Consider the following 54226-nt stretch of genomic DNA (forward strand, 5'->3'; position numbering starts at 1 on the left):
GGCCGGCACCGAGCTGCCCGCCGCAGCCCGCTCGGCGGGCCGCCGGCCTGCCGCCGCGCCGGACGGGCCCGACGGACCGGCCGGCTCTGCCGACCAGGAGTCCGGGGAGTACCCGCTGCCTGCGCCCGACCCGCGCGCCGTGGCCCCGGATCCGGCCGCCTCCGGGCAGAAGCGCTGTGTGGCCTGCCGCACCGGCACGGTGGACGACGACGGCTACTGCGAGCACTGCGGGCACGCCCAGCCGCGGGAACGCGACCACATGGAGCAGGAGTTGGGCGCGGTCGCCGCGGTCAGCGACCGGGGGCTGCGCCACCATCGCAACGAGGACGCGTTCGCCGTGTCCTCGGCGGCGCTGCCGGACGGCTCACCGGCGGTCGTGGCGATCGTCTGCGACGGGGTCTCGTCCTCGACCCGGCCCGACGAGGCGTCGCTCGCGGCCTCCCAGGCGGCCAACGAGTCGCTGCTAGCGGCCCTGCCACGCGGCACCCACCCGCAGCAGGCCATGCATGACGCGATCGTCGCGGCCGCCGAGGCGGTCACGGCGCTCGCCGACGATCCCGCGCACGCCCAGGAGCACGATCCACACCGGCAGAACGCCCCGGCCTGCACCATCGTCGGCGCGGTCGTCGCGGCCGGCCTGCTCATCGTCGGCTGGGTCGGCGACTCCCGGGCTTACTGGATCCCGGTGGACCGCTCGGGGCCCGCGGCCCGGCTCACCGAGGACGACTCGTGGGCCGCGCAGATGGTCGCGGCCGGTCTGATGGGCGAGCAGGAGGCGTACGCGGACGAGCGGGCGCACGCCATCACCGGCTGGCTCGGCGCGGACGCGTACGAACTGGAGCCGCACACCGCTTCCTTCAAACCGGACCGGCCGGGTGTAGTGGTGGTGTGCACGGACGGACTGTGGAACTACGCCGAGGCGGCGGACGAGTTGGCCGCCGCGACGCCCGCCGATGCCGCGGAGCGGCCGCTGCACAGCGCCCAGGTCCTGGTCGGTCACGCCCTCGACGGCGGGGGCCACGACAACGTAACAGTGGCGGTCCTGCCGTTCCCCGTGCATCCGGCGGGGGCAGGATCGGCCTGAGGCCCGGGGGGACAGGGGGACGGCTCAGGGGACCGGCCCAGGGGATCAGGGAGCAGGGGAACAGGGAGCAGGGGTACAGGAGAACGCCACCACAAGTCAGGAGCGCGGAGCAGATCCGCACCGAGTCACGTCATCAGGTAACCGCCGCCGTCCCGTGCGCGACGAACGCGCAGGGACAGGGGCGGAGTTGAGGGGGAGCAGGATCCATGGCCAACTTCTCGAAGTCCAACGTCCCGCAGTTCTCCGTCGAGGTGTACCAGAACGAGTATCTGCCCGAGGGCGGTCGCGAGGTCAGCGCGATCGTCACGGTCACCTCGACCGGCGGCGGCACGGTGGGCGGCACGGCAGCCCGTACGCTCGCCGCGGGCCAGGGCCCGGACGCGGCCGTGGCGATCATGGTCGACTGTTCGGGCTCGATGGACTATCCGCCGACCAAGATGCGCAACGCACGGGATGCGACGGCCGCCGCGATCGACACCCTGCGTGACGGGGTGCACTTCACGGTGATCGACGGCACCCATGTCGCCCGGGAGGTGTATCCGGGCGGCGGGCGGCTCGCGGTCGCGGACGACCGGACGCGGGCAGAGGCGAAGGACGCCCTACGGGCCCTGAAAGCGGGCGGCGGCACGGCCATCGGCACCTGGCTGCGGCTCGCGGACCGGCTGCTCGCCACCGCCGACGTATCGATCCGGCACGGCATCCTGCTCACCGACGGGCGCAACGAGCACGAGTCGCCCGAGGACCTGCGGGCCGCGCTCGACGCCTGCGCGGGCCGCTTCACCTGTGACGCCCGTGGTGTCGGCACCGACTGGGAAGTGAAAGAAGTCACAGCCATCGCCTCGGCGCTGCTCGGCACCGCCGACATCGTCGCGGACCCTGCCGGTCTCGCCGCGGACTTCACGCAGATGATGGAGAACGCGATGGGCAAGGAGGTCGCGGACGTCGCCCTGCGGCTGTGGACCCCGATGGGCTCGGAGATCAAGTTCGTCAAGCAAGTGGCGCCCACGGTAGAGGAGTTGACGGACCGCCGCACCGAGGCGGGGCCGCGTGCAGGCGACTATCCGACGGGCTCCTGGGGCGACGAGTCGCGCGACTACCACGTCTGTGTGACGGTGCCGGACGCGGAGATCGGCCAGGAGATGCTGGCCGCCCGGGTGTCCCTGGTGATCCCGCAGCCCGACGGCAGCTCGCACGCCCTGTCCCAGGGTCTGGTGCGTGCGGTGTGGACGGACGACATGGCGGCATCCACCTCGATCAATCCGCAGGTCGCGCACTACACGGGACAGGCGGAACTGGCGCAGGTCATCCAGCAGGGCCTCGATCTTCGCAAGTCCGGTGACGAGGACGGAGCGACCGCGAAGCTGGGCCGGGCCGTCCAACTGGCCAGCGCCTCCGGGAATGCGGACACTGCGAAATTGCTTGCGAAGGTGGTCGACGTCGTCGACGCGGCTGCAGGTACTGTGCGACTGAAGCCGAAGGTCGCGGAGGCCGACGAGATGACGCTCGAGACCCGGTCCACCAAGACGGTTCGGGTGAAGAAGTAGTACCGCGAGGTACCTGACAGCGGCCCGCCGGGCCGGAGAAGGAGAGGGGGAAGCGCCGACATGCCGACCTGCCCGAACGGACACCAGTCGGGTTCCGACGACTGGTGCGAGGTCTGCGGCCACCGCATGGCAGGTGCGCCCGCCGGTGCCGTGCCGCCACCTCCCCCACCGCCGCCTGCCGCCGGTTACGGCTACCCGCAGGGACCGCCCCCGCCGCCCGGTGGGTACGGCTACCCCCAGCAGGAGCCGCCCGCCCAGGCGGAGCTGTGCCCGCAGTGCCGTACCCCTCGCGAGGCGAACGCGCCGTTCTGCGAGGAGTGCCGCTGGAACTTCATCACCAACACCGCGACCTCGTACCAGCCGGCCGCTCCGCACGGGGGTGTGCCCGGCCTGAATCTGCCGCCCGGGTTCCAGGCGCAGCAGCCTCCCGGCGGCGGTCCGCAGGGTCCGGGTGGCGGCCCGCCGCAGCCCGGCGGCGGTCAGCCGGGTGGCCCGCAGGGCGGTGGCGGCGACTACACGAGCTCGCGGCCCTCGCAGATGAACCGTCCCGCGGAGCCGCTGCAGGGCGGCGGTCCCTCGGGGCCGCAGGGTCAGCCCGGTCACCCGGGGCAGCAGTCTCCGCCGCCGCAGGGCGGGTTCCCGCCGCCGGCCGGTCAGCCCGGGCCACCCGCACCGCCGCCCGGCTACCAGCAGCAGACGCCGCCCGCCCCGCCGGCGGGTGACGACGACTGGATGATCCAGCCGCCGTCCGCGCAGGCGGGTGCCCAGGCGCCCGCACCTGCGGCACCCGGCGGCGCCTTCCCCGACCCGCACGGGAACGGCAACGGGCAGAACGGCGGCTTCCCCGACCCCGGCGCCCCCAACAGCAGCTTCCCGGACGCCTCGCAGGGCTTCCCCGACACCGGCCACGGCTTCCCGAGCGCCCAGGCGCCCGCGACCTGGTCGGCGACGATCGGCCCGGACCGCGAGTACTTCATGGCGATGATGCACCGCAGCGGCCCGGAGGCCTCCGGGCTCAATCTGCCCGCGTACTCGCCGGAGCAGCAGCGGGTGCTGGAGGGGAACCAGATCACCATCGGCCGCCGCCGGCATTCGACGGGCGAGTCGCCCGACATCGATCTGTCGGTGCCGCCGGAGGACCCGGGCGTCTCGCACCAGCATGCCGTCCTGGTCCAGCAGCCGGACACCACCTGGGCCGTGGTCGACCAGAACTCGACCAACGGCACCACGGTCAACGGCGGCGAGGAGCCCATCCAGCCGTTCGTGCCCGTACCGCTGCAGGACGGCGACCGGGTGCATGTGGGCGCCTGGACGACGATCACCATCCGGCGCGGCTGACCGCCGCACACGGCCACGACCGAAGCCGCCCCCCCGGTTCTCCCGGGCGGGCGGCTTCGGTCGTGCCGGGGCCGTGCGGCGGCAGCGGCTCAGACCATCGGCCAGGTGTCGGGGCCTGCCGGATCGTCCAGCCAGGCCCGGGCGCGCCCGCCGGTCACCGTCACCCCGTAGCGCTCGCGGCCGGGCCGGTCCCCGCGCCGCCACAGGGCCAGCGCCTCGTGCGGGTCGAGGCCGTCACCGGCGAGGGCGAGCAGGAAGCGGAACGAGTCCTCGCGCAGGGCCCGCCGCGGCAGTCCGTCGTACTCGCGGGGCTGTTCCGCGGCGCGGGAGCTGCCGCCCCGCAGCGGTACGAAGTACGCGGGGGTGTGCAGGAAGCGGCCCTCGGCGTGCTCCGGGTCGTGGACGGTGAGCAGCAGCAGGCCGGTCGCGAGCGGAGCCAGGATGCGCGCGCCCGGCCGGCACTGGGCGAGCCAGTCCGGCGGGATTCCGGGCAGCGCACAGGTCGCGATGATGCGGTCGTACGGGGCGCGGGCGGGGCAGCCGCGGGCGCCGTCGCCGGTGACGACGGCCGGGTGCCGGCCGGCCGCGGCGAGGTGCCGGCGGGCTGCCTCGGTGATCTCCGGATCCAGGTCGACGGTCGTGACGTGCGGGTCGCCGAGGCGGTGCGCGAGCAGCGCCGCGTCGTAGCCGGGGCCGGCGCCGATCTCCAGGACGTCGAGCACGCCCTCGCCGCCCCGCACGTCGAGGGCGACGAGCATCCGGGCCATCAGGGAGGGCTGGCTGCTGGACGAGAGCAGCTCCCCGTCGCGCACCCGGGTCGCCAGCGGGGCGTCCGCGTAGACGCCGCGCAGCCAGCGGTCACGGCGTACGGGATCGGGGTCCTCGTCCCACAGCCGCTCGTAGCCGCCTGCCGAGCCCACGTAGTAGTACGGCACGAACAGCTCCCGCGGGACCGTCGCGAACGCCTCCCGCCACCCGGGATCGCCGTCGAACGCTCCGTCGTCCTCCATCGCCCGCACCAGGGCCGCCCGATACGCCGCGGCGACCGCGTCCCCACCGGTCTCCGCGGGACCGCGGCCGTCCGGTTCCGGCACGGGTTCCGGCGCATCCATGTCTCCACTGTCCTGCGCGACGGCGCGAGAGGCGAGAGCGGGACCGGCACCGGCACCGGCACCGGGCGGCCCTGTCCCGGACCTAGGTCATCCGTACTCGGCCGGGGCGTCTGCGACGATGGAAGGTGCGGCATCTGAGGATGCGGCACCCCGGGGGTGGTCCCCGGACGCCCCGGCGACCTGCCCGGGCGGCCCGAGCGACTGTGAGGCCATGACACGTGACTGAGATTCCGCACGGCACGCTCCAGGAGCAGTCCTTCTACGAGCAGGTCGGCGGCGAGGACACCTTCCGGCGACTGGTCCGCCGGTTCTACGAGGGTGTCGCCGAGGATCCGCTGCTGCGGCCGATGTACCCGGAGGAGGATCTGGGTCCGGCGGAGGAGCGGCTCGCGCTCTTCCTGATGCAGTACTGGGGCGGCCCGCGCACCTACAGCGACGAGCGGGGGCACCCGAGGCTGCGGATGCGGCACGCCCCGTTCGCCGTCGACCGGGCCGCGCACGACGCCTGGCTGAAGCACATGCGGGTGGCCGTCGACGAGCTCGGCCTGTCCGAGGAGCACGAGCGGACCCTGTGGAACTACCTCACCTATGCGGCGGCGTCGATGGTGAACACCGCGGACTGACGACCGCCTCCCGCCCACATACCGGCCTCCGCTGCCCGTATTCCGGTCACAGTCGGGCAATTTCTGCCCACTGACCGTTTCCCCCGGTGCCCGACGTCTGTAAGCATCCCGCTGACAGGGGACCGGGGGACGCGGGGGAACAGGGGATCGGGTGACGGGCTTCGGCTTCATTTTTCTGCGCGCACGCGCTCATCGACTGCTGCTCGCGGCGGCGCTGCTCGCGGTCCTCCTGACCACCTCGGTGCTGGCCACGCTCGCCGCGTTCTCCGGAGCGATCGGCGACGCCGCGCTGCGGCACTCGCTCACCACCCGCTCCGCCGCGCCCGCCTCCCTGGTCGTCTCCGCGGACGTACCGGCGGACGGGCAGGACAAGGCCGAACGGGCCGTCGCCCGAGGGGCGTCACGCGCCTTCGACGGACTGCCCGTGAAGCTGCGCCCGCTGCAGCGCTCCGGCCCGTACGCACTCCCCCGGTCCGCGGTACGCGCCCCCGCCGCACCCGGCGGCGAACCGGACCTCACTCATCTCGCCGCCCTCGACCACTCCCGGATCCGGCTCGTCTCCGGCGAGCTGCCGCGCGCGACGAAGGACGGCCCGGTCCAGGTGGCGCTGCCCGAAGCGGCCGCCGCCCAGCTGAAGTTGCGCGCGGGCGGCGGTCCGGTGACGCTCACCGACCGGCTCGACGGGCCGAAGCTGCAGATCCGGGTGACCGGCGTGTACCGGCCCGCCGATCCCGACGACCCGTACTGGCAGTTGGACGAGCTGGGCGGGCGCGGGGTGCGGCGGCTCGACTTCACCACGTACGGCCCGCTGCTCACCGACCCGGCCTCGCTCGCCTCCGGCCGTACCAGCAGCGACGAAACCGCCTGGCTCGCCACGGCCGACTTCGGGGCGGTCACCACCGGCCGGATCGACGCGCTGCGCGAGGCGGCCGCGAGCGGCGCCGAACGCCTCGCCAAGGATCCGGCGCTCACGGGCGCCACCGCCGAGACGGCGCTGCCCGAGGTGCTCGACCGCGCCGAACGCGCCCTGTCGGTGTCCCGCTCGACGCTGCTCATCGTCGCCCTGCAACTGGTGCTGCTCGCCGGCTACGCACTGCTCCTGGTCGCCGGACTCCTCTCCAGCGAGCGCGGCGGCGAGACGGAGGTGCTGCTCGCCCGCGGCGGCTCCCGCAGGCGCATCGCGGCGCTCGCGGCGGCCGAGTCGCTACTGCTCGCCCTGCCCGCCGCGGCCCTGGCGCCGCTGCTCGCCGGGCCGCTGACCGAACTGCTCGCCGGCCAGGGCGCGTTGGCCCGGATCGGGCTGCGCATCGACGCCTCGGCGACCTGGTCGGTGTGGCTGGTGGGCGCGCTCGTCGCGCTCGGCTGCGCCCTCGCCGTGGTCGGCCCCGCACTGTCCGCCGCGGGTTCGCTGCGCCGGGCGGTACGGGCCAGAGCGCTGCCCGCCCCGCTGCGGGCCGGCGCGGACGCCGGGCTCCTGGTGATCGCCGCGGTGGCGTACTGGCAGTTGGACCGGCAGACGTCCGGCACGCCGGGAGACGCACCGTCGGGCGTCGATCCGCTGCTCGTCGCCGCACCCGCGCTGCTGCTGCTCGCCGGCACCGTGCTCACCCTGCGGCTGCTGCCGCCCGCCGCCCGGGTCGGTGAACGCCGGGCCGCCAAGGGCCGCGGGCTGCCCGCCGCGCTGGCCGCCTGGCAGCTCAGCCGGCGCCCCCTGCGCGGCGCCGGTCCCGTACTGCTGCTCGTCCTGGCCGTGGCGATGGGCATGCTGGCGATCGGCCAGGGCGCCTCCTGGGACCGTTCGCAGGAGGACCAGGCGGACTTCCGGGCCGGCACCCAGGTCCGCGTACTGAGCAGCCGTGCCGCGCAGTTGGAGCAGGGCGGGATCTACGGATCCGCCGACGGGGTGCGCTCGGCCGCGCCCGGCGCCCGCTCCTCGATGGAACTGTCGGACAACCGCTCCGCGACCGTACTCGCCCTGGACACCCGTGGCGCCGCCGCCGGCATGCTCATCCGGGACGACCTGGCGAGCCCCGGCGAACTCGCCGGCGCGCTGGCCGGCAAGCGCACCCGCGAGTCCGGCATCGCGCTGCCCGACGGCACCCGGCGGCTCGAGTTCGACGCCCGCAGCACCGTCACGAGCAAGGGCCGGGGGCGCACCGGGGACGCCACCCTGACCGCGTCCGTCGAGGACCGCTACGGCAGCACCCACCAGCTGCGGCTCGGCGATCTCCCGGTCGACGGCCGCACCCACACCCTGTCCGTCGACATCGGCTCGGGCCAGGTGCCCGACCGGCTGCGCCTCACCGGCATCGATGTCTCGCTGTATCTGCCGCACGGACCCAGCGAGAAGCACCGGTTCACGGTCTCCGCGCTGCGGGCCGCGCCCGGACCCGGCAAGGCCGCCGAAGAAGTGGCACCGCCCGGGGACTTCGCCTGGAAGTCCTCCGCCGTCACCGGCTCCAACGCGGCCGGGGCGGCGCAGCGCGCCCGCACCACCCTGGACACGGCCACCGGCCCGGACCGCCTCGCCTCGGTCACGTACACCACCGGTTCGGTACGGCCCGAGGACCCCAGCTGGGACGTGCCGCGCCGGCAGGTGCACATCGGCGCCGCACGGGACGCGGTGAAGCAGCCGGCCGCGGTCGCCACCACCCGCTTCCTGGAGTCGAGCGGCGCCGAGGTCGGCGCCACCGTCGAGGTGCCGCTGGGCAGCCGTACCGTACCCGCCAAGGTCGTCGAGGCCGTGGACAGCCTGCCGACCATGACCGCGGGCGGCGGGGCCGGCGGCACGGGGGACGGCGGCGGACTGCTCCTCGACCTGCGCACCGTCAACGAATCCCTGGTGGCCAAGGGCGAGTTGGGCCTCGCCCCCACCGAGTGGTGGCTGCACACCAGCGCGGCCGACGCCGACCGGGTCGCCGCCGACCTGCGCAAACGCCCCGACACGGATCCCGAACAGGTCGTGGTCCGCTCCGAGATCGCCGACGAGCTGCGCGACGACCCGCTCGGCGCGGGGCCGCAGTCGGCGCTGCTCGCCGTCGCCGCGGCCGCGGCCGCGCTCGCCGCGGTCGGCTTCGCGGTCTCCGCCGCCGGGTCGCTGCGCGAACGGGCCGCGGAATTCGGGGTGTTGCGTGCCCTCGGTACCCCGCCGGGGCGCCTGGCCCGCCTGATCGCCGTCGAACAGGGCCTCCTGGTGTCCCTGGCCCTCCTCGTCGGCCTGGTCCTCGGCGCCCTGCTCACCCGGGCCGTCGTACCGCTGATCGTGCTCACCCCGGACGCCGCGCAGCCCGTGCCGTCCGTCCTGGTGGAGCTGCCCGTCGGACGGGTCCTGGCGCTCCTTGCGGGTGTCGCCGCGGTGCCGCTCCTGATCGTGGCCGCCCTGGCGCTGCGCCGCGGCGATCCGGCGGTCTCCCTGCGTCACGAAGGAGGCCGCTGACATGCGCCCGCGCACCGTCGCCCCATGGGTCCGCACCCGGCTGCGCGCCGCACCGCTGCCGGCGCTCGCGCTGTTCCTGCTCGTCCTCGTCACCGCGTTCCTCGCCGCGGCCTTCCCGCGCGGCACGGACAGCTACGAGAGCGCCGCCCTGCGGGACACGCTGGACTCGGCGGGAGCACCGCGCACCACCCTGGAGGTGTCCACCGACGCCGCCAGCACCCAGTTCCCACGCGAACGGCGCGAACGGGACCTGCAGCCCGGGTCGTTGCGGGATCGCGCACCGAAGATCGCGGCGACCGTCCCCGCGCCGATCACGGTGGACCGCGAGCAGACCGCGTACGGCGCCGAGACGTTCCGCCCCAAGGAGTCCCCGGACAAGGAGCTGCCGCGCCCCGAGGGCCTCGCGCCCCGCTTCACCGTCGCCGCGCAGCACGGGGTCGGCGAGCACAGCAAGCTGCGCGACGGCCGGCTCCCGAAGGGCGACGGCGTCACCTCACGCAGCGACCGCGTCGAGGCGGCGGTCACCACGGACACCGCGAAGACCCTGAAACTGCAGGTCGGTTCGGTGGTGCAGCTGCCGGACCTGCGGGCCGAACAGGTCGCCTTCGAGATCACCGGCATCGTGGAACCCCAGCGCCCGAAGGGCAGTTGGTGGTCGTACGAGCCGGTGCTCGCCACCCCGGAATTCACCGCCGAACCGGGCGGCTCACCGCCCCTGCACTACTGGCACTCCGCGCTCCTCATCGCACCCGAGGCCGGCCCCGTGCTCGCCCGTATCGACCAGACGCCTCAGCTGTACTGGCGCCTTCCGCCCCGCACCGGTGCACTGACCGCACAGGACGAGCCCGCGCTGCGCTCCCGCATCGCCTCGCTCGAGCACGGGCCGCTGCTCGCCGAGCTGCGCTCGGTCGTCGACGACAGTGCGCGGCTCAGCTCCGACATCGACCAGAGCCTGGCCGAGTTCCGGGACCGGCGCGGCGCCGTGTCGCCGATCGTCGCCGTCGCGGTCTTCGGCATCGGCACCGTCGCGTTCGTCGTACTCCTGATGACCGCCGAACTCGCGGCCGCCCGGCGCGACGGCGAACTCGCCCTGCTCCGCGCCCGCGGCGGCTCACTGCGCGGCATCGCCGGGCGACTCGGCGCGGAGACCGCGGTGGTCGTGCTGCCGGCGGCGGCCGCCGGATGGGGGCTCGCCCTCGCCGCGGTGCCCGAGGGCCGCACCGGGCCGAGCGTGCTCGGCGCGGCCGCGGTCGCACTGTGTGCGGTACTCGCGCTGCCGGTGCGGACCGTGGCCGCACACCGGCGGCCGCGGATCCATCAGGACCGGCCCGACCTGGTCACCGCGCGGCCGTCCCGGCGGCGCACGGTCGCCGAGCTGACGCTGCTCGTGATCGCCGGCTTCGCGGTGGTCGCCCTGCGGCAGCGCGGCACGGGTTCCGGGTCCGGTTCCACCGATCAGCTGGTGAGTGCCGCGCCGGTGCTGCTCGGAGTGATCGCCGCGCTGCTGCTCGTACGGCTCTATCCGCCGGCCCTGCGGTTTCTGGCCCGGCCCAGCGCACGGCGTCGCGGTCTGGTCGGATTCGTGGCGCTCGCCCGGGCCGGACGGGCCAGGGGCACCCAGGTACTGCCGCTGCTCGCGCTGCTCACCGCGCTCGCGACCGCGGCGTTCGGAGGCTCGGTGCTCGCCGGGGTGGCCGACGCACGGGACCGGGCGGCGCTGCTCTCCGTCGGCGCCGACGTCCGCGTCAGCGGGCCCGGCACACCCCTGCCGGGCGAACTGACCGCCGAAGTACGCAAGGTGACCGGCCTCGACGAGGTCTCCGCCGTCCACGTCGACCCGAATCTCGACCTCCCGGACGGGTCCGCCGCCACCCTGGTCGGGGTCGACCCGGACTCGTACGCCCGGATCAGCCGCGACGCCGGACTCGGCGGCTTCGCCGCGGACGACATCGCGGCACCCGGCTCGGGCGCCGTGCCGGCACTCGCCTCGCCCGGCGTGGCCAAGCGCCTCGGCTCGGGCAAGCACAGTTTCCGCATGCCCGCCGGGGAGTTCACCGCGCGGGTGGCGGGCGTACGCGACCGCACGCCGGCCGCACCCGAGGGCGAGTTCCTGATCGTCGACGGGCGGCGGCTGCCGGACTTCACCAACTCGGTGCTGCTGGCGAGCGGTTCGGGGATCGACACGGACGCCCTGCGCAGCGCGGTGCACACCGCCGACCCGAACAACGGCGTGGAAGTACGCGAGGAACAGCGCGCCCGGCTCTCCGACTCGCCCCTGCAGTCCGGCGCGGAACGCATGTACACGGCGGCCGTACTCGCCGGCGCCGGGTACGCCGTACTCGCCGTCCTCCTGTCCCTGCTGCAGGCCGCGCCCGAACGCACCGCACTGCTCGCCCGGCTGCGCACCATGGGCCTCGGCCGGCGGCAGGCCCGCGGGCTCCTGGTACTCGAATCGCTGCCGCAGTCGCTGCTCGCGGCCTGCGGCGGGGCCCTCGTCGGCTGGTCGGCGATCGCCCTGCTCTCCCCCGGCATCGACCTGGAACGCCTGGCCCTGACCGCCGCATCCGGCTTCGACGACCTCGCCACCGCCCAGCTCCGCACGGATCCCTGGTCCCTGCTCACCCCGGCGGCCGCGGTCCTCTGCCTCGCCGTGGCGATCTCGCTGGCCCAGGCCTGGTGGACGGCACGCCGCACGGCGACCACGGAACTACGGGCGGGTGATGCCCGATGACGGCCACGGGCCCCGGAGGACGGCCGACGACCACCGCCTCGCACACATCGCACGCACCATCGCAGAGGGGTACGACGTGAAGAACCCGACGCCCGCGAACGCATCCGCCACCGCGAACGGCACCAGCACGGACGCCGGCACCGACAGCACGACCACCCTCGCCGATCTCGAACGACGGGCCACCGCGCACCGGGAACGCCCCGCATACGGCCGCGACGCGCTCATCTCCTGCGACCGCCTGGTCCGCATCTTCACCACCGACGGCGTCGAGGTCCAGGCCCTGCAGGGCCTCGATCTGCTGGTCGCCGAGGGCGAGTTGATGGCCCTGGTCGGCGCCTCCGGCAGCGGCAAGTCCACCCTGATGAACGTCCTCGCCGGACTTGACGTACCCACCGCGGGCCGTGCCTCCGTCGCGGGCCACGACCTGCTCGCCATGGGCGCGAAGGAACGCCTCCGCTATCGCCGCGAGGCGGTCGGTTTCGTCTGGCAGCAGACCGCCCGCAACCTGCTCCCGTATCTCACCGGCGTACAGAACGTCGCCCTGCCCATGCAGCTGCGCGGCACCCGCATGTCCCGCTCCGAACGCGGCACCCGCGCCGGGGAGTTGCTGGAACTCCTCGGCGTCGACGACTGCCGGGACCGCCGCCCGCACCAGATGTCCGGCGGCCAGCAGCAACGCGTCGCGATCGCCGTGGCTCTCGCCAACGAACCGGCCGTACTGCTCGCCGACGAACCCACCGGCGAACTGGACTCGGCCACCGCGAAGGACATCTTCGCCGCCTTCCGCACGGCGAACGAGGAACTCGGCACCACCATCGTGATCGTCACCCACGACCAGGCCGTCGCCGACCAGGTCCGCCGCACGGTCGCCATCCGCGACGGCCGCACCTCCACGGAGGTACTGCGCCGCACCCAGGTGGACGCCACCACCGGCGAGGAGTCGGTCGTGGCCCGCGAGTACGCCATGCTCGACCGCGCCGGCCGCCTCCAACTCCCCGCGGAATACACCGAAGCCCTCACCATGCGCGACCGAGTCCTCCTGGAACTCGAACAGGACCACATCGGCATCTGGCCGGACGACACCTCCAGCCCGTCCGGCGCTTGAGGACACCCCACCCGACCATCCCAGCCCGTCCGGCGCTTGAGGACCGGGGTCCGGGGCAGCGCCCCGGGGAAACGGTGAAAGGGCGGGTCTGGGGCAATCCCCTCCCGAGCCTCACACCTGAGGCATCACACCCAGTCCCGCGCCACCCCCGACGACCCGAACCACCACGGCCCCGTACGGCGTACGCAACCGCAACCACGCCCCGGCCGCCCAAAGACTCAACTCCCCGGAACGGAACCCGGCGGATTCAGCAGACGGAAGAAACCCCAACACCCGCGCCGCATGCGCGGCCCGCACGGGCAACTCCGTATCCCCCACAGGCCGAGACCACACCTCACGCCCGATCCGGTCCAACTCCCCCCGCGTCCGCTTGGCCGGATCCAACTCCTCCACCCGCCCCCGAAACTCGGAGACCGCGGCCCGAACCGCCCGCAACACCCCCACCGACGAAGGCAGCCCCGGCACCCGCTCCCAGCCCCCCTTGGGCGGCAGCACCCCGGCCCACGGCGGCCCCGTGACAGCGGACGGCACGGCCACCGCCGCCGCCCCCTCATCGACGCCTTCGAGCAACTCCCCCGCAGACACCGTCACATCAAGCTCACCCGAGCCACCCGGAGCACCCGGGCCACCCGAAACACCCGAACCCTCCGCGAGCCTCGCACTGCGCACCGCAAGCACCTCGAAGGACGCAGGCCGCCCGAACACGGCCAGCGCCCCACCCCCCGCCTGCAGGCGGACCACGGCCGCCTTGTCGTAGTGGATCAGCCGCGCCAGGAAGGCGGCGACATCCGCCGCCTCCCCCGCATCGGCGAACCGCACCCGCGGCGTCGAGGCCGTCATGCGGCAAGCGCCTCCGACGCCCCGTCGCCCGCGCCGTCGTCCAGATACTCCTGGAGGAACTTCCGCTCCTCCACACTGATCCGCCGCGGCGTCTGCGCCTCCAGATTGAACGGCACGACGATCGTCGAGGCCCGGACGTACACCTGGTCCGGGTCCTTGACCTCGTACGCGATCGTCAGCGAAGCCGCACCGATCTTGGTCACCCACGACTCGACGGTGACCGGCTCATGCCGGTGCACCAACGGCCGCACGTAGTCGATCTCGTGCCGCGCCACCACGGACCCGCCCGAGAACGACGGCGAACCGTCCCCCGGCGCGAGCCGGAACATGAAGTCGATACGGGCCTCCTCCAAGTACCGCAGGAAGACCACGTTGTTGACGTGCCCGAAGGCGTCCATGTCCGACCAGCGCAGGGGGCAGGAGTAGATGTGACGCACGCTCAGCCCCGGGTCAGCTTCTTGTAGGTGGCACGGTGCGGGCGCGCCGCGTCCGGTCCGAGCCGCTCGATCTTGTTCTTCTCGTACGACTCGAAGTTGCCCTCGAACCAGAACCACTTGGAGTCGCCCTCGTACGCCAGGATGTGCGTGGCGACGCGGTCCAGGAACCAGCGGTCGTGGGAGACGACCACCGCGGCACCCGGGAAGTCGAGCAGTGCGTTCTCCAGCGAGGACAGCGTCTCCACGTCGAGGTCGTTCGTCGGCTCGTCGAGGAGCAGCAGATTGCCGCCCTGCTTGAGGGTGAGCGCCAGGTTGAGGCGGTTGCGCTCACCGCCGGAGAGCACGCCGGCCGGCTTCTGCTGGTCCGGGCCCTTGAAGCCGAACGCGGAGACGTACGCCCGCGACGGCATTTCGACCTGGCCGACGTTGATGTAGTCCAGCTCGTCGGAGACGACGGCCCACAGCGTCTTCTTCGGGTCGATGTTCCCGCGGGACTGGTCGACGTAGGAGATCTTGACGGTGTCGCCGACCTTGATCTCGCCGGAGTCCGGCGTCTCGAAGCCCTGGATCATCTTGAACAGCGTGGTCTTGCCCGCGCCGTTCGGCCCGATGACGCCCACGATGCCGTTGCGCGGCAGGGTGAACGACAGGTCGTCGATGAGGAGCTTGTCGCCGAAGCCCTTGCTCAGGTTCTTGACCTCGACCACGACATTGCCCAGACGCGGGCCCGGCGGGATCTGGATCTCCTCGAAGTCCAGCTTCCGCATCTTGTCGGCCTCGGCCGCCATCTCCTCGTACCGCGCGAGGCGGGCCTTGGACTTGGCCTGCCGGCCCTTGGCGTTGGAGCGGACCCACTCCAGCTCTTCCTTGAGCCGCTTGGCACGCTTGGCGTCCTTCTGGCCCTCGACCTTGAGACGCGTCTGCTTGGTCTCCAGGTACGTGGAGTAGTTGCCCTCGTAGCCGATGGCGCGGCCGCGGTCGAGCTCGAGGATCCAGCCCGCCACATTGTCCAGGAAGTACCGGTCGTGGGTGATGGCGACGACGGTGCCCGCGTACTTGGCGAGATGGGCCTCGAGCCACTGCACGGACTCGGCGTCCAGGTGGTTGGTGGGCTCGTCGAGGAGCAGCAGGTCGGGCGCCTCGAGCAGCAGCTTGCACAGGGCGACGCGGCGCTTCTCACCACCGGAGAGGTTGACGACCGGCCAGTCTCCGGGCGGGCAGCCGAGCGCGTCCATGGCCTGCTCGAGCTGCGCGTCGAGGTCCCAGGCGTTGGCGTGGTCGAGCTCCTCCTGGAGCTTGCCCATCTCTTCCATGAGCTCGTCGGTGTAGTCGGTCGCCATCTGCTCGGCGATCTCGTTGAACCGGTCGAGCTTGCCCTTGGTCTCGGCGACGCCCTCCTGGACGTTCTCCAGGACCGTCTTCTCCTCGTTCAGCGGCGGCTCCTGCAGCAGGATGCCGACGCTGTATCCCGGGGCGAGGAACGCATCGCCGTTCGACGGCTGCTCGAGACCAGCCATGATCTTCAGCACCGTCGACTTACCGGCGCCGTTCGGGCCCACGACGCCGATCTTCGCGCCGGGCAGGAAGCTCAGCGTGACATCGTCAAGGATGACCTTGTCGCCGTGCGCCTTGCGCGTCTTGCGCATCGTGTAGATGTACTCAGCCAAGAGAAACCGTCCGGCAGTGAACTGACAGTGGACATGGTGCGACTCCGCCGTTGACCTGCGGACCCGCCGCCGCCCCGAGGGGCGGGCAGGTCCGCCGCGTCAGGGCAGATGAAACCATCTTGCCTGACGGCCGGCCCGCGAAGGAAACCAGTACCGCTCCGGGGGCCCCTCCCCCCACCCCCACCCCTCCCCCTCGGTGACTAGCAAGTCACCCTCTGCAATCAGTCGCGCAGCACACACCCTGCCCCGGCCACGCACACGCCGACTGGTCACACTCGCATCGACCGGCCACCCGTCGTCCGACCACACACGCGTCGCCCGCCACGAACCCGCCGACGAGCTCACTCACCCTCGTCCGGACCGCTCGACTCCTCCGTCGCCGTCGTCGTCCGTGCCGTCGCCCCGGCGCCCGTCTCCTCGGCCTGCTTGCGGCGCAGCAGGAAGACGACGGCGCCGCCCACCACGACCAGCGCCACGGCGATACCGCCGATCAACGGTGTCGCGTTCGACCCACCGGTCTCCGCCAGGTCCTCGTCCGCTCCGGACAGTGCCGTGCCGCCCGCCGATGCGGGGCTGGGTCCCGAGGCCGGTTCGATGGCCTCGGTGCCGATCCCGGAGACGGTCAGGCAGTCGAGTACGCCGGTGAAACGCTTCTCGAAGCCGTGCGGGCCGGTGACGGTGAAGTCGTATGCCTGGTCCTCCTGCAGCGGGACGGTGACCGTCTCCGTATCGCCTGCCTCGATCGTGTACGTGGTGTCCATCAGCCGGAAGGTGAACGCCTCGTCGCCCGGATTGCTCGCCGTGATGTCCACGCCGCCCGCGGCGCAGTTCTCGCGCGCGGTGAGGGCCGGTATCGCGCCCTTGTCCGCCCAGTTCGCGGTCGCCGCGGCGGACACCGTCGCCTCGCTGGCCCCGGCGAGTATCTGGGCCTGGCTGCGAGTGCCGGACGCGAAGGCCCGGCCGGCCGGGACTTTGGTGGTGGCCTGCACCTGGAGCGCCGCCGATCCGGCCGATGCTCCCTCGGGCACGTCGAAGTAGAGCTGCCCGCCGTCCTTTGCTGTGCTGACGGGCCTGCCCGCCTTGTCGACGATCTCGACGCCGTTGGCCGCAGCGTCCCCCGCGGGGGACACGTCGACGCTCGCGACGTCGGTGCGCACCGTCACCGGCCCGAGCCGCTCGCCGGGACGCCCCGATACGGCGGGCGGGTCGAGCGCCAGGGACGCCTCGGGCTCGGGCAGCTTGCGTGCCTTCTTCTCCAGGTAGTCGGCGAGCTTCTCGGCGTGCGGGTCGACGGCTTTGATATCGGCCTTGTCCGAGTAGCGCCAGATCGCCACCTGGGTGCCGGCAGCGGCGGCCTGCTCCGTCAGGGTGCCCGAGCCGGACTTCTCGGCCAGCGCCGTCAGGTCGTTGACCTGCGGGTAGGAGTTCCGCACGATCCAGCGAATCCTGCCCGCGTCCTCGTTGGCCCCGAGTGAGGTCCCGGACCAGGGCGTCTCCTGGTACTCGGCGTCCTTCTGCGTCGGGCTCTGCATGTCCACGCAGTACGTGCGCAGGGTGCCGCCCTCGTCCACGGCCATCTCGAACAGCCCGGCCGGCACCCGGCGTTCGGCCCCGCCCTCGGTGACCACCGCCTGGTCGTACGTCTTCAGGCCGACGAGTGTGGCCGTCGCTCCGCCCTGGCGCTGCGGCTCGCCGTCGGCCGCCGATGCTCCGGTCGCCGCCGGTAGCGCGAGCCCTGCGGCGAGCAGCGCCGTGACGGTCAGGCGAGCGGAGCGGCGTCCTCCCGCACGGATCGTACGGAGCGACGGAAGCGCGAAATACACAGAATTCCCCTCAAGGCAGGACCTGTTCACTTCGTTCACCTGGGGGCGTGGTCCCGCCGGCAGAATCAACTGGCCCGTGAGCTACGCCCGGCATCCTAAGGAGGTCCGACCTCTCCCGGCGCAGTCATCTCTTCCGACAACAGATCCGAATCGGAATCGTTATCGCTCAGCGTCACCACACCGTGGGAGAGTCGACAAATCCATCCCGCCGGCGGGGACTTGACCGCGGCCTCAGGCCGCACCCCGGCCCTGGTCTCACACCGGTACGTCGACCGCGCCACGACCTGCCGCCCGCGCACCCGCCGGCGCCGCGCCCGCCTCGTCGACTTCGAACAGCGCCTGCGGCAGCTCCTGCTCCCCTCCCTCCCCCGACGGCGGCACCGGCCGCAATCGCCCGGCGTCGGCCTGCCCGTCCGACTGCAGATCCGACCGCGGCCCGGCGAACACCGGATCGGACTCCGGGGCCGACGGCACATGCGGACCCACATGGCCCGCGCTGTCCGACATCACCGCCGGGCGCCCGCGCGGCGATCGGCGGAAGACAGCCGTACCGCGGGAGAGATCGTGGCCGACGGCGACCGCCTCGACATCGGCCGACATCCACCTCCGACCGTCCCGCTCCTCATGGCGTACCTTCAACCGCCCCTGCACGACGAGGGGTTCGCCCAGGGTCACCGATGCCACGACATTCGCCCCCAAGTTCCGCCAGGCCCACACCGTGAAGAAGTTGGTGTGGCCGTCCGCCCACACGCCGCGCTCGCGGTCCCAGCGGCGTGATGTCGCCGCGAGCCGGAAGCGGACCACGGACCCCGATCCGGTCTCGCGATACACCGGTGTCGTCGCCACATTCCCCATCAGGGTCACCAGCGTCTCGTTCATCTCGCCCTCCCCAACTGCCCGCGCTGCCGCGGGGCGCGCTCGCCCGCGCACGGGCTCGACAGGCGTACGGGCCCGTCCCGCACGGCTGCTGTCGTCGACTCGCGTCTCAGACTGCACCCGGCGGGACGAGCCCGCTGAAGGCTGTGGACTACCGGCCGGTTGTGGACAACTCGCTCACCCGGGCGGGTGAACGCCCCGGTCCCCGGCCCGATCCCGGCGCCCCGAGGCTCCCCAACATCCCGCCGTTTCCAGGGGATTCGCCCGGCCCCACGGCCCCGGTGACCCGTACGTACTGCTCACGGACCTCCCGGTACCGCAGCAGTTCGGCCGCCACCGGATCGAGCACCCTGGCCCGACCGCAGGACGCCGCCGCCTCACGCAGTTTGCGTTCCGCCTCGAGGCCGTAACGGCGGGCCGGTCCGCGTGCCGCCATCCGGCAGGACCATTCGACGCAGGGCCCGCCGACGATGCCGGCGATCATCAGCAGGACGGGCGGCCACAGATTCGGCTCCATGACCCCGACGATCTGGCCGACGAGCCAGCCGCCGCCCACGATCTGCACGAGCGTCATCATGGCCTGGAGCAGCACCGCGATCGGCCACCAGCCGGGCCGCGGCGGTTTGCGGGCCGGGGCTCCGGCGTCCCTGGCGAGTTCGTCGAGCGCCTCCGGCAGTCCGTGCGCGCCCTTCTCGGCCGCGTCCCGGACCGCCTGCCCCCAGGGCCCCGGCAGTCCGTCGGCGGCTTCGTTGCCGACGGTCCGTACGGCCTGCTCGACGCGCTGCCGGGCCGTCGCCTTCTCGTCCACGGGCGGCACGCTGCGGCGCACGGAGCGGGGCGAACGGCTGTCGTCGTACCAGCGCCAGAGTCGCAGCCACGGGGTCCCGCAGGCCTTGCCCGCGCTGCGCCGCCAGGCGCGCTCGGCGGCCGCGCCCGCGGCGGTGGCGCCGACCGCCTCCGCGAGCCGGTCGTTGAACTCCTCGCGCGCCCGCTCGCTGAGCCCGACCCGCCGTCCTGCCGCATACACGGGGCGCAGGCGTGCGGCCGCGGCGTCCAGGTCGGCGGAGATGCGGCGGGCGGCGGCGCCCCGTGCGGACACGAACTGCCCGAGTGCTTCGCGCAGTTCGCCGACTCCGTCGCCGGTGTAGGCGGACAGGGCCAGGACGGTGGCGCCGGGTTCGCCGTACTCGCCGAGTGCGATGCCGTCCTCGTCGAGGAGCCTGCGCAGATCGTCGAGCACCTGGTCGGCGGCGTCGCCGGGCAGCCGGTCGGTCTGGTTGAGGACGACGAAGGAGACCTCGGCGTGCCCGGCGAGCGGCCGCAGATAGCGCTCGTGGAGCATCGCGTCGGCGTATTTCTCGGGGTCGACCACCCAGATCACGGCGTCCACGAGGGTCAGGATGCGGTCGACGTGCTCGCGGTGCTCGGGTGCGGCGGAGTCGTGGTCCGGCAGGTCGACGAGGACGAGGCCTTGCAGATCGGTGTCGGCTCCGGCGCTCTGTACGGGCCTGCGGCGCAGCCGTCCGGGGATGCCGAGGCGGTCGAGCAGTCCGGCCGCGCCGTCCGTCCAGCTGCAGGCGAGTGGCGCCGCGGTGGTCGGGCGGCGTACTCCGGTGTCGGAGATGGTGACTCCGGCGAGGGCGTTGAAGAGGGTGGATTTGCCACTGCCGGTGGCACCCGCGACGGCCACGACGGTGTGCCGGTCGGAGAGTTCACGCCGGGCGGCAGCCTGGTCGAGTACGCGTCCCGCCTCCGCGAGGGTCGCCCCGTCGAGACGGGTGCGGGACAGGCCGACGAGTTCGCGCAGGGCGTCGAGGCGGGCGCGCAGGGATTCGTCGTATGTCATGGGTACGGCCGGCTGCCGGTCGTCGTCGCCGATGGGGTCCTGCTCCTCGTGGTCGCCGACGCGGCGGGCGATCAGGCCGTCGTCCCAGGAGCGCTCACCGCGGTCGGCGGACCGGCCTCCTCGGTGGGTCTGTCCGTCGCCGCGCTCGGCGGCCTGTTCGTGGTCGGTGTTCTCGCGGTTCACGCGCGCGTGGCGGCTGTGTGCCCGGGAGCGCTCCGCGTCCGGCCGTGCGGCGCCTTCGCGCGCGTCCGCCCGGGACGGCTCGGTGGGCTCCTGGCCTCCGGTGTGGTCGGTCACGGCCGTCACCGAGGTCACCTCTCCTTCTGCAGTACGGACAGCGCGGCGATCAGTTCGGCCTGTGTCTCCGGGTGGACGTCGAGTCCGTCGAGGGGTGCGAGCCTGCGGTCCCGTTCGGCCCGCAGGACCTTCTCGACGTACGAGGTGAGCAGTCGGCCTCCGCGGTCGCGCAGGCGGAGCGCGCCGTGTGCCCCGATGCGGGTGGCGAGGGTCTCGCCGGCGGAGCGGGTCCGTCGTCCGCCGAGCAGCGCGGTGGCGAGCAGCGCGGTGACCACTTCGGTGTCCGGGGGGTCTTCGAGGCTGCGGATCTCCTCCTCGACGTACTCCTCGAGGACGCGGCTCCAACGCCGCATCACGAGGCCGATGCGGTGTTCCGCGGTCTCGGCCTCGGGTTCCCGACCCGTCAGGCCGGGGGCGTCGGCGGCGGGTTCGTGCCACCAGGCCTCGTCGATGCGCTGGTCGGCGGAGGAGACGCCGCACACCAGGAGGGTGACGAGGCTGTCGACGACGGCGTCGAGGAGTTCTCCTGCGGTGCAGTCCAGTGGGTAGCTGCGCCACCGTCCGAGGGCGCCGCCGGCCATCACCGCGCCGGCCTGCAGCCGGCCCTTCACGCGCGCGTGCTCGCGTTCGTACGCCTCTTCCACGACCGCGGTGAGCCGCAGCGAGGCGGCGTTCTGGACGGCGACCGCGCCGGCGAGTTCGGCGAGCCGGCCCTTGAGCGAGTCGATGACCCCGCGCGCGGTACGGCTCATCGCCTGGGCCCGTGCGGCGGGGTCCTGTGCCCGGTGGGTGAGCCAGGCGCGCAGCGGGGCGACCGCTGTGGCGGGCAGCAGTCCGCCGCCGCCCGCCGACTCCGGCAGTTCGGGCACGGTGAAGCGCGGGACCTCGCCGAGTCCGGCCTTGGTGAGGAGTGCTCCGTACTGCTTCGACACTTCGCCGACCACTTGGTGGGGCACTCTGTCGAGCACGCTGACCAGCGTCGCGTTGTACTCCTTGGCGGTCCGCAGCAGGTGCCAGGGCACGGCGTCGGCGTAGCGGGCGGCAGTGGTCACCATCACCCAGACGTCGGCGGCGCAGATCAGCTGGGCGGCGAGTTTGCGGTTGTCCGCGACCAGCGAGTCGATGTCCGGGGCGTCGAGGAGGGCCAGTCCGCGGNGGCGAGTTTGCGGTTGTCCGCGACCAGCGAGTCGATGTCCGGGGCGTCGAGGAGGGCCAGTCCGCGGGGCAGGGTCGCGACGGTCTCGATGCGCAGGGCTCCGCCGTCACTGTCCTCGGCGCCGCGGTCCCGTCCGCGCCTGCGGCTGTCGGGGCGTCCGTTCTTCGTCGCCCGTTCCGTGTCCTGCTCGGGCGCCCACACGCGGGTCAGTTCGGGCAGTACGCGCGCGCCGACGAACCAGTGGTGGTCGTCCGGATTGCAGACGAGTACGGGGGTACGCGTCGTCGGCCGCAGCACTCCCGCCTCGCTGACCTGCCGTCCGACCAGGGAGTTCACCAGTGTCGACTTGCCGGCGCCGGTGGATCCGCCGATCACCACGAGCAGCGGCGCCTCGGGCTGGCGCAGCCGCGGCACCAGGTAGTCGTCGAGCTGTGCGAGCAGCTCCTCCTGGTTCACACGCGCGCGTGCCGCGCCGGGCAGGGGTAGCGGAAAGCGCGCGGCGGCGACACGGTCGCGCAGGGCGGAGAGTGCGTCGAGCAGCTGAGGCCGTACGTCCAAGGTCACCACATGCGAAGAATGCCCAATTTTGGCGACATTCTGAAGGATATGAGCTCCCTGCGCGCCGACGGATCGAAAGAGCGGGCGCGAACATCCGGGACGGGCGGGGCGGGCACGCCGAATGGGACGCAGGCATAACGAGTGCACAACACCCGGCGCGTGAGGCGCAAAAAGCGCTGCGTGACGAGCGTCCGCCTGCAATTATCGGACCGCTTCACGAGACCTCCACATCGCCCCGTGGAGGCACGGCAAGCGGGACGGGGACCCGAGAGCCCTATCCTTGTCCCGGCAACGGTCACGGAACCGCCCACACGGACTCCGGGCCCCGGCCACAACCGGCCCCCGTAGCTCAGTGGATAGAGCAGGCGCCTTCTAAGCGCTTGGCCGCAGGTTCGAGTCCTGCCGGGGGCGCACACTAATGGGCTGGTCAGCGTCGCTCATGGTCTTGCCGGTCCGTTCCACCACGGCCGCGAGGTCCGGTGCGACGGCGGCCGTGATCGTGGCTTCGATCCGCACGCCACGGTCGCGGCCGTCGTAGCGGACGCGCAGCCGGTAGCTGTCGAAGATCTCGCGTCGGATGCCCTCGGAGAGGGCGGCGAAGCTGATACTCAGCTGCGGGATGGCGCACAGCAGATCAGGGTCTCCGGCCCCACGCTCGCCGCTGCCGCTCCGGATCTGCTCGGCCTTCGCTTGCGCAGCACGGCGCCGCTGTTCCAGAGCGTCGAAGCGCTTTCGGATGCCCCTTCGAAACTCGGCTGTGGTTTCTGGATCCCCGTCGCCTGCTTCCCCAATGACGAGCTGGTCGAGCAGCGCCTCCTTCTGCCGAGTGAGCCGTGCCGCTTCGGCCGCCAGCGTCTGCGCTTTGGTCGTATCGGCCGGCGCGTTCGCGGCTGCCGCCGCCGTCAGCATGTCCGCGAGGAGCTGGTGACGATCCGGGCCGAAGATTCGGTCCTCGAAGAACCGGTGGATCGCGTCGAGAAGGACACGCTCGCTGATCCAAACAGCGCTGGGGTGGGACGAGTACCACTCCGCGTCCTGATCCTGAGCCTTCTTGGGCTGGCACGCGTAGTACAAGCGGCCCTTGCTGCTCTTACCGTGCATACGGCGATCACAGATCGCGCAGAACACGTACGAACGCAGGATGTAAAAGCGATCCATGGAGGCTCCGTTGGTGCGCGCGGCGCGTTCCTTCCGAACTCCTGGGTGTTCGGCGCTGTTAGGCCATGCAGCGTCGAACAGCTGCCGGGTGACCAGGGGTTCGTGGGTCGGCCGGGAGGACCAGATCCACTCGCTGATCGGGTTGGCGCGGTTTCCGCGCTTGCGGGCTTTCCGGTTCCACACCTGGTAGCCGGTGTATTTGGGGTTTTCCAGGATGGAGCGAACCGCCGATCGGGTCCATCTGCGCTTGGCGGTATCCGCGCGGTTGGGCGCAGGCGGCGGGTACCGGGTGAGGTCCTGGTTGAGACAATCGGTGATGGCGCCGTAGCTGAGCCTGCGCAGCACCCTCATTCGGAAGATCTCTGTCACCACGTATCCGCGGGACGGATCGGGTACGAGTCGGTGTTTCGTGAGACCTTGCGCCCGCTTGGCAGGCACAGGATGCGGCACACGTTCGGCCAGATATCCGTACGGGGGCTTGCCGATGTTCCAGCCTTGCTCGATGTGTTGAATGAAGCCGTCCCACGACAGCTCGAGCATCTGCAGGACATACCACTCGGCGACCGCCTGCTTGACCCGCCGAGTGAGGGTCGGTGTGGCCCTCTTAGCTCGGCCGTCGGTAAGGATCGGTTCGTCGGCCGCGCACAGCGCGACGCCCGCCTGTTCCAGTTCGTACTCGACCTTCGTGCCGAAGTACGTGCGCCGGGCGACGCGTTCGATCGATTCGCAGATCACGGCGGCGAAACGCCGGTCGGGGGATCGTGCCTCATCGAGTAGATCCGTGATCCCGCCGTCTCGCGGGACGGAGATGTTGAACTGTTCGTGGGCACGGCCCTGACCTCGCGCTTTGAGGTCCTTGCGCCCGGACTCGACGTCGTAGAAGTGCGCGACGATCACCCAGCCGGGTGGGAGCGCCGCACGTGCGTTTCTGAGCTGCCGCGGAAGCGACAGCGTCGGATCCTGGGTGTCTTCGGTCGACGTCCTGCCCAGCCACGCAACCGGCACAGAGGATTGTGCCATGGGCAGCGCCGACTCCGGCGGTGACCAGGGGCGTCCGGGCGGGGATGACGTGAAGGCCGGGACCGGCGGGTCGTATGACACCGTAGCTCCTTTCTGTGTGGAGCGGCGGACGCCAATCCCCGGCCTCCGCTCACTGTCCAGATCCGGTGCGGGAACTCCCATGGACACGCTCGACGAAAGAGGCAAGGGCTCTCCGGATCGCAGCGACTTGGCATCGCTGCAGCGCTTCACCGTCAGCCCCGCCGAGAATGACCAACTGTTCGACCACCTGTACCTCCTTTCGCCGTGGTCGATTCGACGGGACATGGGTTGTGTTCGCGACCGGCGTCCATGGATGCTCCGACTCGTCATCGGCGTCAAGCGCCTGCGGCGACGGCCCACGATCAGCTCGGGATGCGCCGTTCACCGAACGAGAAGTCACCAGTTCCTGCAGTTGTCGTGTGGCTCGGACGCGCTGAGCCGGAACTGCAGAGCATGGACTGCTTGCTGCGGTACGACGCTGTTCCCGAGGAGCCTTAGTTGCGTGGGTCGGGTCAGGTCTTCGGTGGCGGTGACCCAGCCGGTGGGGAGGCCCATCATCCATTCGACGAAGTCGGGGGCGAGACGACTGGTTCCGGGGGTGGTGGGGCGTGGTGCGGGCCGTCCGGTGAGGTGTTCCCAGCGGTGGATGGCGGGGTGGTAGTCGGCCCACCAGCCGGGAGGTGAGTGACGGCAGTGCGGAGGTTCATGCCGCGGCGACCTCTGCGCGCGGTGTCCGGCCCGCCCGTTCCGTCGCAGGCAGTCGGTGTCGGCAGCAGTTCCGTACGAGTGGAGTCTGGTTCCGCGTCCGGAGAGGTGAGGGCCGCGGCGGTGGATGCAAGGGTGGGAGAACCGTTGCGGAAGCGTTGGTTCGGGGAGCCCTTGGTGCCGTCGGGGGCTCGTGGTGTGGGGAGAAGGTGTTCGACCTCGTCGGCCAGGGTGGGCCCGTGGCCGCCTCGTTTGCGTTTGGTGGGGTGTTGGGAGCCGCCGTTGCGGGCCAGGTTCGCGGTCGGGGTCTTCAGGAGCGGGTGCGTGGGATGGGGTTCTGGGCCATGCGACGAGGAAGACCCGGGCGCGGGCGTGCGGGGCGCCGATGTCGCTGGCGCGTAGGCATGTCCAGCGAGTGTCGTACCCGAGGTCGGCCAGGTCTGCGAGTACAACGCCCAGTGCCCGCAGGTCGGGTGGCGTGGGTGGGTTTCCCATGCACCTCGGGCAGGGTTCCACGTGGCGAAGGGCGTGGGCTCCGGCTCGGGTGGAGAGGAGTCCTCGGACATTTTCGATCACCACCAGGCAGGGTCGCAGCGTGTCGATGGCGGTCACGACGTGGCGCCAGAGTCCGGAGCGGGTGCTGGAGGTGAGGCCGGTGCGGGGGCCGGCGATGGACAGGTCCTGGCAGGGGAAGCCGGCGGTCAGGACGCAGACCGGCTCGATGTCCGACCAGTGGATCGCGGTGATGTCACCGAGGTTGGGAACGCTCGGCCAATGCCGGGCGAGGACCTGTGCGGCATGCGGGTCCTGTTCCGCGTGCCAGGCCGTACGGCCGCCGATGGCCGCAGTGACACCGAGGTCCAGGCCGCCGACGCCGGAGAACAGGCTGCCGATGGCGACGGGGTCAGCGGCCGCCGGCATGCCGGGCCTCATTCGTGCACGTACGCGTCGCCACCTTCGTGCGGCGGGCGGAAGGCCGAAGGTCTTCGCGGCGAGTCCTCCTGGGTGCTCGGCAGGGAAGCGGTCGTGGCGGTGTGGGTCCCGGTTCTGCGCCGGGGCGGCGTACGACCAGGGCGTCCTCGTGGGCGATGAGGGCGAGCGGGGAGCCACGTCGGCGTGCGTCGCGGACGTTCTTCATCTGGAAGAACGAGGGCCGAGCGACGAGGCGTCCGTCGCGGATGCCGGCGAGGAGAGCGACGTTACGTTCCACGGGGACGAGGCCGGCGTTCTCGGCTGCGGTAAGGACGGCGGAGGGAAGGTCCACGAGTTCGCCGCGCTCGCGCCATGGGCGGGTGGTGATGACGGCGTGTCCGCCGGGGCGGAGGGTGTGGCGGCATTGGATGAGGATGTCGGTGAACGCATCCAGGAGGTCCTCGAGGCCGACGTGGGCGAGGTTGTCCGGGTCGCGGCTGTAGCGGAAGTGGCGTTTGGTGACCCCTTGTTCGCCGGACTCGCGGGTGGAGCGGACCTGCCCGTGGACGCTGGGTCCGTACGGCGGCGAGGTGACGACGAGGTCGACCAGGCCGTGGAACGCCGCGGGGACATGGGCCGTGAGCTTCCGCGCATCGGTCTGGTACACCTCGCCGAAGCCCGTAGCTCCTTGGTCCGCGGCGCGGCGAAGATTCTGGTCGGCGAGGCGTGCCCACCTGGCCTCGTACTCGGTGCCGATCGCGTGGCGGCCGAGGTGGACGGCCTCGACGAGCGTGGTGCCGATGCCGCACATGGGGTCGAGGACGAGGCCGCCGGGCTCGGTGTAGCTGGTGATCGCGTGGCGGGCGATGGCAGGGAGCATCTTGGCGGGGTGAGCGGCGGAGCCGGATACGTAGCGATCGGCGCGCTGAGCGGGGGCGGAGGTGGGGGCGGTGTTCCACACCGACTCCGAGCCCCGGTTCGAGTTCAGCACAGGCGAGTTCTCCCTCACTGCGGGGCGACGCAGGACAGCACGACGAGGTCGGAGTGGATCAACTCGGGTGTGTCGGGCGCGGGAGGTGTGGGGACGAGGTGGTCGTCGGCCGGCCGGGCGTGGACCACGACGATGTGCTGGAGGTAGCGAAAGCCTGCGGTTCGCGCGGTGGCGATGAGCAGACCGAGCGGATCAGCGAGCTCGTCATGGTCCCGCCGCTGCCGGGTAGCCAGGAGCAGCAGGCCGTCGGCGCGCAGCAGTCGGTGAGCACGGTGGAAGAAGGCGGGCCAGCCGTCATCGACGGTTCCACGTTCTTCGAGATCATGAGAAATGCGCAGGGCAGCGGCGGGGAGGACGTTAGGGTGCAGTTCAGCGAGCAGTACCGTCGCGTAATTGCCATGCTGCTCGCTGATCGCGTCTGGTGCGGTGGTAGTTGTGCAACGGATGCGGGCATCCGGACCGGCCGTAGCTTCCGTGACCTCCAGTCGGACCAACGGAGCGGCTTCCCCGGTCGTCCCCCTCGTGAACTGGCTGCGGACCTTGTCGAGGGCCCATTCGGGCAGGACCTGACCAGTCTGGGCGACGCTGTAGTCATCGGGACGAGGCAGCCAGATTGTGGTGGGCAGCTGGGGGGAGGGGCTTCGACCTGCGAGAGCGGTGTGGCGGGTATACGTCATGGCGCGGTGCACAGCATCGGGCTCGGACGCTCATCACGTGCTGACATCTCGTAAGGAGGAGTAGGCCGGCTGATCATGCCAACGACCTTGAAACCGCTGTCCAACCGCCCTCTAGGCATCTGCCGGACCGCGAGGCTTGCTCCTGTGCGCACCAGGCCTTCCGCAGATTCCGAACCCGCAGAACAAGCGGATATTCGTCCTCGATGGCCACTCGTGAACAACTCGCGAGGTAGGGCAAGCACAGTTGGGTTTCCCGCATGTTGTCACTCAGGTGGAGGCCACCAGTGAGCATCGGTCAGGTGACCGGCACAGGCTGGAAGGCGTCCGTGCCCCCGTATGGAGGAGATGAGTGCGGATGTCCGCCTCCCCTCGCCCCTGGCCGCAGCGAATAGTCCGGTACGGCTCGCTGCCCGGCCTGGCGGGGCTGTGCGCGTTGGCGCTGTCCGGCTGCACGACGAGTGAGGCGACGGACCTCGCACCGACACCCTCGCGGTTGGCGTCGGTCAAGGAGCTGACCGACTCCGTGCAGCAGGACGTGGCGAAGGTGTGGCCGCACACCGGGCGGATCTGGCCCGGCGTGGACTTCTCCGACCATCAGGTGCTGCTCAGCGACGGCTCCACCACCTACGCCCTCGACGCGAAGGGCATGAAGCCGGTATCCGCCCAGGACCTGAAGCAGAACAAGATCGACATACCGAGCCCTGACTCGTTCGATGTCGTCACCTGGCAGGGCAAGCCGGCACTGATCATCCGCCCGGCCAAGGACCTCGGGGCCGGGCAGAAGGCGGACCCCACCGGGCTCACGGCACGCGAGCCCGCGTACTCGTTCGGCCTGGCCAGCCACGAGCAGTTCCACCCCTACGTCCAGAACGCCCCCAAGTCCCCCTGGACTTCGCTGCAGAAACTCGAAAAATCGGCCGGGGACCGCACCGAGCTGTACCCCCTCAAACCGGAGCCGCGCATCGCCCGCGCCATGGTCTACAACAGCCTCCTCTCAGCACTGCAACAACCGAAGGAACGTGACGCCTTCCTGGCCGAGGCGGCCTACTGGAACACGAAGTGGACCAAGAACTACCCCGAGGACGCGGAGGGCCAGGAGGCCACCGATCTGCTCGAGGGCACAGCGAAGTACTTCGAGCAGTCCGCCATCGCCATGGCCGCGGTCGACCGGCCGGGCGACCCGGCCCAGGTCCGTGCCTACCTCGCCAAGACGCTGAAGCCGATGAAGGTCGCATCGAAAGGGATCGAGCCGTACGCGATCGGCACCGTGGCTCTGCTGAACGCCGATGCGAAAGGGCTCGACGTCAAGGAGTCCCTGACCACGGAGCCCACCACTCCCCTGGCCGCGCTCCTCAAGGGAGTCAAGCCCGCCGGCTCGCAGTCCGCGCCGGCGGATGTCACTCGCGGCATCGAGCAGGGCGTCCAGGCTTCGAACAAGGAACTGGGCCCGCTGATCGAGCCGTTCGTGGCCGATGTGCAGGACAAGAGCAAGTCCGTCCTCATGCTGCCCGTGGAATCAGTGTCCGGCAGCGTGGGCGGCAAGGGCTTCTACACCACCGAAGAGCTCCCCATCAGCATCACCCCGAAAGCCCGTGCCACCTTCAAGTCGAAGACCGGCACCGTCCGCGTCGATGGGGCGACCGTCGGGGAGATCGACGAGGACGACAAGGGCTACTTCGCCGTTCCCCTCGACCTGGACGACGCCGACGCAGCCCTCGACGGGACGCGGCTCACGCTCAAAGCCGAGGGACTCAGCGGAACCGTCACCGTCAAGGCAGCCACCAATGACGGACAGCAGTTCCTCTACGCCCAGTGACCCCGATCGTCAGTATGGAGAGCACCATGCCCGCACCCATGCGCCCCCGCTCCGCAGTCCTCGCCTCCGCTGCGTTGTGCGCCGCACTGCTGCCTGCCGTGGCGGCCTGCGGCGCGGAAGATCTCGTCGCCGGCGCCGTCGCCCGTACCGGTGCCGCGCAGGCCGGGGCCGTCGCGTTCCGCGAATCGGGCCATGAGCTAAAGGGCAAGTTGAAGTGCTCGACCCACGACGAGACCGACAAGAAACTCGACGTCCGCTGCACGGGCACCACGACCGACGGAAAGCCCGCGAAAATGACCGCCACCCTCACCACCGACGCCAAAGTCGTCAGCGGTGACGGCGCCAAGATCTCCGGCGCGACCGTGACCGGCACCGTGGACGGCGAAGAGGTCTTCCAGAAGGACTGCATCGGCGAAGGCTGCTGACCGACGAGACGATTGAAGCCCCTGATATCACACCGCCGTTTGAGAGAAGACCGACCGAGCTGTCGTGGACGTACGGCACCTGGTTCAGGACGCACAGCACAAACGTCCGCAACGTCGGGTCATCCGAGTTGTTTGGGTACCCGCCCGGCTGTCTGCTCATCGAAGGGTTCGGCTCCTCACCAAGCGGCGGCGGCTCGGATGCCGCAGCAGCTGCAGTTGCTCCCGAGAAGGCGTCCTTCGCGGCGTCACCTGCTGACAAGTGCTGCGATTTCAGCCAGTTCGTCTGCAGGCAGTCCCATATTCTGCGCCGCCTCGAGTACCGCACGCAGTTCCGCTGCCGTTCCGTCGGTGTCGGACAGGAATTGAGCATAAACAGGTGGTGCGGTCTCATCTCCGATGGAGATCGCTTCGTTGAACTGATCCCGCGCCGCTTCGGGCTTCCCGAGTGCTGCGTGGACGAGGGCGAGGTTGAGGTGCGCTTTCCAGACGCCGTCTTCGAGAGCGCGCTGGTAGTGTCCGGCTGCTTCTTCCAGGCGTCCGGCCTCATCCAGAAAGAGGGCGTACTCCCAGTGAGCAGATAGGTCTCGCTCGGAAATCGCCCGCTCGAACACGGCTGCCGCATCCTGTTGTCGGCCGTCTGTGTGGGCGAGGAATGTCGCGTAGTCGACGAGAGCGCCCGGCACAGCGCGATCAACCGCTGTGCGGTAATTCTCTTCAGCTTGCCGCTGGTCTCCGATTGAGTGTGCATGCTCAGCCAAGACGAGTAGCGCGCGCCCCTCTCCCTCTTCGGCTGCTCGCTTCAGCATCTCTACGGCACGCGCTGTCACACCGCGCCCCAGAAGGCTCTCGGCATAGTTGCTCAGAGCTTTGATGTCGCCCTGGTCGACAGCCTGCTGAAAGTAGGAGTCGGCCTCTGCTGTTCGTTCCGCGGCGAGGAGGAACACCGCGTAGTTGTTCGGCGCGTGCTCATCGCCTCCGCGAAGAGCACTGCGGTACCAGAATTCGGCTTCGTCTCTGCGGTCGTCGTCCTCGGCCAGTGTGTCGGCGAGTTGGAGGGCGTAGTCCGCATGTCCGGCCTGTGCCTTCGGGAGCAGGATGGCGCCGGCTTCGTCGATGTCGCCCTTGTCGCTCAGCACTCCTGCGAGCGCCATCTCCGCACCCATTTCACCGTTGGCCGTTGCGATGCGCAGGACCGCCTCGGCCTCGTCCAGGCGACCCCATGAGGCGAGGAAGGTGCCGTGCGCCCAGCGGCTGCGAGCCACACCGTCTTCGACGGCTTGACGGAACATTCCGTCGGCTCGTTCAAAATCGTCTTCTTCGTTGCTGATGCGCAGTGCTTCCAGGAGCACCGGGTCACGGTCGTTCTCGGGAGACATACTTGGCCGTCCTCAACGGTGCTTCTTGTTCGGGTTCTGCTTCCATCCGTTATGTCCGCGCTTTTTCCCTCCGCCGTGTCTGTCTCCGCCTTGATGCTTCTGACTGCTGCGCTGCTTGCTTCCCTTCTTGCCCGAGCGGTGCCCCACCTTTCCATCCGCTCGACCTTGATGGGTCCAGACTTTGGCTTTCTTTTCTCCTCGAAGTGCGACGTGGTGCGATGCGGTGTGATGGGCAGCAGAGTTGTGGGCAATCTGGGCTTTGACGTGTGCGGCCTGATGCTTGATGGCGGAAGCGAGGCCATGCGTCGCACCAAGGCCGAGGACACTCCCGTGGGTGGAGTGGTGGTGGGATGAGCCACCGTCACCCCCGAAGTGGAGGTTGAGGTGGATGGGATGCTGTTGTTCGTAGGCGGCTGCGCCTGCCAGGGCTCCTGCCAAGGCAATACCGATGGTGATTTCGCCGATGCACGCGTCCCAGAAGCAGGTTCCACTGAGATCGGTGGTGTTGACGGGGTCCTGGTTGGCGTAGTCATACGCGTTTGCCGACCCGCTAGGGATGGGGTCGGTCTGCAGAAAGCGGCCGATGCTGGGGGCGTAAAGGCGTGCTCCCATCAGGATGTCGCCGGTGGGAGTCTCGGCGGATCGTCGGTTGGCGCCGAGCCAGCCATAGGCGACGGGTTTCTGGTCCGTTCCGGGCAGTCCGAAATCATCGAAGGTGCGGACGTGAGCGGTGTTGTTCCTGTCCAGAACGACGGTCGTGTCGCCGTGCAAGTCCGGCAGATTGAGCTCATGTGTGCTGCCTTGCTGAGTGGCGATGAAGCTGCCGTCGAGGCCGGCGATGTACCGGGTCTTGGTGCCAGTGGCTTTGTCGGTGCTCCAGGTGGGGCTGTCGTCAGCCGTGGAGAAGTGAAAGATCTGGGTGCTGTCCCCACCCCAGGTGCCGTTGGTCTGTTTGGTCTGGCTGGTTGCTTGGACGCGGCGACTGGAGGGATCTGACTCCCAGGTGGTGCGCTGAGTATTCGTTTGCTGGCTGCGGATGAAGTTGTCGGCGAAGTAACTGTTGGTGATGCCATCCGGTTGGGTCGTGGTGTTTCCGAACGCGTCGTAGTTGTAGCCGGCGTCGGTGAGACGGTCGGCACTGTCGTAAGTGTGCCGTTCGATCTTGGTGGAGGCGTCGGTGCACGCGTCGCTGTCGCCGTCCGCGGTGCCCTTGGTCAGGCGATTGCCGTTGCCGTCGAAGCTGAAGCTTTGGCGCGTACAGGACGCGGTGAACGGGGTGTGGTCGCTGCGGGTGAGCCGGCCGACGCGGTCGTACGACCACTCACGCACGCCATCGGTGCTCGAGGTGTTCTCAGCCCGTTGGCTGTGCGGGCCAGGCAGCGTGTCCTCGGCGGTGATCGGCTCGCCGTCGCTGCGCTGGTACCGGCGCGTTGTGGTGTAGCCCGCCGGGTCGAACTCGTCGCGGGCGGTGATGTTGCCGGGCAGGGTCTGCTGGATGAGGTCGCCGTCGGCGTCGTAGCGGCCCTTGATGGTGCCGAAGTTGTCCGTGGTGGCAGAGGTGGCGAGGCCGCGAGGTTCTTGGGCTGCGTCGTAGGCGTAGGTAGTCGTGGACGGCGAGGTGTCGCTTACCTTGGTGGGGCGATCCAGAGCGTCATAGCTCGTCGTGGTGGTCGCGCCGCTGGCGTCGGTGTATGAGGCGATGCGGCCGAGCCGGTCGTAGGCGGTCCGCAGCTCCTTGCCGTCGGCGGTGGCCGACGTTGCGCGTCCGGTCGACGGGTCATAAGCGTAGGTGCGTGTCCCGATGGCAGTGCCCACGGACGAGGTAAGGGCGCTGGTGCGCAATCGCTCGGCTGGGTCGTAGCTGTTGGTGGTGGTCCGAGTGGCTCCGTTGGCGGTCTCAGTCGCCTTGACGGTGTTGCCGTAGCGGTCGTATTGGCTGGTGACGTCGGGCAGTTGGCGGTTGGTGCCTGCGTCGGCAGCTGCGGCGTGGCGGGTGCGGCATGGCAGGTCGGCCCACTCGGGACGGTTCGCGCAGGTGCCGCTGCCTGTGGCCGTGTAGTACTCGGTCAAGACCGTACCGGCGTCCGCGCCGCCGGATTTCGGCATCGTCGACTCGATCGGCAGGCCGTTGCCGTTGTAGGCGGTGGTGTGGGTGAGCGCCAGACCTGCGGGGTCGTCGACGGTCTTGGTGATCAGTCCCGTGGACCAGTCGTAGGTGGTGGTGGTTGTCTCAGGCTCGGCGAGTTCACCGGGGTATCCGGCGGGCTCTACGCCGCTGGTCTGTGTAGTCGGCAGGTCTTTGACGAGAGTCGCGGAGGCGGGGCGTCCCTGGTCGAAGGAGCGGCGGGTCAAGTCCCGGGCGGTGATGAGCGCGCCGGCATCGATGACATCCTGGCCGGCCGAGCGAAAGGCGCTGGGCAGTTTGATCAGGTGTTGCGGGCCGCGCGTCTCGTTCTCTCGCAGTCCGTCAGCGCTGTAATTGGACTGTGTGGACAGCTTGTGTGCCCGCTCGGCACTGGTGGTGGTCTCCGGGTCCAGGCCGTGCTCGAGGAGGGTGTCCTTGTCCTCTTGGGTGGCGGCGAGGGCGAGCAGGCGATTGGCGGCGGTCAGGGACCGTACGACGTTGCCGTAGCGGTCGTATTCGTTGGTGGTGATGTTGTTGGTGGAGTTAGCGGAATTCGTCTGCCGGCCCGAGGCGTTGATGTAGGCGAGTACAGCGCGGCTGTACTCGCCGCGGGTCAACTCGCTGCCGTCGTGCGAGGACGGTTGCACATCAGGTGGGAAGACGGCTGCGGCGTCGGTGGGAGCGTCGCTCTGCCCCCAAGTCGCCACGTCCTGAGCGCCCATGGCATAAGGGGCTTTCGCGCCGGTCAGCGGCACGTTGTAGACCAGCGAAGCGGCCGCGGTCCCATTGGTTTCGCTGACCGAACCGGGTTTGAGAGTGGCGCGCGAGACGGACAGGAGCATGCCGTCACCACTGGTGGATGCGTCACCGACGCGCCCGTAGGCGAACGAGTACGGCTCTTCCGCGGGTGGGATGATCTGCGTGATGCGCTGAGCGCGGTCGTAGCGATAGATCGTCTTGAGCGGCTTGTCGAGGCGCGGGTCCCACGCTTCGTACAGGCGTCCGCTGATGCCATAGGCGAAGGTGGCGACCGGCGTGGAGGTGGCCTTGGCGGCCCCTGCGTCGGTTGACCACAGGTTGATCCGCTTGACCTGTCCTTTGACGTCGCCGATGTCGCCGGGCGTGTGCGTGGCGGTGGTGTGGGTGGCATAGGTGTAATCAAGCACCCGGCAGCCCCGTGTTGAAGGTGTCTTGGCGCAGGTAGCAGCTGAGACCGCGGAGGTGGGGGCGACGATCCGGGAGGGCCGGGCGAGGATGTGCTTGCCCGACGTGACGGTCTCGTAGACGGTGTGCGTCGTTGAGTTCTTCATCGGAAGTTCGGTGCTGACGACCAGCCATGCAGCGACTTTGGGTGACGGCTTCTTGAAGGTGGTCTTGATGCCGGCGGTGTCAGTGAGGGTGAAGCCGGCGGACTCACTGCCTGTCAGCGTCAGGTCTTCCGAGCCGACTTCGGGCTGCCAACCGCTGCCGGTGCGGCTGAAGCCGATGCCGTGGCCGTCGGCGTAGGTGACGTGCAGTGAAGAGCCGGAGGTCTTGCGTACTGATACGAACGCTGCATCGGTGTCCTCGACCGTGAAGCTGGGTGCCCAGCCAGGCCCGTGGATGGGAGCCAACCCCATCTGAGCCGGAGTCACATGGCGGCGCGACACAGCAGTGCGCTGGACGTCGATCCCCCACGCTGAGGCATCTGTGGCGGTGTGGGAAAAGGCACCGGTCAGGAGATTGACTGTGCCGGGACCCAGCTCAGGCTGCGGGGCAGTACCCGCTTCTCGGTCCAGCAGAATGCGGTGAGGGTCACTGTACGTGGCCCGTCCTCCGGTGAAATGTGCGCGCACCTGGACGGGGGTGTCGTCGCTAAGGGTGTCCGCGACGTTCCACACCAGCGGCTGGGGTTGCCCCTTCGGTGCGTCGACGGGCCACGAGACCCTGCCTCCGCCGGTGGTGCGCACATGCTCTACCGGGATCGTCGTCCACGCTCCGGCGGAAGACAGGCGGTACTGGTACTCGACCTTGGTGTGCTCCGTCCTGCCCAGGGCATGCAGCGCTACGCGCCTGGCTGTGCGTTCCCCGGCTCCCGGGGTGAGCAGCGCTGCACCGGGCCCGGCGTAGAACGGGTATCTGACGGTCGTCGAGGGCAGGCCGGCGCGGCCGATGCCACGAACCTGGAGAGTGTGTTTGCCGCCGGGCACCGCCAGCGCGAGGGCGGCCGTCTCATTGGGCGCGACCGCCTTTTCCTGCCACGCACCGTCATCTACGCGGTAGGAGACGGCGTAGGTATCGGAAGTGACAGACACCTTCCCGGCGTAGCGCCCGTGCTCATCGAGCTTGCCGCCCCACGCGTTCTTGGGGAAGTTCGCAGAGGACACCTTCGGGGCCGGCGGCGGGTTGGTGTACGCATGGAAGGTGTACCGAGGTGACCACGCCGACCAACCGTGGCCATCGCGGGCACGCATGCGGAAGGAGTAGGTTCCGCCGTCTTTCAACTTGTCCGCAGGCACCTTGAATCGGGCCTCGTGGCCTGAGGGCACACCGTCCTGTTCCTGCGTGAGCAGGATCTTGTCGTTGCGGTCGGCGAGTTCGAAGGCGACCTTGTCCAGTTTGGCGCCGTTGCCGCTGGTCACGGTTCCTGAGAGTTCCGGGGTCAGACTGGCTACCCATCGGCGCCCGATGGTGTTGCGACCGGGACTTGCCTGTAGCTGAGTGGGCGCCTGCAGCCCGGGGGTCAGTGTGACGGCCAACGTGGGCGGGTGCTTGCCCTCGGCAGAGTTGAACCTCTTCCAGCCCTTCGGGTCACTCTCGTTGCTCGCTCGCAGTCCGATACCGGCAGTGGCCGGGCCTTTGGACGCCCATCCGGACACCAGGTCAGTGATCTTCACGCCCGTCCAGCCGCCGGGACAGCGTGCTTCGCCGCCCTTCGTAACCGTTGACGTGGCGATCTTCTTGTTGAACTTCGGCTGTGCTCCCCATCGCGTCGCATGGGTCGGTGCACCGGTGTCCCACACCTCCCACTCGGCTGGTTCACACGTCCACGAGTGGTGGTTGAACAGGCGTAGTTCGGCTTCAAGGATGTTGCGGCCGCGCAAGCTCGCGGTGGGGAAGGCAAGGAAGGAGCGGGCGACCTGATTGGATCCGTTGTTGCCGATCTTCAGCTCGGTTGCACCGGCCTGATCATGGGTGTAGCCCTGCTCGACGAAGGTGTCCAGAGACGGACGCAGGCTGATGCCCGGATCCACGGTGACGGGGAACGTGGTGTCCGCGTCGTTGATGTACGTGTCGTCGAGGGCATAGGTGACGGCAACATCACTGCCGTCGGCGGACACCGTTGAGGAGACGTCGAGCTCGGCTCGGTCGGTGGGCTCCTTCGACTTCTCGTCGATGTCGGCGTCCCAGCCCGTCGCGGCTCCGATGAGGCCGAGTGTCCCGCCCTTGCCGGTCAGCAGGTGCGTTCCGTCGTCCTGCTCCTGGACCTTCAGGCCTTCGGTGGCCACGGTCATCCGGACGGCGTCCAGGTCGCGTGCGGCCTTGCGGTTGCGCACGACGAGGTAATCCTCCACCCCGGTGCGTGTCGCCTCCACGACCAAGTCGACGCCGGGCTTCACTTCCCGGTAAGTGGCGCGAGCACCCTGCAGATCGGGGACCGGGAGCGCACCGGGCCACGTCAGCTCGACCTTGCGCCTCTCGTCGAGCAGCGTGGCGAGCCGGCCTTGCTTGCGGTCCGATGCGGTACCGGCCAGCACCAGTCCACGAGGGTGCGCGCCCGGTTCGACGCCTCCGTCCGCGCGACGCTGCAGATCGAGGTCCACCGCCGTCCAGCTGTCGCCCTGCTTGACCCGTACCGGACCCGCCGCTTGTTCGATCTTCAGCGAACCATCGGGGTAGGCCCAGGACGTTGAAGTTTCGCTGCGGGAATCCAGGACCTCGATCCGGCGGTCCTGCAGACGTGCGGTCAGCAGAGCGGATTTCTCATTCTCTGCCTGCGCCGGCCCGGTGGGCGCTGCCTGCGGAACACTCGGTGCCTGGAGCGGCGCTGCCGCCCCAACGCCGTCGGCCATGCCTACCTGCACCAGCACTGCCGTGCACACCGCAGCAGCTACCGCGATCGGCGACCGCGACCGCCGCACCACCACGCTTCGCGAGGGCGAAGGACGCAGCCGCAACGATCTGAGAGGTGCGCGCACGCCGACCACTCCCTAAGGACGGAATAAAGTGGCGCAAAAACTAGTCAGCGGCCTTCCGTCTCCGTCCCCCCGGCACTCGCGGCACGCACGCAGAGTCCCTCGGACAGCCCAACGTCCGCCCTCTCGGTGGCTTTGCGTGAGTCCGTGCAGGCTGCAATCCTCTTTGATCTTGGCGTGCCAGGAGGGAAAAAGCTCGGTCAACCTGTAGTTGATGCCGGTCAATTCCCCTGCGGAGCCGAGGTAGCGCCCCGTGGAACGGTGGTTTACGACACGCTGCCGGTCCCGGCGCGGCTGGATCGCCCGGGCGGGCAGCCGGAGTGCTCCAGCCATCGGCCGGCGCCGGATGGGATCGGCCAGCCGCGGTCAGAAGGATCAAATGGTCCGCGATGTCTGCTGACTTCTCTACCTGTGACGAGGTGTGGGCCTGCCGACCGGGGGGGGATCATCGGGTCCTGGTGCTCGGTAACTGGCCACGCGGGTAGGCCGCAGCACTGCCGCTTTGCCCCCGTAGTGTTCCGGCCGCTCGGCCAGGGTCACGGCCGGTACGTCGCCCAGGTCTTGGGGGTCTCGGAGATGCTTACCGCGCTGAGTTCGGGGATGTCCGCCGTCCAGAGGTCGAAGATCCATTTTGCGAGGTTCTCAGCGGAGGGAGGGCACCCCCCCCCATCGATTCATTCAAGTGCCGGTGGTCGAGGGTGTCGTCCATCCACTTCTTGAACTCATCGAGCTCCCGGTAGTCCCGTACGAAGCCGGTGTCCGTCCGGGCGTTGTCTTCCGCGGTGAGCTCGAGCACGACGACGTAGTTGTGGCCGTGCAGGCGTGCGCAGGGGTGCCAGCCCGGGAGTGTGTCCAGGACATGACTTGCCGAGAAGTGGAACTCCTTGGTGATGGTGAACATCGGCTCGCTCCCCTCTCCTGACTAGGCCCTCGGCCGGGACTCGCGCTGTCCGGGGACTGTACCGGCACCGCCGTGACCGGGCGGAACGTCGTGCGTGAGCAGTGTGCGGTTGAGCGGGACACCGTTCAGGAACCTTGCTCGGTCGTCGGGCGCTGCCATGCTGTCGGCTTTGCGGTGGATCTCTGTCCTCGCCCGGTCCCAGAGTGTCTGCGCTTCGTGCGGTGCACCTGCCGCGTGCAGTGCACGGGCGGCGTCGTGGAGGACTTCCTCGGTGCGCAGGGCCGGCATGTCACCGCGCTCTTCGAGGACGCTCAGGGCCATACGTGCGTCTGCGGCCGCGTCGTCAATGTCGCCCGCGTGCGACCGGAGCCGGCTGCGGAGGCAGTACGCGGCGATCCTGCTGCGGTCCATACCGGTTCGCTCGGTCTCTACCAGGGAGTCTCGGGCCAGTCGAGCGGCGAGGTCCGGGTCGTGGCCGGTCTCCAGGAGGACCTCGACATACAGGTTGCGGACGATGGGGACGAGGTTCACCAGCCAGGTGCAGGTGGTTTCCTGCCAGGCCTCTTCGGCCAGTGCGACCGCTTCCCGGGCACGTGTCCGATCGCGGGAGGTGATGAGTGCCAGCAGCGCGGAGTTGTACGCGTGCCATCCACTGGCACCACCCCGGCTCTCCTCGAACTGCAGGGCCCGTGAGAGTGCCTCCCGAGCCTTGTCCTCCGCGCCCATCGCAACATGGAGCTGGGCGAGATAGTTCAGCGCTATGGGGAGCTCGACCTGCGGAGTCTCCCCGTCGAGACGGGCGACGCACCGCTCGAGCCGGACGCGGGCTTCGTCGAAGCGGCCGGCGTCGAAGAGGTTGACCCCGATCTGCATCTCATTCAGGTTCCGGGCATGCTGCAGGACCGGGTTCCCGGTCTCGCTGAGCTGAGGTGCCGATCCGTACAGGCGCTCCGCGTCAACGAGGACGGCCAGACCTGCCTTCAGGTCGCGCTTGGGCAGCTGTCGCCCGTACTCGACCATGGCCACGTACAGCGCAGTGATGCCTTCGTCGCCGCATTCGCGGGCACGCTGTACGGCTTCCTCAAGCTTGGCCAGTGATGGTGCCAGACCGTCCACGGCCAGCAGTGTCTTGCCGCGCAGCAGCGTGGTCCTGGCGATGAGCAGGCGGTCTCCCAGCCGGCGTGCGGCCTGTTCGGCTTCGGCGGCCAGTGTGTCGATCTCGGGTCGGGCATGATCCGTATGGCCGCCTTGCCAGCGGACCTCGGTCAGGCTCAGCAGGAGCTCCACGGCCTCGACCAGTCTGCGGTCGTGATCCTCTGTGCCTTCGGGGAGCAGGCGCACCGCGTCGATGGCGGTACGGCAATGCTGCTCGGCCTGCAGGAAAGCGAGCTCCTCCACAGCGGCCGTGCGCGCGAGGTCCAAGTGGGCGACGGCGCACTCCGCCGCACGCGCCGGGCCGGCCTGACGGAGCTGATCGGCGATGAGTACGCGCAGCTCTCGGGGGAGTTCACTGCCTGCTGCCCTGGGCAGCCTGCCCAGCGCGTCGGCGATGCCGGCGTGCCTCAACAGGCGTGCTCCCTCGCGCTGTTGGACGCGTCGGATGGTGCGCTGGAGGAGACGGTGCTCGAAGTCGTACCAGTCGATGTGCAGGTTTCTGGTCCAACGCGGCAGCTCCGAGCGGCGTCGCTCGGTCACCAGGCCGTGGTCCCTCTGGATGGCATGAAGGCGGTCCTGAACCTGGAGCTGCGGCATCCCGGTGACCTCCGCGACGGTGTGCGAGCAGAAGAACTCACCCATGGTCGCTCCGACCACCAGCAGCTCCCGATCGTGGGGATCCAGGCGCCCGAAACGGTCCTCGATGGCCGCCGGGAGCTTCTCGGGAAGAGGGACGTCCGCTCCGTACCCCGGGTGCCACAAGTTCAAGACTTGGTCCACGAACACCGGGTGCCCGGCGGTCGCATCGAAGACGTGATCCGGGAATCGCTCCGGCACCGCCTTGCCCCGGAGCCGTTCGGTCACCAACTGTCGTACGGCCCATGCGGGAAGCGCCGGCACCTGATGCCGCAACACCGAATCGGTGCCGTAGTCACGTTCCCACTCCGCAAGCAGCTCATGCACCGCCTGACCCCCACTCGCCGACCGCCCGTACGAGCCGAGTCCCAGCACCAGCGCCAACGGCTCATCCCGGAGCCGGGGAAGCAGAAGGTGCAGCAGCTCCAGCGTCCCGTGGTCGGACAGCTGAATGTCATCGATCATCAGCAACAGGGGCTTGCCATCGCGCGCCTGCTGCACCACGACATCCACCAACTGCCGAGTCGCCAGACCGTCAGCATGCAGCAGGCTGTCCCCCGGGATCGACCCGGTGGCCACCGTGGCCGCTGCCGCCGCACGCGTCGCGGTGAACGCCGCACCCAGACCGGGTACGGCCACCGACAGAAGCTCGGGGGCGGCAGCCGCCGTGCCTTCCCGCAACATCCGCGCCAGCCTCGACCTCCGAGGCGGTTCGACCGGCGATTTCGACAACTGCGTGAGCGCATCCCACACAGGCGCATACCGCGAGCCCGTACCGATCGTCGGCATACATCTCGACAGGACGATCCGGCACGTCCCGCCGGACTCGGTGGCGGCAAACCTGCGCATCAACGTGGACTTCCCAAAGCCCGAGTCGCCCTCGACGACCAGCAGACTCCCCACTCCTTGCGACAGCCGGTCACGCACACCGCCGATCATTGCCAGGCTCTCCGACCGATCCACGAACACCGGCTCCACGGCGGCCCCTCCCCTGTCCCGACAGCCCACGATGCCTCTGACACCGCACCCTCAACACCTTATGATCATCAGCGAGTTCGGGCACGGATTTGGCATCTTTGGCGTGATCGAGACGTCACGGTCCGTACGTCAGCCGACAGTGCCACCTTCACGCCGCACCGCGGCGTCAAGCGCCCTTCTGACTGGCTCGCTTCGAGAATGCCCTCGTCGTCGATCCATCCGTCATCGGACACCCATCCAGCGGCCATGACCGCCAAGTTGACGTGCTACTTGCCGGCGCACCCAAATTTCTTCAGAAACTTCCACGTCTGGAACCCACGGGCATAGTGCCTGGTCAGCAATGGATCCGCCGGCGAGCTGTGACCGGCGGCAGGTCCGTGGCGGCGCCGTGGCTGAGGGGAGGTCAGGCGACCGCCAGGTGGTGGCAGGGGTGCCTGGAGTGATGGCGGCGTCCAGTTCGCCACTCCGGCAAGGAGCCATCGCATGCGCCGCATGACGTGCACGTCGTCGTTCTCGTCGTCCGTTTCTGCTTCTGCTTCTCCGTTCAATCAGCTTGATTCTGCGTTGTTGGCGCTGGCCGGCGGGCCCCGGCCGGTCTGCCTCCCCGCGGTTCTTCTCGCTCCGAGTGCACCGTCCGGCGCGATGCCGGTGGATCTCGTCCGTGCCCGCATGGCGCACCCGTCCACGCCGGAGGCGGCGCGGGCGCGCGTGTGGGACGAGGTGATCCGTCGGCGTCGTCTGCACGGTGAGCCGTGGGGCACGGTCGGTGTGGCGCTGACGCTGCCGATGCTGCGCCGCTCGCTCGCCCGGCTGCCGCGTCTCGCGGAGCTGGAGTCCAGTGAACTGGAGCAGGAGGTGCTGGCCGCCGTGATGGATCAGTTCGAGGCCGTCAGCGAGGACGGGGCTCCGCAGGAGGTCGGGCTGCAGTTGGTCCGGGCTGGGGATCGTGCCGCCCACCGTGTCCTCTACGCGGTGCAGCGCGATCGTCGTATGCGTACGACGGCGTCGCTCGAGGACTGCGCCAACGAGATGCCGGTCACGAGGAGTTCGTCGTCGGAGGTGTACGACGTGCTGGATCGGGCTGTGCAGGCGGGTGTCATCACTGCGCTGGAGGCGGAGCTCATTGCCGTGACGCGGTTGGACGGTGAGAGTGCCAAGTCGTGTGCGCAGCAGGTCGGTACGAGTGTCCGGTCGGTGTTCCGGAATCGTTCGGCGGCCGAGCAGCGTCTGTCCGCGGCTCTCCTGGCCGACGAGCTGTAGCGGGCGGCGTCTCTGGCACGACGTGTCGTCGGGTTTCTCCTTAGAGGCGTGAGAGCGCAGCGCCTGGTGGGCGCTTGATGGTTGCTCTCGCGTCGCCCATCGTCCCTGGGTTTCGGTACGGCGCTTCGTGCTGACACTCGGAATCCGCTCCCTCGGGCCACGTGCTCCTCCCTCAGAAGGAGGTGGTGCACCGCCGTGGGCTGCCGGAGCCCAGGGGCGTGGGAGGCGTCGGCGAATGCGCGCCGGCGCTCTGTTCTTTCCCGGGTCAGTGGTCGTGGTCCTGACGGAGGTGTTCGCCGTGTCCGATTCGCCGTCGCGTCGTCAGGCGGAAGGTGCCGGTGCTGTGCCCCGCGGGCGCGGGCCGTGCGTGCGACGTGCCCTGTTCGTTCTGGCACTGGCGGTGGGGGTGACGTGGTCGGATGCGTCGGTGTCCTGGGCTGCGGCCACGATCCCACAGGTGATCACGAATCTGCGGAACTGGATCGTGGGCATCCTGGCTGGGCTCGCGACGTTGTTCCTCACGTTCGGTGGTCTGCGCTATCTGATGGCCGGTGGTGATCCGGGGGAAGTGGAGGCAGCCAAGCGGGCGTTGAAGGCCGCGGCGATCGGGTACGGGCTGGCGATCTTGGCGCCGGCGCTGGTCACCGTTCTCAAGTCGATTGTGGGGGCCTGACGGTGTGCCCGCCGGCCACTCGCGTCGTTCAGGTGTCTTTGTTCCTGCTGGTCACGGCTCTACTTGCCATCGGTTTCGCCGCGTCGGCTCACTCCGTACCTGAGCACCTGCCGACCGGTGTCCCCGCCGCACCGGCCCCCGAGCCCGACCCGGAACCGGCACCGGGAGTGCCTCCTGCCGAACCCGACTCCGGGTCCGGGTCCGCGCGGCCAGAGCCCACCCCGGGGACCACGCCGTCGCCCGGACCGCGGCCGAGCAGCCCTCCGGAGTCCCCGGACGAAGCGGAGCCGACGCCCGGTCCGACTCCCCCGGCCACCCCTCCCGATCCGGATGCCGGAGGGTTCTTCGGGAACCTGCTCGACATTCCCGGGATGATCGTCGACGCGATCACCTCGTTCCTGGGCACGCTCATCGAGCAGGCGATGAAGCCGTTCCGGGAATTGCTTGCCGACACGCTTCTGGCGACGCCGGACGTCACTCGGCATGCCGACATCAAACGCCTGTGGACCGGCTCGATGGCCATCGCGATCGGTATGTACGTGCTGTTCGTGACGGGCGGCGGTTTCACGGTCATGGGCTATGAGACGGTCCAGACTCGCTACGCCCTCAAGGAGATCGGCCCGCGGCTCATTGTGGGCATCGTCGCCGCGACGACGTCGCTGACCGTCATGGGCAAGGCGATCAGCCTCGCCAATGCGCTTGCTCACGCGGTCATGGGCACGGATCTGTCGGATGCGGGGCAGGGGTTGGTCGAGCGGGCTCTGCCTTTCGCGTTGTTCGGCTCGGCCGGGGTGGCGATCTACTTGCTGCTCCTGGCGGTGGTCGAGCTCGTACTGATCATTGCTGTGCTGGTCGGGTTCATCGTGCGGGTGGCTCTGATGGCGCTGCTCGCGGTGGCGGGGCCGCTCGTGCTGGCGTGTCATGCGCATCCGGTGACGGATCCGCTGGCGCGCTTGTGGTGGCGAGGGCTTGCCGGGTGTCTGGTCATTCAGGTCGCGCAGTCGATGACGTTCGTACTCGCGTTGAAGCTGTTCTTCGCTCCGGGGGCGACGGCGCTCGGGGTCCCGAAGTCAGACGAGTTGGGGACGCTGCTTGCTGGACTCGCCCTGTTCTGGGTGTTGTTCAAGATTCCGGGCTGGACGCTGCAGGTCGTGCTGCGCGGGACGCCGATCCAGCAGCCGCATGCTCCGGCCCCGGTGCGGATGCTGCGGCATCTGGCGATGTACCAGATGATCGGGCCCTACCTGCCCGGTGGGGGCGCGCGGGGTCGCCGTGGGACTCGGCCTTCGACAGGCTCGAGCCCCGGCCGAAGGGGAGGCGGCGGCGCACCGCCGGGTCGCGGGCCCCGGCCTGCAGGGCCGGCAGGCGGTGGTCCCGGTCGGCCTGGCCCATCAGGCGGCGGCACCGGAGGCCGCGGTCCCGCGGCGGGCAGTCACGGTCACGCCTCGCCGGCCGGGGGCACGCCGAGCGTCCCTGGTCCTTCCGGGTCTCCGGCCTCGTCGGCTGCCGGCTCGCCCACGCCTCGCGCATCGACGCCGTCGCCGAGCAGCACGACGTCGACGATGCCACCTCCGTCGGCGTCCGCGTCTTCCAGTGGACGGTCTAGCCACTGGACCCCGCCGGCGAGATCGGCCCCGGCGTCCCGCGGACACGTACTCGGCGATCACCCGGCGCCCCCGGTTCCCGCACCCGCGCGCCCCACGCCCACCTCACCAGCGCCCCGGAACGGCTCGGCAGACCCTGCCCGCACCCGGCGGCCGCCCGAGTCACCCCCGCCAGGCCGAACTCCCCAACCGCCGGCCCGGATACCCGTCGAGCACACCGAACGCTTCGCACCACCCCCCACTGGCCCGGCACGTACCCGCATCCGTCCGGTCGCGCGTCCTGCGCAACTCAGGCTCCCCCTCGAAACACCCCGCCCGCCGCGCACCCCACGGAGGCGCACGCCATGACCGATCCCGCAGAGGACGACGCCGTCATCCCCGCGAAGATCCCCTCGGATGTCGCCCGCGAGGACCGCATCCTCGGCCCTCTCACCGCGCGGCAGACCGCGATCCTCGCCGTCACCGTTCTCGTCCTGTACGGCGGATTCTGGGCGACGCGGCCTCTCATGGCACCGGTCGCGTACCTCGCGCTGGTCACTCCGATCGCCCTGGTCGTGACCGTGGTCGCCGTGGGCCGCCGGGACGGCATCGGCATGGATCAACTGCTGCTCGCCGGAGTCCGCTTCCACCGCGCGCCCAAGCGCCACGTACCCGCCCCCGAAGGCGTCGACCGCCTGCCGACGGTCACACCCCCGCACTGGTCCACGCCCCGGTCACGGACGCCGGCTGCCTTGGATCTCCCCGTCAAGGCGGTCACCGATACGGCGACCCTCGATCTGGCCCGCGACGGGCACGCGGCGCTCGCAGTGTGCAGCACCGTCAATTTCCATCTGCGGACCGGTGGCGAGCAACAGGCCCTCACCGAGGCCTACGCACGCTGGTTGAACTCCCTCACCGGCCCCACCCAAATCCTGGTACGCGCCCACCGCCTGGACACGTCTGCCCTGGTCAGCGAACTATCCGCCACCGCTCCGGCACTCCCCCACCCCGCCCTTGAACGCGCAGCACGCGCCCACGCGGACTTCCTCAACTCCCTTGCCACCGAACGCGACCTGCTCACCCGCCACGTCCTGATCGTCGCCCGCGAACCCGCCGCGGCAGGCGCCGCACGCGCCGGCCACCGACTCAACGAAGCAGCCCGGACACTCGAAGCCGCCGAGATCACGGTCTCGCCCCTCGGCGTACAGGACACAGCTGCGGCGCTGCGCACGTCCATCGACCCCGAGTCCACGACCACCCTGGCGGGTGCCCCGTGTTGAAACTCAGGCGCCGGGACTCGCTGGCGCAGACGTCGCTGGACGCGCGCAACGAGCTCGCCCGGCTCGGTCCCGACGGCCTGGAAGTACAGGCCCGAACCCTGGCCGTCGGCAATCAGCTCGCCGCGACCTTGATCGTCACCGGGTATCCGGCCGAGGTCGTCCCGGGATGGCTCGACCCCCTGCTCACGTACGCCGGCCGCCTCGATGTCGCCCTGCACATCGAGCCGGTCTCGAACGCCGCGGCCGCGCAGCAGTTGAAGCGGCAGCGGGCCCGGCTCGAGTCATCCCGCCGCAGCGGCCTGCACCACGGCCGCCTGGATGACCCGGACACCGAAGCTGCGGCTGCGGACGCCGCGGAGTTGGCGTACCGCCTCGCGCGTGGCGAAGGAAAGCTGTTCCGCCTCGGTCTCTACCTGACCGTCTACGGGCGGACCGAGGAGCACCTGGCCGAGGAGGTCGCCTCGGTGCAGTCGATCGCCGAGTCGCTGCTGGTGTCGACCGCACCGGCGACGTACCGGGCGCTGCCCGGCTGGCTGACCACGTTGCCGCTCGGTCTGGACACCTTGCGGGTCCGGCGCACCTTCGACACCGAGGCGCTCGCAGCGTGCTTCCCGTTCGCTTCCCCCGACCTGCCCGCGGATGCGGCCATCGCGCCCGGCGGCGTGCTGTACGGCATCAACTCGGCCAGCGGGTCGATGCTGTTGTGGGACCGGTTCGCGCAGGACAACTACAACTCCGTGACGCTGGCCCGCTCGGGGGCCGGCAAGTCGTACCTGACGAAGCTCGAGCTTCTGCGGCAGTTGTTCACCGGCGCCGAGGCCATGGTGATCGACCCGGAGGACGAGTACGTCACGCTGGCCGAGTCCGTCGGCGGCACCGTGATCCGCCTCGGTGACCCGGAAGTTCGCCTCAATCCGTTCGATCTGCCGGCCGGCCAGACGGCCGATCCCGGCTCCGGTGCCGACCACGACGCTCTGACGCGGCGGGCCCTGTTCCTGCACACCTTTCTCGCCGTCCTGCTCGGCAGCGACCTGTCCGCGGCCGAACGCGCCGTTCTCGACCGCGCCGTCCTCGCCACCTACCGGCGCGCCGGCATCACCGGCGATCCGGCCACCTGGACACGGCCGGCACCACTGCTCGCGGATCTGGCGGACGAGTTGGGCTCGATGGACGAGTCCGCGGCGGGCGAACTCGCCATCCGTCTCGACCCGTTCGTGAAGGGATCCCACAGCCGGCTCTTCTCCGGCCCGACCACGACCCGACCGACCGGACATCTGGTCGTGTTCTGCCTCCGCGAGATCCCCGACGAGCTCAAGACCGTGAGCATGCTCCTGGCCCTCGACGCGATCTGGCGCCAGGTCGCCCACACCGGGGCCCGACGTCGACGGCTGGTCGTGGTGGACGAGGCGTGGCGGTTGATGCAGGAGCCGCACGGTGCCCGGTTCCTGTTCCGTATGTCGAAGTCCGCACGTAAGTACTGGGCCGGCCTCGCCGTGGTCACCCAGGACGGCGACGACGTCCTAGGTAGCGAGCTGGGGCGGGCCATCGTCTCGAACGCGGCGACGCAGCTGCTGATGCGGCAATCTCCGCAGGCCATCGAGCAAATTGCCACGGCCTTCCGGCTCTCGCGCGGGGAACGTCATCACCTGTTGTCGGCGCCGCGCGGGTGCGCGCTGCTGCTGTCCGGGCGTACGAAGATCTCCTTCAGCCCGGTCGCCTCGTCCCAGGAACACGACCTCATCACCACGGACCCCGCGGAGCTGCACGCGGGCACGGACCACACGCACACGCCCGACAAGGATCCGTACGGTCTGCCCGAACTCACCGAACCACGATCCCGGTGATGAGCGCCCCTACGCCGGGCGGACCGCTCGGCACGTTCCTCACCGACCCCGGCACGCTGGGCAACCAACTGCTGGATGCCGTCGCCGAGTTCGCCGACAGATCCTGGCCATGGCTCACGCCCTGCCTCGCCCTCACGACGTTCGGGCTGGTCACCGCCCGATCTGCCATCATCCGGCAACGGCAGACGGCACTCGCGGACGGCGCCCGGCTCGTCACGATCCTCGCCCCGCCGTCCGTACCCGCGAAGGGTGGTGAGGTGCTGTGGGCCCAGCTGTCCGGACTCCTCCGCCCTTGGTACCAGCGCCTCCTGCACGGCCAGCCCCACATCGGCTTCGAGTACGCCTGGGCGACGGACGGGCTCACCGTCCGCCTGTGGATCCCCGGCTCCACCCCGACCACCCTCGTACGCCACGCCGTCGAAGCCGCCTGGCCCGGCTCCCACACCACCGTCTCCGACACCGCGTCGCCGTACCCAGGCACGTACAAGTGCACCGCCGGTGCGCTCCGCCTGGCGCGACCCGAAGTCCTGCCGCTGCGAACGGACCACAAGGACGAGCCCCTCCGAGCACTCCTCCAGGCCGCCACCGGCATCACCGAGACCGAGCACGCCCTCGTGCAGGTCCTCGCCCGACCTGCCACCGGCTCCCGGCTACGCCGCGCCAGACGCCAGGCCCGCCGCCTCAAGGCCGGACACACCGCGCCGCGCATCTCCGCCGTGTTCCGGCTCCTCGCCCACTCACCGCAACGTACGAACCCCACCACCGCCGACCCCACCCACGGCGCCGAAGTCCGCCAGAGCGTCGGCAAACTCAACGGCCCGCAATGGGACGTCACCATCCGCTACGCCACCGCCCTCCCCGGCAAGGACCCCGCCGACGACAGCCGACTACGTGGCAGAGCCCACGCGATCGCGACCTCCTTCTCCCTCTACGCGGCCCGCAACTGGCTGGCCCGGCACCGCTTGAACGAACCCCACACCACGCTCACGGAACGCCGCTTCCCCCGTCGTGGCGACCTCCTCAGCGTCCCTGAACTCGCCGCACTCGCCCACCTCCCCTCTGACCCCGACTCCCCTGGCCTTGCTCGAGCCGGCGCCCGCTCGGTCGCCCCTCCGCCAGCAATTCCCCATCCCGGCCCGGGCATCAAGCCTCTCGGCCAGGCCGACACCGGCACGCGACGCAGCGTCGGTCTCGCCGTCCCCGACGCCCGCCACCACCTCCACGTCGTCGGCGCCACCGGCTCCGGCAAGTCCACGCTCTTCGGCCAGTTGATCCTCGACGACGTGGCCCAGGGCCGCGGAGCCGTCGTCATCGACCCCAAGGGCGACCTGGTCACCGACCTGCTGCACCGGCTACCGGCAGCGTGCGCCGACCGCCTCGTCGTCATCGACCCCGACGACCCGCACACCCCGCCCAGCCTCAACGTCCTCGACGGCTCCGACATCGACGTCGTCGTCGACAACATCACCGGCATCTTCCGACGGATCTTCACCGCGTTCTGGGGCCCGAGAACCGACGACATCATGCGCGCCGCCTGCCTCACCCTGCTGCGGCACGCCCAGCTCACCCACCGCCTGGTCACCCTCGCCGACATCCCCCGCCTGCTCGGCGAATCCGCCTACCGGCTCCGGATGATCCCCACCATCAAGGACCCCGTCCTCAAAGGCTTCTGGACCTGGTACGAGTCTCTGTCCGAGCCGTCACGCGCCGCCGTCATCGGCCCGATCATGAACAAGCTCCGCGCGTTCCTGCTGCGCTCCTTCGCCCGGCAGACCATCGCCTCCGGAGAATCGACCTTCCACCTCTCCGACGTACTCGACGGCGGCATCCTCCTCGCCCGCCTCCCCAAAGGAGCCCTCGGCGAAGAGACCACCCGCCTGCTCGGCTCCTTCATCGTCGCCAAGACCTGGCAGTCCGCAGCAGCCCGCGCCCGTACGCCCGAACGCGACCGCATCGACGCCTCCCTCTACGTCGACGAGGCCCACAACTTCCTCACCCTGCCGTACCCGCTGGAGGACATGCTCGCCGAGGCCCGCGGCTACCGCCTGTCCATGAAACTGGCCCACCAGCATCTCGCCCAACTCCCCCGCGACCTGCGCGAGGGCATCTCCGCCAACGCCCGCAACAAGGTCTTCTTCAACGCCTCCCCCGAAGACGCGCACGCCCTGGAGCGCCACACGCTGCCCACCCTCGGCGCCCACGACCTCTCCCACCTCGGCCCCTTCCAAGCAGCCGCTCACCTGCTCAGTTCGGGCTCGGAGACCGCGTCCTTCACCCTCACCACCCGCCCACTCCCACCGGCCGTCCCGGGACGCTCCACCGACCTGCGAGACCAAGCCGCCGCACGCGTCGGCGGCACCACGAGCCGCTCCACCTACCTGCCCCTGTAGCCCCCGTAGCCCCCGTAGGAGACGCCTGTGCCCTCAGCCCACCCGAACCCCGGCTACGTCCCGCGCGCAGCTTCCCGACGCCGCCGCCCCGCCCAGCCGACCCGCGGCCGCCCCGACCTCGCTCAACTCGCTCCACGCCTCACTCCACGCGACCTGTGGCTCCTCGACATGCTCCACGAGCACAAAGTCTTCACCTCGCACCAGATCACCGCACTCGCCTTCACCGGCCACCGCACCGCCAACCGCCGCCTGCGCGCGCTGTACTTCATGGGCGTCACCGACTCGTTCCGCCCGCTGCGCCAGACCGGCTCCGCCCCCGAGCACTACACCATCGGCCGCGCCGGAGCCGAACTACTCGCCGCCCGCGCCGGCACCGACCTGGCCGCCACCGGCTGGCGCAAAGACCACTGCGCCCGCATCGCCTTCTCCCCCACCCTCGACCACACCCTCGGCGTCAACAACCTCCTCACCCACCTCACCACCGCCCTCGGACTCGACACCTGGCTGTCCGAACGAGCCGCCACCCGCCTGTGGGGCGACTGGATCCGCCCCGACGCCTACGCCCACCACACCACCCCCGACGGCCAACTCCTCCCGTTCTTCCTCGAATACGACACCGGCTCCTACAACCTCGCCCGCGTCGAAGCCAAACTCCCCGGCTACGCCGCCCTCTCCGCCACCACCGGCACCCGCACCCCGCTCCTCATCCACACCGCCACCGCCCGACGCGAATCAGCCCTGCGCCTCCGGCTCGGCGAAGCCGCCGACCGCCTCGAGCTCCCCGTCGCCACCGCCAACGCCCAACTCGCCGCCCCAACCGGCCCTGCCTGGCTCCCCCTCGGCCCACCAGCAGCCCCGCGCCTCACCCCGGGCCAACTCGCGTGCCACTGGCCGGATCTGGCCCCGGCCCTCACCGCCGAGACAGCCGCGTCATCGCCGACCGGGCGTCACGACTCATACCCTTGGCGGCCCGTACCGCCGCGTCCCCCGAGCTCCGCCTCCTGACCGTGAGCGCGATCGCCAAGGCAGCACTCGGCACCGGATGCGCCGTCCTCTCCCTGCCCCTGCTCGCCGTACTGATCGCCGCCGCCGTACTCGGATCCGCGCAGCCCGGCGGCAGCGACGCCGCCGCGTCACCCAGCAAACACGCACTGTCCGACATCCCGCGCACGATGCTCGTCCTGTACCAGCGGGCCGCACCCGCCGAATGCCCCGGCCTGTCCTGGACGGTCCTCGCTGCCATCGGCAAGGTCGAAACAGACCACGGCCGGCACCCGACCATGATCTCCTCCGCCGGCGCCAAGGGCCCCATGCAGTTCCTCGACTCCACTTTCAAGATGTACGCGCACCCCGTACCTCCGGGAGGCAAGAAACCACCCACTCCTTGGGACCCCGTCGACGCCGTACACGCAGCCGCCCGCCTGCTGTGCGCCAACGGCGCGAAGAACGGCCGCAACCTCCGCCGCGCCATCTGGCACTACAACCACGCCGACTGGTACGTCAACGACGTCCTCCGCATCGCCGCCCAGTACGAAGCCGCCGCCCCTGCCCCCACCGCAGCTGCCGCGAAAGCCGTCACCTTCGCCCGCGCACAACTCAACACCCCCTACGTCTGGGGCGGCGACGGGCCCTCCGAAGGCGGCTTCGACTGCTCCGGCCTCACCAGAGCCGCCTACCGCGCCGCCGGCATCACCCTCCCCCGCGTCGCCCAGGACCAGTACAACGCCGGCCCCCGCGTCCCCAAGGGCCAGCAACTCGCCCCAGGCGACCTCCTCTTCTTCGGCACCAGCCCCCACGCCATCACCCACGTCGGCATCTACAGCGCACCCGGCCGCATGATCGACGCCCCGTACACCGGAGCCGTCGTACGCGAACGCCCCATCGACGTCACCGAACGCACCGACTACCAGGGCGCCACCCGACCCGCGAGCAGCCGGAACCCACGGTGAGTACACCCACACCGGCCGAAGCCCAAGCCCTACTCACCGCCCTCACCAAGGCCCTGGCCTCAGTCGCAGTCCTCGCCCTCATCTTCACCGCCGTCAACGTCACCCTGTTCGCCACCAGCCGCGGCATCCACCCCGCCATCGCCATCCTGCTCGACCCGATGGTCGCCCTCGCCCTCGCCGCGGTCCTCTACGCCGACGCACGCCTCGCCGCCTGGGGCCTCAACCCACCCCGATGGTCAGCAGCACTGCGCTGGTTCACCGGCACCGCCGCCACCCTCATGAACACCTGGCACTCGATCTGGCCGAACGGACAGATCGGCCCACCGATCCACGCCGATCCGGCCGGCATCCTCCTCCACGGCGTCCCCACCATCCTGCTCATTCTCCTCACCGAAACGATCGCCGCATATCGGCGCACGATCGCCCCCGTGCTCGCCCGATCCGGCATCGACGGACAGCCGATCGGCGACGAACCGCCCGCGGATGCCCCAGATCCACGACCCACCGCCACCGGCTCCTCACCCGGCAACCCGCCCCCTGCAGGAACCGACGCAGGACTGTGGCAGGCGGCACTCGCGATCGACGCCACGGCATACGCCACCACCGGTCAACCGGCCAGCATGTGGCGCTTGCGATCCGAGCTGCACATCGGACCGGCCCGCGCACGCCAGCTCCACACAGCCCTCGCCGAACGACGTACCGATCGGCCCGCGGACAGCCCATGACCCAACGCACCACAACCGACCCGGTCACACAAAGAGGCTGGCCAACCCGCCGCTTGACTTCATCGCGAAGCGGAGCGTCCATGGTGGTCCGCCCAACGGCCCACGCCGAACCAGCGCGTAGGCACCGACGGACGGACCGGCGGAACAGATCCGCGCTGCGCACGCGATCCGCCACCCGCGACCCGTGTCCCAACACGGACCGCACCCCGGCCGGGGCCCTCACTCGACCACCATCACACGAACGAGGCCCCAAAGATGACTGACATTCACACGGCTCCCTGCCCCGCGACCACCGAGCCCGAATCGGCTCCGCTACCGGACCTCACCGGAGCACCCGCCGCCGCATACACGGCCCTCAGCAAAACACCCAACGCCTCAGCCGCCGAACTCGCCCTGGCCGCAGGCATCGGCCGCTCCACCGCAGGCAAGGCCCTCGCACTCCTCGAGAACCAAGGCCTCGCGACCCGCACACCCGGCGAACGCACCGGAACCAACCACACACCCGACCGCTGGCACTGCACGCCCCCGGCCGACGACACCTCACACACCGAGCCCAACCCTACGGAAGCGGATGTGGCGCTCGCGCCCGAAGCAGTGCCGCCCGGAGACGCCCCTACCGCCGGTCCGACCACGACAACCACCAACGAGTCCAATACGGAGGGGCACCCCGCGCCGCCGACTCCCTCCACCGAGACGACCATCGACCCGACTCCGACCAGCAAGACACGGTTGGCCCCAGGCGCCCTGCGACAGCAGGTGCTCGACTACCTCACCGCCCACCCCGGCGACTCCTTCACCGCCACCGCCATCAGCCGCAGCATCGAACGATCCTCCGGCGCCATCGCCAACTCTCTGGTGACACTCACCAAGCACGGGGCAGTCGAGCAGACAGGCGAGCACCCTCGCACCTACCAGCTCGCCCCTTCCACTCCCTCGACTGAGTAGCCACAAATCGGGTTGGGCCGGGCACGCAGTTGC

Annotated in this window: 34 protein-coding genes, 1 tRNA gene and 2 pseudogenes; 20 read left to right on the forward strand and 17 right to left on the reverse strand. The window is 70.3% G+C overall.

The features are described from left to right. From DY218_RS02335 to DY218_RS02345, 3 genes are all read left to right on the forward strand, one after another. The coding region (locus tag DY218_RS02335; RefSeq protein WP_147336115.1) for a PP2C family protein-serine/threonine phosphatase at positions 1 to 1084 on the forward strand (1084 nt) is incomplete at its 5' end. A gap of 206 nt (positions 1085 to 1290) precedes the next feature. Further along, positions 1291 to 2628 carry a vWA domain-containing protein gene (locus DY218_RS02340; protein ID WP_128554189.1) on the forward strand — a complete coding sequence of 446 codons (1338 nt, stop codon included), beginning with the start codon at positions 1291 to 1293 and terminating at the stop codon, positions 2626 to 2628. A gap of 60 nt (positions 2629 to 2688) precedes the next feature. Next, complete coding sequence (locus DY218_RS02345; RefSeq protein ID WP_128554190.1) at positions 2689 to 3966, forward strand: FHA domain-containing protein; 1278 nt, start codon at positions 2689 to 2691, stop codon at positions 3964 to 3966. An 89-nt stretch (positions 3967 to 4055) separates the two neighbouring features. Here DY218_RS02345 and DY218_RS02350 read toward each other — a convergent pair whose 3' ends face one another. Continuing rightward, a complete protein-coding gene (locus tag DY218_RS02350) occupies positions 4056 to 5078 on the reverse strand; it encodes a methyltransferase domain-containing protein (protein ID WP_128554191.1) in 1023 nt (340 codons plus the stop codon). A gap of 218 nt (positions 5079 to 5296) precedes the next feature. Here DY218_RS02350 and DY218_RS02355 point away from each other — a divergent pair, with 218 nt between their 5' ends. The 4 genes from DY218_RS02355 to DY218_RS02370 all read left to right on the forward strand — a co-directional run bounded on the left by DY218_RS02355 (position 5297) and on the right by DY218_RS02370 (position 12973). Further along, positions 5297 to 5701 carry a globin gene (locus tag DY218_RS02355; protein WP_128554192.1) on the forward strand — a complete coding sequence of 135 codons (405 nt, stop codon included), beginning with the start codon at positions 5297 to 5299 and terminating at the stop codon, positions 5699 to 5701. Positions 5702 to 5852: 151 nt separating this feature from the next. After that, positions 5853 to 9137 carry an FtsX-like permease family protein gene (locus tag DY218_RS02360; protein ID WP_233521310.1) on the forward strand — a complete coding sequence of 1095 codons (3285 nt, stop codon included), beginning with the start codon at positions 5853 to 5855 and terminating at the stop codon, positions 9135 to 9137. Position 9138: 1 nt separating this feature from the next. Next, entirely contained in the window at positions 9139 to 11868 is a 2730-nt protein-coding gene (locus tag DY218_RS02365; protein WP_128554193.1) for an ABC transporter permease, read from the forward strand. Positions 11869 to 11944: 76 nt separating this feature from the next. After that, complete coding sequence (locus DY218_RS02370; protein ID WP_233521311.1) at positions 11945 to 12973, forward strand: ABC transporter ATP-binding protein; 1029 nt, start codon at positions 11945 to 11947, stop codon at positions 12971 to 12973. 111 nt (positions 12974 to 13084) lie between these two features. On the opposite strand, the gene DY218_RS02375 is transcribed toward DY218_RS02370, so the two are convergent. The 8 genes and pseudogenes from DY218_RS02375 to DY218_RS34760 all read right to left on the reverse strand — a co-directional run. Beyond that, on the reverse strand, positions 13085 to 13813 hold the full coding sequence (locus DY218_RS02375) for a hypothetical protein (RefSeq protein WP_128554195.1): 729 nt from the start codon (positions 13811 to 13813) through the stop codon (positions 13085 to 13087). Beyond that, entirely contained in the window at positions 13810 to 14211 is a 402-nt protein-coding gene (locus DY218_RS02380; protein ID WP_128554212.1) for an acyl-CoA thioesterase, read from the reverse strand. The genes DY218_RS02375 and DY218_RS02380 overlap by 4 nt, the downstream gene beginning before the upstream one ends. Before the next feature lie 41 nt (positions 14212 to 14252). Continuing rightward, positions 14253 to 15917, reverse strand: a complete 1665-nt coding sequence (gene ettA, locus DY218_RS02385; RefSeq protein ID WP_128554196.1) for an energy-dependent translational throttle protein EttA — start codon at positions 15915 to 15917, stop codon at positions 14253 to 14255. 341 nt (positions 15918 to 16258) lie between these two features. Continuing rightward, complete coding sequence (locus tag DY218_RS02390; protein WP_199566594.1) at positions 16259 to 17740, reverse strand: LAETG motif-containing sortase-dependent surface protein; 1482 nt, start codon at positions 17738 to 17740, stop codon at positions 16259 to 16261. 255 nt (positions 17741 to 17995) lie between these two features. Next, positions 17996 to 18619, reverse strand: a complete 624-nt coding sequence (locus tag DY218_RS34415; protein WP_199566595.1) for a single-stranded DNA-binding protein — start codon at positions 18617 to 18619, stop codon at positions 17996 to 17998. Between the two features lie 148 nt (positions 18620 to 18767). After that, a complete protein-coding gene (locus tag DY218_RS02400) occupies positions 18768 to 20768 on the reverse strand; it encodes a YfjP family GTPase (protein ID WP_325051956.1) in 2001 nt (666 codons plus the stop codon). Positions 20769 to 20773: 5 nt separating this feature from the next. Beyond that, on the reverse strand, positions 20774 to 21914 hold a 1141-nt coding region (locus DY218_RS02405; RefSeq protein ID WP_233521313.1), incomplete at its 5' end, for an ATP-binding protein. Position 21915: 1 nt separating this feature from the next. Next, positions 21916 to 22482 (reverse strand): annotated as a pseudogene (locus tag DY218_RS34760) (dynamin family protein); the annotation flags it as partial. A 329-nt stretch (positions 22483 to 22811) separates the two neighbouring features. Between DY218_RS34760 and DY218_RS02410 the strand changes: the two are divergent. After that, positions 22812 to 22884 (forward strand) — tRNA-Arg (locus DY218_RS02410). Here the strand turns inward: DY218_RS02410 and DY218_RS02415 are convergent. From DY218_RS02415 to DY218_RS02430, 4 genes are all read right to left on the reverse strand, one after another. Continuing rightward, a complete protein-coding gene (locus tag DY218_RS02415) occupies positions 22846 to 25002 on the reverse strand; it encodes a recombinase family protein (RefSeq protein ID WP_325051957.1) in 2157 nt (718 codons plus the stop codon). The genes DY218_RS02410 and DY218_RS02415 overlap by 39 nt on opposite strands. A gap of 66 nt (positions 25003 to 25068) precedes the next feature. After that, entirely contained in the window at positions 25069 to 26310 is a 1242-nt protein-coding gene (locus tag DY218_RS02420; protein ID WP_128554197.1) for a DNA cytosine methyltransferase, read from the reverse strand. Further along, complete coding sequence (locus DY218_RS02425; RefSeq protein WP_233521314.1) at positions 26282 to 27280, reverse strand: TRM11 family SAM-dependent methyltransferase; 999 nt, start codon at positions 27278 to 27280, stop codon at positions 26282 to 26284. Before DY218_RS02425 ends, DY218_RS02420 begins: the two co-directional genes overlap by 29 nt. 14 nt (positions 27281 to 27294) lie before the next feature. Further along, positions 27295 to 27957 (reverse strand): hypothetical protein, encoded by a 663-nt coding sequence (locus tag DY218_RS02430; protein WP_128554198.1) that lies wholly within the window; start codon positions 27955 to 27957, stop codon positions 27295 to 27297. A gap of 355 nt (positions 27958 to 28312) precedes the next feature. Between DY218_RS02430 and DY218_RS02435 the strand changes: the two genes are divergently transcribed. Then, positions 28313 to 29773 (forward strand): hypothetical protein, encoded by a 1461-nt coding sequence (locus tag DY218_RS02435; RefSeq protein ID WP_128554199.1) that lies wholly within the window; start codon positions 28313 to 28315, stop codon positions 29771 to 29773. Positions 29774 to 29799: 26 nt separating this feature from the next. Further along, positions 29800 to 30198 (forward strand): hypothetical protein, encoded by a 399-nt coding sequence (locus DY218_RS02440; RefSeq protein WP_128554200.1) that lies wholly within the window; start codon positions 29800 to 29802, stop codon positions 30196 to 30198. Positions 30199 to 30443: 245 nt separating this feature from the next. On the opposite strand, the gene DY218_RS02445 is transcribed toward DY218_RS02440, so the two are convergent. The 4 genes and pseudogenes from DY218_RS02445 to DY218_RS02460 form a co-directional block, all read right to left on the reverse strand. Then, positions 30444 to 31574 (reverse strand): tetratricopeptide repeat protein, encoded by a 1131-nt coding sequence (locus tag DY218_RS02445; RefSeq protein ID WP_128554201.1) that lies wholly within the window; start codon positions 31572 to 31574, stop codon positions 30444 to 30446. A 12-nt stretch (positions 31575 to 31586) separates the two neighbouring features. Then, positions 31587 to 37877, reverse strand: coding sequence for a DNRLRE domain-containing protein (locus DY218_RS02450; RefSeq protein WP_128554202.1), 6291 nt, complete (start codon positions 37875 to 37877; stop codon positions 31587 to 31589). Between the two features lie 533 nt (positions 37878 to 38410). Beyond that, positions 38411 to 38775: pseudogene (locus DY218_RS02455) on the reverse strand (6-pyruvoyl trahydropterin synthase family protein). 21 nt (positions 38776 to 38796) lie between these two features. Next, the gene (locus DY218_RS02460) at positions 38797 to 41544 is read right to left on the reverse strand and encodes an AAA family ATPase (RefSeq protein ID WP_128554203.1); all 2748 of its coding nucleotides are present in this window, start codon (positions 41542 to 41544) and stop codon (positions 38797 to 38799) included. A 483-nt stretch (positions 41545 to 42027) separates the two neighbouring features. Here DY218_RS02460 and DY218_RS02465 point away from each other — a divergent pair, with 483 nt between their 5' ends. The 10 genes from DY218_RS02465 (at position 42028) to DY218_RS02510 (ending at position 54193) form a co-directional block, all read left to right on the forward strand. Continuing rightward, positions 42028 to 42804: a hypothetical protein gene (locus DY218_RS02465; RefSeq protein WP_128554204.1), complete on the forward strand. Its 777-nt coding sequence runs from the start codon at positions 42028 to 42030 to the stop codon at positions 42802 to 42804. A 388-nt stretch (positions 42805 to 43192) separates the two neighbouring features. Beyond that, on the forward strand, positions 43193 to 43477 hold the full coding sequence (locus DY218_RS35775; protein WP_456341165.1) for a hypothetical protein: 285 nt from the start codon (positions 43193 to 43195) through the stop codon (positions 43475 to 43477). Positions 43478 to 43848: 371 nt separating this feature from the next. Beyond that, on the forward strand, positions 43849 to 45429 hold the full coding sequence (locus DY218_RS02475) for a hypothetical protein (protein ID WP_128554205.1): 1581 nt from the start codon (positions 43849 to 43851) through the stop codon (positions 45427 to 45429). Continuing rightward, positions 45426 to 46340, forward strand: coding sequence for a PrgI family protein (locus tag DY218_RS02480; protein WP_128554206.1), 915 nt, complete (start codon positions 45426 to 45428; stop codon positions 46338 to 46340). The genes DY218_RS02475 and DY218_RS02480 overlap by 4 nt, the downstream gene beginning before the upstream one ends. Beyond that, positions 46334 to 48184: a VirB4 family type IV secretion system protein gene (locus DY218_RS02485; protein WP_407703539.1), complete on the forward strand. Its 1851-nt coding sequence runs from the start codon at positions 46334 to 46336 to the stop codon at positions 48182 to 48184. The genes DY218_RS02480 and DY218_RS02485 overlap by 7 nt, the downstream gene beginning before the upstream one ends. Beyond that, on the forward strand, positions 48184 to 50574 hold the full coding sequence (locus tag DY218_RS02490) for a type IV secretory system conjugative DNA transfer family protein (protein ID WP_128554208.1): 2391 nt from the start codon (positions 48184 to 48186) through the stop codon (positions 50572 to 50574). Before DY218_RS02485 ends, DY218_RS02490 begins: the two co-directional genes overlap by 1 nt. Before the next feature lie 27 nt (positions 50575 to 50601). After that, positions 50602 to 51579, forward strand: coding sequence for a replication-relaxation family protein (locus DY218_RS02495; RefSeq protein ID WP_233521316.1), 978 nt, complete (start codon positions 50602 to 50604; stop codon positions 51577 to 51579). Further along, positions 51537 to 52523 (forward strand): C40 family peptidase, encoded by a 987-nt coding sequence (locus tag DY218_RS02500; RefSeq protein ID WP_233521317.1) that lies wholly within the window; start codon positions 51537 to 51539, stop codon positions 52521 to 52523. The genes DY218_RS02495 and DY218_RS02500 overlap by 43 nt, the downstream gene beginning before the upstream one ends. Next, entirely contained in the window at positions 52520 to 53248 is a 729-nt protein-coding gene (locus DY218_RS02505; RefSeq protein ID WP_128554209.1) for a hypothetical protein, read from the forward strand. Before DY218_RS02500 ends, DY218_RS02505 begins: the two co-directional genes overlap by 4 nt. A gap of 255 nt (positions 53249 to 53503) precedes the next feature. Further along, positions 53504 to 54193 carry a helix-turn-helix domain-containing protein gene (locus tag DY218_RS02510; protein WP_128554210.1) on the forward strand — a complete coding sequence of 230 codons (690 nt, stop codon included), beginning with the start codon at positions 53504 to 53506 and terminating at the stop codon, positions 54191 to 54193. Positions 54194 to 54226: the final 33 nt, after the last annotated feature.

Origin of the sequence: Streptomyces triticagri, assembly GCF_003429565.1 — a bacterium.
Classification (GTDB): domain Bacteria; phylum Actinomycetota; class Actinomycetes; order Streptomycetales; family Streptomycetaceae; genus Streptomyces; species Streptomyces triticagri.

Bases quoted from the DNA above. Each gene is read 5' to 3' on its own strand.
- DY218_RS02475 (WP_128554205.1), top strand. From the start codon at position 43,849: ATGATCGTCGACGCGATCACCTCGTTCCTGGGCACGCTCATCGAGCAG.
- DY218_RS02510 (WP_128554210.1), top strand. From the start codon at position 53,504: ATGACTGACATTCACACGGCTCCCTGCCCCGCGACCACCGAGCCCGAA.
- DY218_RS02465 (WP_128554204.1), top strand. From the start codon at position 42,028: ATGCGCCGCATGACGTGCACGTCGTCGTTCTCGTCGTCCGTTTCTGCT.
- DY218_RS02350 (WP_128554191.1), bottom strand. From the start codon at position 5,078: ATGGATGCGCCGGAACCCGTGCCGGAACCGGACGGCCGCGGTCCCGCG.
- DY218_RS02365 (WP_128554193.1), top strand. From the start codon at position 9,139: ATGCGCCCGCGCACCGTCGCCCCATGGGTCCGCACCCGGCTGCGCGCC.
- DY218_RS02340 (WP_128554189.1), top strand. From the start codon at position 1,291: ATGGCCAACTTCTCGAAGTCCAACGTCCCGCAGTTCTCCGTCGAGGTG.
- DY218_RS02445 (WP_128554201.1), bottom strand. From the start codon at position 31,574: ATGTCTCCCGAGAACGACCGTGACCCGGTGCTCCTGGAAGCACTGCGC.
- DY218_RS02415 (WP_325051957.1), bottom strand. From the start codon at position 25,002: ATGACGAGTCGGAGCATCCATGGACGCCGGTCGCGAACACAACCCATG.
- DY218_RS34415 (WP_199566595.1), bottom strand. From the start codon at position 18,619: ATGAACGAGACGCTGGTGACCCTGATGGGGAATGTGGCGACGACACCG.
- DY218_RS02440 (WP_128554200.1), top strand. From the start codon at position 29,800: ATGCCCGCACCCATGCGCCCCCGCTCCGCAGTCCTCGCCTCCGCTGCG.
- DY218_RS02420 (WP_128554197.1), bottom strand. From the start codon at position 26,310: ATGAGGCCCGGCATGCCGGCGGCCGCTGACCCCGTCGCCATCGGCAGC.
- DY218_RS02490 (WP_128554208.1), top strand. From the start codon at position 48,184: ATGAGCGCCCCTACGCCGGGCGGACCGCTCGGCACGTTCCTCACCGAC.
- DY218_RS02345 (WP_128554190.1), top strand. From the start codon at position 2,689: ATGCCGACCTGCCCGAACGGACACCAGTCGGGTTCCGACGACTGGTGC.
- DY218_RS02435 (WP_128554199.1), top strand. From the start codon at position 28,313: ATGTCCGCCTCCCCTCGCCCCTGGCCGCAGCGAATAGTCCGGTACGGC.
- DY218_RS02375 (WP_128554195.1), bottom strand. From the start codon at position 13,813: ATGACGGCCTCGACGCCGCGGGTGCGGTTCGCCGATGCGGGGGAGGCG.
- DY218_RS02380 (WP_128554212.1), bottom strand. From the start codon at position 14,211: ATGGACGCCTTCGGGCACGTCAACAACGTGGTCTTCCTGCGGTACTTG.
- DY218_RS02430 (WP_128554198.1), bottom strand. From the start codon at position 27,957: ATGACGTATACCCGCCACACCGCTCTCGCAGGTCGAAGCCCCTCCCCC.
- DY218_RS02480 (WP_128554206.1), top strand. From the start codon at position 45,426: ATGACCGATCCCGCAGAGGACGACGCCGTCATCCCCGCGAAGATCCCC.